Source organism: Brevundimonas sp. NPDC092305 (assembly GCF_044755415.1).
Classification (GTDB): domain Bacteria; phylum Pseudomonadota; class Alphaproteobacteria; order Caulobacterales; family Caulobacteraceae; genus Brevundimonas.
On the sequence record NZ_JBIVQY010000002.1, the window covers coordinates 334925 to 390158 of the forward strand.

A 55234-nucleotide genomic window follows, 5' to 3' on the forward strand; every position below is an offset into this window, starting at 1 on the left:
GAGACCGACGGCGCGGCTGGTGGAGTCGAGCGCTTCGCCGATCTCTACATGACCGCCCTGCTGGACGCCGGCATGCCGCAGGCGGCGCTGGCGCGAGAGCGGGTGCTGGGCCTCAACGCCGGCCGCTGGGTCGTCGAGTGGGAGGCCGCGCGGCGGTCGACCAGCCGCCGCGTGCTGCTGGAACGCTCGGCGGAACTGGCCATCGACATCGACGGCGAACCCTTCGTCCTGACCGCCAAGGCCGACCGGATCGAGGTCACGGACGGCCGCCTGTCCGTGATCGATTTCAAGACCGGCTCGGCCCCGACGGCCAAGCAGGTCGAGACCGGCTTCTCGTCCCAGCTGCCGCTGACCGCCGCCATCGCCTGCGCCGGAGGTTTCGGTCCTGAGGGCGCCGGCGAGCCGCATGAGCTGCTCTATGTTTCGGTCACGGGACGCGAGCCGCCCGCCCGCATCGAGGATCGCGCCGGCGAGGAGGGTGCTAGCGCCACCACCGACGCCGCGATGGACGGCCTGATCGAACGGGTGCGCGACTACCGACGGCTCGAGCGGGCCTATGCCTCGCGCACCGCGCCCGCCTTCGCCCAGCGATCCGTCTCCGACTACGATCATCTGGCCCGCGTCGCCGAATGGTCGACCTCCGGCGAGGAGGAGGGCGAATGACCGATATCGCCCCCCGCGACCCCCAGGCCGTCGCCGCCGACCCGTCGGTCAACGCCTTCGTCATGGCCAACGCCGGGGCGGGCAAGACGACGACGCTGGTGTCTCGCGTGGCTCGTCTGCTGCTGGGCGGCTCGCGGCCCGACGCCGTTCTGTGCCTGACCTTCACCAAGGCCGCCGCCGCCGAGATGCAGCGCCGACTGTACGAGCGGCTGGGCCGATGGGCCGTGGCCGACGACGGCTGGCTGCGCGACGAGCTCGGCCGGCTGGAGGAGCGCAATCCGACGACCTACGACGCCGAGGCCCTGTCGCGCGCCCGCGCCCTGTTCGCCCGCGCGCTGGAGACGCCCGGCGGACTGAAAATCCAGACCATCCACGCCTTCTGCGAACAGTTGCTGCGCCGCTTCCCGGTCGAGGCCGGCGTCTCGCCCCTGTTCCGCGTGGTCGACGATGTCGAGGCCGAAACCCTGCGCGCCCGGGCCCGCGCCCGCGTCGCCGAGCGCTCGCTGGCGGACGATCCCGGCCTGTCGACTGCCTATGCCGTCATGGCCGGCAAGCTCGACTTCCAGGCCTTCGAGGCCATGTTCGTCCGCTTCGAGGAGCGCCGGGCCGCGCTCGCCGCATGGGTCGCCGCAGACGGCGGCGCGTCGACGCTGGTGTCGCGGGTCGCGGCTCTGGCCGGCGTGGACGCGCTGGAAGACCCGGATGCGATCGAGACCGCCGCCGTCTCGCCCCCCGCGCTGGATCCGGCCGAATGGTTCGCCGCCGCAGGCGCGTTGACGCTTGGCAACGAAAAGACCGACCAGCCTCTGGGCCTGAAACTGCAGGCCGTCGCCGAGGCGGTCCAGAACGGCGATCGCCCGGTGCAGGCGGTGAAGGCCATCTTCTTCACCGCGGGCGGCGACGGATCGCCCAAGGCGCGGATGGGCACGAAAGCGGTCGGACCGGCGACGCTGGAATGGCTGTCACAGGAGCAGGACAGGCTGGCGGAAGCCGTCGCCCGCGCCCGCGCCTGCCGCGTCGCCTGGGACACCCTGCACGCCCTGACGCTCGCCTCGGCCTACGCCGAGGAATACGACGCCGCCAAGACCCGGCGCGGCACGCTGGACTTCGCCGACCTGATCAGCGCCGCCCTGCGCCTGCTCACCGACGAGGCGGCCGGCGCGCGCTGGGTGCTCTACAAACTGGACGGCGGCGTCGATCATATTCTGGTCGACGAGGCGCAGGACACCTCGCCCGAGCAGTGGGGCATCGTCCGCGCCCTGACCGACGAATTCTTCCGGGGCGAGGGCGCACGCGGCGACGGGGTCGAGCGCACGGTCTTCGTGGTGGGCGACGAGAAACAGTCGATCTTCTCGTTCCAGGGCGCCGCGCCGGAACGGCTGCTGTTTGAAAGCCAGAGCTATCGGCAAGTTGTCGAGGGGGTGCGGAGGCGGTTCGAAAGTGTCGAACTGCTGCGCTCATGGCGCTCGACGCCGGAGGTTCTGGCCTTCGTCGATCAGGTCTTCCTCGACGCGGACCGCGCGGGCGCCCTCAGCCCCGGCCGGGGACTGGTCGGCGACCGTATCGACGCCGTGGTCAGCCACAGGGCGGCGCGCGACGACGGACCCGGCACGATCGACATCTGGCCCGCTGAACAGGAACAGCCCGCCGAGGACCGTCGCGCGTGGGACGAGCCGATGGACGCCGACACCGCCCGGGGCGCCCGCCGCCGGGTGGCTGAACGGATCGTCGCCGAGGTGCGCGGGCTCGTCGAGCGCGGCGAGGGCGTGCACGACAAGGACGGTCGGGCGTGGCGCGCCGCCGACTGGGGCGACGTGCTGATCCTCGTCAAAAAGCGCGGCCCGATGTTCGAGGAGATCCTGCGCGCGCTGAAACAGGGCGGCGTGCCGGTCGCCGGGGCGGACCGGCTGCGTCTGTCGAAACATCCCGTCTTTATGGACTTGCTAGCGCTGGGCCGCGCGGCCCTGTTCCCGGACGACGATCTGACGCTGGCGGGCGTACTGCGCAGCCCGTTGTGCGACGTATCCGAAGACGACCTCTATGCCCTCGCCCACGCTCGCGAAGGCTCCCTGTGGCGGGCGCTCAGGGCGTCGACGGGCCCGGCGGAGACGGCCGCCGTCCAGCTGATCGCCGGCTTCCGCGCCGCGGCCCGCGAGACGCCGCCGTTCGATTTGTACGCCGGGCTTCTGAACCGGACCGACGCGCGCGGGCTGACCCTGCGCCAGCGGTTCCTGACCCGGCTGGGCGCCGAGGCGTCCGACGCGCTGGACGCCTTCCTCGATCAGGCGCTGGCCGCCGAGGGGCGCGGCGTGCTCGACCTCGAACGCTTCTGCCATGCCGTCGCCAGTCTAGACCAGACGGTGAAGCGCGAGATGGACGAGCCGCGCGGCGAGGTGCGGGTCATGACCGCCCACTCGGCCAAGGGGCTGGAGGCGCCGATCGTCATCCTGCCCGACACCATCTTTGAGGAGCCCAAGGGCGACGCCCTGCTGGAGACCGACGACGGCGGCTTCCTGTGGTGCGGCTCGTCGAAGGGCGACTGCGACGCCTCGGCCGTGGCGCGCGAGGCCCGCAAGCGGCGCAATGAGGAGGAGTCGCTGAGGCTGCTCTATGTCGGCCTGACCCGCGCTCGGGATCGCCTGATCGTCGGCGGACGGCTGGCCTCCAATCGCAAGCTGGACGGCGTCCGCGCCTGGTGGGGTCCACTGGCCGAGGCCGCCGCCGGGCTGGGCCACGCCGTACGCCAGATCGAGGGCCCCCACGGGCCGCTCCGCCGGTTCGGGGCCGATCCGGCCCTCTATCCTCGTCGGCAGGCGACGGCGGCGGCCGAGGTCGCATCACCGGCATGGCTCACGATTCCGCCGACCGACGAAAGCCGCGCCCGCGCCCTGTCGCCCTCGCGCACGGACGGCGCCGATCGCATGCCCGCCCCGTCGCCCCTGACACGCGGGTCCGAAGGCCTCGGCCGGTTCCGGCGCGGCGACCTGATCCACCGCCTGCTGGAACGCCTGCCCGAGGTCGCCGGGCCGGACCGGGCGCAGGCGGCTGCACGCATCCTGTCCCGCGAGCGCGATCTGGACGACGGTCAGCGCGCCGAGATGATCGCCGCCGCCTTCCTCATCCTCGACGACCCCCGCTTCGACGACGCCTTCGGCCCCGGCTCGCGCGCCGAGATCGCCGTGACCGGTCAGGTTCAGGGCGTCTCGGTCTCCGGCCGCATGGACCGTCTGGTGGTGTCGGCCGATCAAGTGCGGGTCATCGACTACAAGACGAACCGGCCCGCCCCGGCACGCGTCGAGGACGCCGATCCCGCCTACATCCGGCAGTTGGCGGTCTATGTCTCGCTATTGAGGCAAGCCTACCCCGAACGCACGGTCGAGGCGGCGCTGGTCTGGACCGACGGTCCTGCCTTGATGCCCGTTCCGGACGCCCTGATGGACGCCGCTCTTCTCACGCGTTGACCGGAGAGGCGACCATCCCCACATCTCACCCGAACGGGCGGAATCAGTTCACGATGTCCGGCCCCAAGGAGACACCCATGGCCACCGTAAAGGTCACCGACGACAGCTTCGAAACCGACGTGCTCAAGGCCTCCCAGCCCGTGCTGGTTGACTTCTGGGCCGAGTGGTGCGGTCCCTGCAAGCAGATTGGCCCGGCGCTCGAGCAGATCGCCGACGAACTGGGCGGTCAGGTCACCATCGCCAAGGTCAACATCGACGACAGCCCCATGGTCCCGTCGAAACTGGGCGTGAAGGGCATTCCGACCCTGATGCTGTTCAAGGACGGCCAGATGGCCTCGATGAAGGTCGGCGCCATGCCAAAGGGCAAGATCGTCGAATGGCTGGCCGAAAGCGGCATCAAGGCCTGATCCGGCCCGCCTGGTCCGGACGCATCGGACGCTTCGGACGGTTTTGTTTTTCAGTCCGGCCAGGTCGCCCGGTCGGCGGCCAGAACCTCGCCGGCCAGATACAGCGAGCCGCAGATGACCACCCGGCCCGCGCCCAGCCTCAGGGCCTGATCCAGCGCGGTCCGGACCGAGGCTGACGGCGTCGCGCCCAGCCCGTGCCCCTGCGCCACCGCCGCCAAGGCAGCGGGTTCGGCGCAGGCGCCGTCGAAGGGCACGGTGAAGACCGCCGCCCCGGTCCCGCGCAGGGCCTCGAAGAAGCCCCCGGCGTCCTTGTTCCCCAGCATGCCGATGATCAGGGCCAGCGGCCGGGGCGCCTTCGCCTGCCGCTCCAGCAGGGCCTCGGCCAGTGCGCGCGCGGCATGGGGATTGTGCCCCCCGTCGAGCCACAACTCCGCGTCCGCCGCCTGCGCCGTGTCGGCATAGGGACCCGCCTTCAGCCGCTGCATCCGCGCCGGCCAGCTGACCGACTTCAGCCCTTCGGCGATGGCGGGCTCCGGCAGATCGAGCTCCAGCGCCACCGCGACCGCCAGCCCGGCGTTGGCGATCTGGTGCGGCCCCGCCAGCGCGGGCGCCGGCAGGTCCAGAAACCGGCTCTGGTCCTGATACGCCAGACCGCCCCGCTCGGCCCAGGCGTCGAAATCGACGCCCATGACCGTCAGCGGCGCGCCCACCGCTGTCGCCGCCGCCTCGATGGCGTCCATGGCCTCTGGCGCCTGTCGGGCGATCAACCCCCGCGCGCCGGGCTTGAGGATACCCGCCTTCTCCACCGCAATCCCGCGCAGGGACGTGCCGAGGAATTCGGCGTGATCCAGATCCACCGGCGTGATCACGCTCAGCAGCGGCCGCGCAATCACGTTGGTGGCGTCCAGCACCCCGCCCAGCCCGACCTCGATGATCGCCAGATCGGCCGGGGTCTCGCTCATGGCCACGAAGGCGGCGGCGGTTGTGCTTTCAAACACCGTGGCCTCGCCCGAAACCGCCTCGATCCGGTCCAGAATGGCGTTCAGCGGCTCGTCCTCGATCAGCCGCCCGGCCAGCCTGATGCGCTCATTGAACCGCACCAGGTGGGGCGAGGTGTAGACATGGACCTTCAGCCCAGCCGCCTCGGCGATGGCGCGCAGGAAGGCCACCGTAGAGCCCTTGCCGTTGGTGCCGGCCACATGGATCACCGGCGGCAGTCGGTCCTGCGGATCGCCCAGCGCCGCGCACAGCGCGCGCATCCGCCCCAGCGAAAGGTCGATGCGCTGCGGGTGCCGCGCGCGAAGCCGTTCGGAGATCGGATCCATCGGCGCGGTTCTAGGCCGCCCGGCGCTTCCCGCCCATCAGCATCGACAGGATGCGGCCAAGGGTCTCCGGCAGCTCGGCGCGGGCGACCACGCGATCGACCATGCCCTTCTCCTGCAGGTACTCGGCGCGCTGGAAGCCCGGCGGCAGCTTTTCGCGGATCGTCGCCTCGATGACGCGCGGACCGGCGAACCCGATCAGGGCGCCCGGCTCGGCCAGATGCACATCGCCCAGCATGGCGTAGCTGGCCGTGACGCCGCCCGTGGTCGGATCGGTCAGGACGACGACGAAGGGCAGCTGGGCCGCCTTCAGCTCCTGAATGGCCAGGGTCGTGCGCGCCATCTGCATCAGGCTGAGCGCGCCCTCCTGCATCCGGGCGCCGCCGGCGGCGGTGAAGCAGACCAGGGGCAGACCCCGCGCCACGGCCTGACGCGCGGCGGCGATGAACGCCTCCCCCGCCGCCATACCCAGCGAACCGCCCATGAAGGTGAAGTCCTGAACGATGACCACGGTCTCGGTCCCGCCGACAAGGCCGACGCCGATGGCCATGGTGTCCTTGCGCCCGGCCGCCTTGCGCGCCGCCGACAGCCGGTCCTTGTAGGGCTTGCCGTCGGAGAACTTCAGCGGGTCCTCGGGCACGTCCGGCGTCTCGATCGGCTCGAACTGGCCGTCATCGAAGGTGTAACGCAGTCGCTGGTCGGCGTTGATGCGCATATGCCGTCCGCCTGGCGTGACCCAGAGCGCCGTCTCCAGATCGGAGCGGTACAGCATCTCGCCCGTGTCGGGGTCCTTGACCCACAGATTCTCGGGCGTGTCGCGCCGGTTGACGATCTTGCGCACACCGGGGGCGAAGCGGGACAGCCATCCGCCGCGCTTCTCCTGCTGGGGTTTGTTCTTGTCGGCCATGGGGGCGATCTAGACGGTTTCTTTCGTTCGTGCACCCCGGACCGCATCGGCAAGGCTCCGCACCCTGGCCAGAACGCGCGGCGCGGCGGGTTCGTTCGCATCCAGCGCGGCGGCCACCTCGTCGACGAGGGCCGAGCCGACCACGACGGCGTCCGCGACCCGGGCGATCTCGGCCGCCCGCTCCGGCGTCCTGACCCCGAAGCCGACCGCGACCGGCAGGCCCGAGGCAAGGCGCACGCGCTCCACCGCGGGCGCGACCGAGACGGCCTGCGCCTCCTTCACCCCGGTCACGCCCGCGACCGAAACGTAATAGACAAAGCCCGATGTTCGCTCGCTGATGACCTTCAGCCGCGCATCGTCCGACGTCGGCGTGGCCAGACGGATCAGCGACAGCTGGCTGGCGTCCAGCGCGTCCGTCAGCGGCCCGGCCTCTTCCGGCGGGCAGTCGACGACGATCACGCCATCCACCCCGGCTTCAGCCGCGTCGCGCGCGAAGGCGTCGTAACCGTGGGTCTCGATCGGATTGAGATAGCCCATCAGGATCAGCGGCGTGTCCGCATCCCCCGTCCGGAACTCACGGACCAGATCCAGCGTGCCCTTCAGCGTCAGTCCGGCCTTCAGCCCCCGCAGCGCGGCGCGCTGGATCGGCGGCCCCTCGGCCATCGGGTCCGAGAAGGGAAAGCCCAGCTCGATGATGTCGGCCCCTGCGGCCGGCAAGCCGCGCAGGATTTCCAATGCCTCTGCGCGGGTGGGATCGCCGGCCATGACGTAGGTCACGAACCCGGCGCGACCCTCGGTCTTCAGCGCGGCGAAGCGGGCGTCGATGCGGGCGGTGCTCATTGGGCCGGCGCCGCCGCGTTCGGATCGGCCGCCTGACAGATATCCCGAGGAATGGTGGCGAAGGCCAGATAGGCCGGGGCGGCGGGGGCCGCCATCTCGCCGTCCGCGAACGCCAGCACCTGGAAGGCGTCACATCCGCCCTCGGGCTTGCGCTTCATATAGATCACCACATTGCCGCTGGCGTCCGCGACCAGCCAGCCTTGCGGCGTGAACACCGCTTCATAGGCCTGCAGCACGCCCTCGACGCCGGCCTGGGTGCTGACCACGCAGGTCGCGCGCTCCGCCAGCGCAGGCCGGTTCCCGCAGGTCGGATCGGCGGTGGCGTTGGCCACGGCGGGCAGCTCGACCGGCAAGGGCAGTTTGGCCGGCGCCGGCGTCTGGGCCAGACCGGCCACAGCCAGAAGCATCGCAAGGTCCATGATCAGATCTCCACACCGAGGTGCTTCGCCACGGCGAAGATGTCCTTGTCGCCCCGCCCGCACATGTTCAGCACCACGTCTCCGCCCTTGCCGACCTCACGCGCGATCTCGCCCACGCGGGCCAGCGCGTGGCTGGGTTCGAGCGCCGGGATGATGCCTTCAAGTTTCGAGCACAGCTGGAACGCCTCCAGCGCCTCGGCGTCCGTCGCAGCGCGATACTCGGCGCGGCCGATGTCCTTCAGCCACGCATGCTCGGGGCCGATGCCCGGATAATCGAGACCGGCCGAGATTGAGTGGCCTTCAAGGATCTGACCGTCGTCGTCCTGCAGCAGATAGGTGCGGTTTCCGTGCAGCACGCCGGGCCGACCGCCCTGGATCGAGGCCGCATGGTCTGGCCCGTCGAGGCCACGCCCCGCCGCCTCGACGCCGATCAGCCGTACGCCGGCGTCCTCGATGAAGGGGTGGAACAGGCCGATGGCGTTCGACCCGCCGCCGATCGCCGCCACACAGGCGTCCGGCAGCTTTTCCTTGCGGGCCAGCATGGAGGCGCGGGTCTCGCGGCCAATCACCGACTGAAAGTCGCGCACCATGGCGGGGTAGGGGTGGGGCCCGGCGGCGGTGCCGATCAGGTAATAGGTGTCCTCGACATTGGTCACCCAGTCCCGCATCGCCTCGTTCATGGCGTCCTTCAGAGTCGCCCGGCCGCTGGTCACCGGAATGACCTCGGCGCCCAACAGCTTCATCCGGAAGACGTTTGGCTGCTGCCGCTCGACGTCGGTGGCGCCCATGTAAACAACACAAGGCAGGCCGAAGCGGGCGCAGACCGTCGCCGTCGCCACGCCATGCTGGCCGGCGCCGGTCTCGGCGATGATCCGGGTCTTGCCCATCCGCATGGCCAGCAGGATCTGGCCCATACAGTTGTTCACCTTGTGGGCGCCGGTGTGGTTCAGCTCATCGCGCTTGAACCAGATGTCGGCCCCGCCGTGGTGCTCGGTCAGGCGCTCCGCAAGGTAAAGCGGGCTGGGGCGCCCGACATAGTCGGTCAGGAAGCCGTCCAGTTCGGCCTGGAACGACGGATCCGCCTTCGCCGCCTCATAGGCGTCGTTCAGCTGGTGGATCAGCGGCATCAGGGTCTCGGCCACGAACCGTCCGCCATAGGGACCGAAACGGCCCTCGTCGTCGGGCCAGGCGTAGCTGTTGGGCAGGATGGCGTTCACTGTGTCACTCTTCGCGGGGAGGCGAGGCGGAAATCAGGCCGCCGGACTCGCTGACGTCACGGCCTTCAGAAAGGCCGCGATCAGCGCCGGTTCCTTAACACCCGGCGCGCTTTCGACGCCAGAGGACACGTCGACCAGCGGTGCGCCAGAAATTCGCATCGCCTCCGCGACGTTGGCCGGGTTCAGCCCGCCTGCGACGAACCACGGCCTGCGGAACGCCCGGTCCGCCAGCAGGGCCCAGTCGAACCGCGCCCCGACGCCGCCGGGCAGGTCTGACCCCGCAGGCGGCTTCGCGTCGAACATCAGGTGATCGACGAACGGCTCCCACGCCTCCGCCTCGGCAAAGTCCTCATGGGTCCGGATCGGCAGCGCCTTGATGATACCGGCGCCGGTCAGGGTCCGCACCTGCTCCGCCCGCGCCGCGGTCTCGGACCCGTGCAGCTGAATGAGGTCCGGCCTCAGGATCAGGGCGATCTCGGTCAGCAGGGCGTCGTCCGCATCGACCGTCACCGCCACGACCTTCGCCCGACCGCGCGCCCGTTCGAACAGGGTCGCGGCATGCATGGGCTCGAGATGACGCGGACTCTTCGGAAACATCACCGCGCCCACGAATGCCGCCCCGCCCGCCAAGGCGGCGTCCACCGCATCCGGCGTCGTCAATCCGCAGATCTTGGCCTCGGTCATTCCCGCGACCTGCGCTCCCGCTCTGATCAGGTCAAGGCCGGTACAGGTCTGCGTCCGGATCGACGCCGCCGCGGATCGCTGCGGAAACCACTTGAGAGGCGATGACAGAATAGGTGATGCCGTTGCCGCCGAAGCCCATGACGGCCCATGTATGGTCCATGCCCTTAACCGGGCCGATGTTCGGAAGCCCCGTCACGCTCTCGCCGAAAGCGCCGGCCCAGCTGTAGTCGATCTCGAACGCCACCTCGGGCAGCAGGCGCTTCAGCTTGCCGGCGATGGTCTCGCATTTGCGCTTCAGCTTCGCCTTGTCCTCATGCGCGTCCGGCGACGGCTCGTCCTCACCGCCGACAATCAACCGCCCGTCGCCGCCCATGCGGAAATAGAGGTAGGGGTCCGACGCCTCCCACACGAGGGTGTCGCGCAGCCAGGCCGGACAGCGCTGGCGCGGCTTCGAGGCCATGGCCCAGGTCGAGATCACCTTCGCCCCCGGCGTCGGGACGCCCTTCGGAAACTCGTAACCGCAGCAGAACACCACCGCCTTCGCCCGGACCGCATGGCCGGCGTCCGTCAGCAGCGTCACGCCCTCCGGGTCCGACGCCGCTTCCAGCACCTCGACCCGGGAATAGACCTTGGCGCCGTTCGTCTGCGCACGGCGCAACAGACCTGCGGCCAGCCGTGCGGGGTCGCCGCTCGCCGAGCCTTGGCTGACGATGGCGCCGGTGCGGTCGATGCCGAAGCGATCGCGCAGTTCGGCGGGCCCGGCGTAGATGCTCGCCAGCCCGATCGCGGCCCGGGCTTCGGCCTCCGCCTCAAGCGCGCGATGGCCATATTCATCGCCCGCGAGATAGAGGGTGTCCTTGTCCTTCAGGCCGCAGACGATGCCCTCATCGACCACGATCCGCTTCAGCGCATCCACGGCCGCCCGCGACCGCAGATACGCCCGCTTCGCCTTCGCCATTCCGATCCGGTCGGCCAGGGCGGTCAGTGGCAGGTCGATCTCCCATTGCAGCAGGGCGGTCGAGGCCATGGTCGAGCCCATCAGCGGAGGACGGCGATCCAGAACCGCGACCGAATGATCCCGGCTCAACTCATGGGCCATGAAGGCGCCGCTGATCCCCGCGCCGACGATGGCGACATCAACCGCGACCGCAGCCTTCAGCGGACGGACCGGCACGCCCAGTCCCCGGCTGTCGGCCCACAGCGAACGACCGGTCCGGAGGTCTCTCTTGATCGTCGCGCCCGTCATGCCGCCATCCCTGAAGCGGAGCCATAGCGGACAGGGCGGCTGGCGGTTCCGTCAGGCGAAGATCTGGTCGATCTCCGCCGGAGTCAGCAGTCGCCAGTCTCCCGGCGCCAATTCGGCAGGCAAAGCCAGTCCGCCCAGTCTCTCGCGGTGCAGCGCCTCGACGTGATTGCCGACAGCGGCGAACATCCGACGCACCATGTGATAGCGACCCTCGGTCACCGACAGCCGCGCCTCGGTCGGCGACAGGACCTCCAGTTCCGCGGGTTTCAGCGGACGGTCGTCGCCCTCCAGCATCAGTTCGCCCGAGGCGAACAGGGCGACTTCATTCCCGGCCAGCGGCCGCGCCAGCCGGGCGCGATAGACCTTGGCCACATGCTTTTTCGGACTGATCACCCGGTGCAGCAGATCGCCGTCGTCGGTCATGAGCAGCAGGCCCGACGTTTCCTTGTCCAGCCGGCCGATGGTGGAGATCGCCGGGTCCCGCCGACGCCAGCGGGACGGCAGCACGTCATAGACCAGCGCCCCGTCCTCCTTGTGTGAACAGGTCATGCCCAGCGGCTTGTTCAGCAGGATGACGATCCCCTGCGGCGGGTCGAGCGGCCTGCCGTCCACCGTCATGCGTTCGGGCAGGTTTGGCGTCACCGCGATCCGCTTCGACACATCGGTGATCTCGACGCCGTCCAGCTCGATCCCGCCCGCCTTGCCCATCCGCGCCATTTCCTGACGCGAGCCATAGCCCAGCGAGCCCAGAAGCTTGTCGACCCGGGCCGTGGGAGTCTTCATTTCACGGCCTCGAACAGCTTGTAACCGCCCTTGTCCGCGACCATCCGCACCCGCCTGAAGGCGGCGTTCAGCTCGGCCTCGTAGGGCAGGTGCCGGTTGGCGACCAGCCACATCACGCCGCCCTTCTTGAGCATCGCCGCCGCCTTCTGGATGAAGGCCTGCCCCAGTCGCTTGTCCTCGGTCCCGCCGTCATGGAACGGCGGATTGGTGACGATGAACTCAAGATCGCCCGCGGCCTCGAGCGTGCGCACATCAGCCCATTCGAAGGCGGCTCGGGCGTCGGCGACGTTCTTCCTGGCCGCTTCGATGGCCCGCCGGTCGAGATCGATCAATCTCAGAGCCGTGACCTGTGCTGAGCGCAGGGTCACCGTCGCCAGCGCGCCATAGCCGCAGCCCAGATCGGCGCCAGAGCCCTTCATCGGCGGCAGATGGGCGGCCAGAAGGGCCGAGCCCGGATCGATCCTGTCCCACGCGAAGACGCCGGGCTGCGACCACGCCTCCAGCCCCGGAACGATCCGCGGCGCGCCTGCTGCGATCGCCTCGTCCAGCCCCGTGGTCGTCGCCGGCTTCAGTACGACGCAGCGCCGGTGGTGCGCCTTGGCGCTCTCGCCGACCTCGACGCCAAACGCCTCAAGTTCCTTGTTCAGCCGGGACCCGCCCTTGTCCTTGGCCGCCATGACGTCCAGCCGGCCGCCGGTCTTCAGCGCGCGCAGCGCCAGCGCCAGCGTATAGCGCCGCTCCAGCACGCCCGGCGGCGCATAGACCATGATGGCGTCGACCGAACCCTCGGCCACACTCTCAAGCGGGGTCGAGCCCGGGATCAGCGGAGAGGTCTGGGCAGCGTCGCCGGGCGGGTCGAACACCGCCGGAGGGCGGCCATAGAGAAGTGTCGTCATGGCCGCGCTATAGCTGTCTCAGACCGGCGGCGCGACCGCCGTGTCTTCCAGCAGGGCGCGGAAGCGGCGGATGGCCTCGGTCGACAGGGTCTCGTCATAGCGCATGGGCGGCGCAGTCATCGGTTCGTCGAAACTGTGCGTGCCCTCGGCGATCCAGGTCTCCACATCGGCGCCGCAGCCGCGCATCATCTCGTTGATCCGCTCGGCGTTGCGCACGGTGGTCAGGTGATCGCGGCGCGCCACGACCGCCAGCGTCTTCGGACAATGCCGCCACGCCCGCATCCGGTTCAGGGCCAGAAAGCCGACGTAGGGATAGGCCAGGTAGACCGCCTTCACTCCGTCCAGTGATGCGCCTCCCGGATCGACGACGCCCAGCCCTCTCCGGGCCCGGTCCGCGCTCATCGCCTCCATGATGCCCCAGCCGCCGTGGCTCCAGCCCGCCAGCGCAAGCTTGGAGGCGTCCACGTCCCGCCGCCGGGACACGCCGTCCAGAGTGGCCAGCACGTCGCCGGCCCTTTCCCAACCCTGAAAAGCCAGACCCGTGCAGACGGTCATCATGGCGAACTCGCGCGACCAGCCGCGCGGCGCATAGGAATCGACGATAAATGCCCGCCACCCGGCCGCCTTCGCCGCCGCGGCATACTTTGGCAGATGCCCCCGCAGTCCGCCGCAGCCGTGGAACAGCAGCACCGCCGGCCGGGGCCGATCGTCGTCGGGGCCGACCACGACGGTATGCGGCTCAAGCCGGGCCCAGCGCTGCGCGAGAGTGTCCATCAGCGAGCCTTAGCCGTTCGTGCAAACTTCCGGAACGGCGGTCAGTGCCGGAACACCCGCACCCCGGTGAAGGCCATGGCGACGCCCTGTTCGTCGGCGGCGGCGATGACCTCGTCGTCGCGGATCGAGCCGCCGGGCTGGATCACTGCCGTGGCGCCGGCCGCGACCGCTTCCAGCAGGCCGTCAGCGAAGGGGAAAAACGCTTCGGATGCACAGGCCGAACCCTGCGCCAGCGAATGCGCCAGACCCTTCGCTTCCCCCGCCTCCCGCGCCCGGATGGCGGCGATGCGGGCGCTGTCACGGCGATTCATCTGACCGGCGCCGATGCCGGCGGTCTGGCCGTCCTTCGCGTAGACGATGGCGTTGGACTTGACGTGTTTGGCCACGGTGAAGGCGAACAGCATGTCCTCGATCTCCGTGGGCGTCGGCTGGCGGCGCGTGACGATCTTCAGATCGGCGGCGGTCAGGCGCGAGCGGTCGCGGCCCTGCACCAGGAATCCCCCGGCCACCGAGCGGAACACCTCGCCCGACGCCAGCGGATCGGGCAGGCCGTCGGTCAGCAACAGGCGCAAGTTCTTCTTGGCGGCGAAGACGGCCTGGGCCTCCTCGTCGGCACCCGGCGCGATGACGACCTCGGTGAAGATGTCGGTGATCAGTTTCGCGTCGGCGCCCGTCAGCGTCCGGTTGACCGCAATCACCCCGCCGAAGGCCGAGACGGCGTCGCATTCCAGCGCCCGCGCATAGGCTTGGCCCAGATCGTTTCCGACAGCGACGCCGCAGGGGTTGGCGTGTTTGACGATGACGCAGGCCGGACCGTCGAACTCGGCGACCAGCTCATAGGCGGCGTCGGCGTCGGCGATATTGTTGTAGCCCAGTTCCTTGCCCTGCAGCTGACGGGCGTTGGCCACGCCCGGGCGGGCTTCGGAGGTGCGGTAGAAGGCTCCGGACTGGTGCGGGTTCTCGCCATAGCGCAGGGTCTGGGCCAGCGATCCGCTGATCGTCTTGCGCGCCGGGGCGGCGTCCCCGACCTGCCCCGCGAACCATGCCGCGACGGCGGCGTCATAGGCGGCGGTGCGGGCGAAGGCGCGGGCGGCGAGGCGTTTGCGCAGTTCCAGAGTGGTCGCACCGTCGGCCTTCAGCGCCGCCAGCACCTGATCCACCGCGTCCTTGTCGACGCAGACGGCGACATAGCCGTGGTTCTTCGACGCCGAGCGGATCATGGCCGGGCCGCCGATATCGATGTTCTCGACCGCCGCCTCGAAACCGCCGCCCGACGCCACGGTCTGCTCGAACGGATAGAGGTCGATCCAGGCGATATCGATGCCGCCGATGCCGTGCTCGGTCATGGCCGCCGCATGGCTCGGTTCGTCGCGCACGCCCAGTAGGCCGCCGTGCACCACCGGGTGCAGGGTCTTGACCCGCCCGTCCATCATCTCCGGGAAGCCGGTCAGATCGGCCACATCCTTCACCGGCAGGCCGAACCCGGCGATCGCCGCCCGGGTGCCCCCGGTCGAGACCAGTTCAACCCCGGCCTCATGCAACGCCCGGGCCGCCGCCTCCAGCCCCGTCTTGTCGCTCAGCGAGATCAGCGCGCGCTTTGGTGCCACGCGGTCGGGCGCGGGGGGAAAGTCGGGAGCGGCGGGCATGGCGGCGTCCGTGATCTGGAGGTCGGTGAGACGCGCGGGGCTCTAGCACTGTCCGGGGAAGGAGAGAACCGGGGACCGATAGTGAGGGGACAAATGCCGCCCTCAAGTCGGCAATGCGGCTTCCCAAGGCCTTGGGTCGAACGTCGCCTGCGGCCACCGCGCAAGCGTATGGCGCGCTTTCATCTCGACAAAGGCAGGGATGACCCCGCCGGGTCCCGCGCGGAAAATCATCGCGTCTATATCGTCGAATCCCAGTGGCGCGGCGATCTGTAAACTGTCGTCTTCGCCCAATCGGACATTCACCGCATGTACGGTCGCCAGTGCCCGGTTGAGGGCGTCGTCGGCGTCCGCGAGCGCCGGATAGTCGTAGCCGAACCGTGGACCAAACCAGAGGTGGACCCGGGCTTGATTCCGGACCTCGACCTTTTCCGCCAGTGTCTGTGGCAGAAACGTCTTCAGCTGTTTGTCAGCTCGATCCTCAGCCTCCCATGACAGATCGTCGTCGAAATACATGACGTCGTAGTCGCGAACTCCGTATGTGGGCTCGAGCCCGAGGCGACCGTTCCAGATCGTCTGGTAGACCGCGCCGGCGAAGACGGCGCCCTGCGGCAGGGCGCACGATCGGATCGCCGCCAGAACGGTCATGAGCTCGGGGTTAGACTGCAGGCAGAGAATCGGTTCGCGGATCATCCGCAGATAAGAGCGAGATTCTCGTTGCTTTGAAGGTCCGGGGGACGGAAATTCGCTCAACCCAATCGCGAATGAACCGGACCGGCGCGATTTGTCAGGCTGTGAGGACGTTGAAATCGAGAATTACCGGCTCGCGGCCGACTAGCGACAGGAACCGGCGAAACGCCGCCTGATCCAGCGCCGTCGTCGCCGTGTTGGTCAGCGGGTGGAAGTTGACGATGTCCGCGTCCCACAGGGCCTTGTCGAGCACGAAGGTCACCTGACGGTCGACATCGTTGATCAACGCCAGCGCCGTCACCGATCCCGACCGCACGCCCAGGGTCTCGTACATCAGCGTCTCGTTTCCGAAGGACAGCCGGGCCGAGCCGATCCATCTGTCGGCGCGCTTCAGGTCCACCACCGTGTCCTGACGGGCGGAGATCAACCAAAGCCGGCCCTTCTTGTCCTTCAGGAACAGGTTCTTGGTGTGGGCGCCCGGCATCGCGGCCTTGAGCTCAAGCCCCTCCTCGACGCGGAAGACGGCCGGATGGTCGTGCGTCGTCTGGTCGATGCCGCGCTCAACCATCCACGCCAGCAGACGGTCGCGGTCGAACAGGGGCGTGTGCGGCTTGTCTTCGGTCATCGGGCGCAGCTAGGGAGGAGACGTCCCTCGATACCTGCTGGAGCGCGGCCGTGGAATTGGAATGCTATCCGATGTCGGACACGCCGTGCGATATGGTGCCGGGGCGCCAGTCGCGGGACTGGATGGACGTCTTCGCCTCGCGTCACCCCTATCGCTGCCTGCCGTTGAACATGGCCAACACCACGGGCTGGGAGATCCTGTGCCCGATCGGCTTCACCGCCGAATGGAACGGCGGGCCCAGCCAGGCGGACATCGTCATTACGCCGGACCGGCCGGTGGCCAATCTGCAGCACATCGTCACCTCGCACTTCACGCGCGGCGTCCTGACCCTGCACCCGCAATACCTGTTCCGCACCCCGCCGGGCTGGGGCTTGATGTGCTCAGGCGCGCCGAACCATATCAAGGACGGCATCCAGCCGTTGACCGGTCTGATCGAGACCGACTGGCTGCCCTTCCCCTTCACGATGAACTGGCTGTTCACGCGGCCGGGCCGCATCCACTTCGAGAAGGGCGAGGCGTTCTGCTTCATCACCCCGATCCAGCACCGCAGCGCCGAGCAGTTCGATCCGGTCATCCGGACGCTGGAGTCCAATCCGACGATGAAGGGCCAGTTCGACGCCTGGAACCGCGAACGCACCGGCTTCAACCAGCGGCTGGCCAAGGGCGATCCCGAGGCGGCAAAGGAGGCGTGGCAGCGCTTCTACTTCAAGGGCGAAATGCCAGAGGATCTGGGCTCGGCGCCCGCGACGCACAGCAACAAGCGCCGTCTGAAGTCGCCGCGGATCGGATAGAAAAAAGGCCCGTCGCCGGAGCAACGGGCCTTTTGATTACATCGCGCGCGGGACGCGGGGTCCGAGGTTCTGGACCACCTCGCGGGCGTCGAAAGCGTTCGGGTCCTCCGACGGCTTGCGGCCGTTGCCCAGAACGATCTCGGCCGAGGCCTCGAAGCGATCGATCTCGCGAACGTCGAAGTCGCGGCCGAACGGATCGTAGCGCGGGCCCCACGGGCTCCACAGGCCGCGGCGATAGTAGCGCCACGACGGACCCCAGAACGGGCTGTACCGGTCATAATAGAAGGGGTCGGGGCTGGTGGCGTAACGCACGTCGCGGTCGGTCGCCCGGTTCACGGTCGAAAACCAGTCGTGGCCGCTTTCCAGCGTCAGCTCGGCCGCGCGCAGCAGCAGGCTCATCTCGACCTGTTCGCGCGAGGTGACCGAGTTGCCGGCGAAGCTGACGCGGAATCGGTCGGCGTCGACGCGCTGTTCGGCATAGCCATAACGGGTTTCAGGGCCGGCGGGACCATAGGGCGTGGCCGTCGCACAAGCGGACAACGCAAGCGCCGCCGTGGCCGCCATCAGCACGGGTTTGAAGAAGCGGGTCTTCATCGGTGTTCTCCTTGACGCTCCAGAAAGCGCCTTTGCGGGTGAACGGGGCATGAACGGTCCGGTTCCGGTTTCGAACAAGCCCTTATATTCTGGAGATAATAAGTACGGCGGCGGCCAGCAACAGGATGCCGGTCAGAACAGCGAAGCCACGTCGAAAGCGCGGCTGGCTCATCCGCCGGGCCAGCGCCGCCCCACCCAGACCGTAGGCGGACATCGAAATCACGTCCATGCCGATGGTGGCGACCGCGAACAGGGCCAGCTGTGGCGCGGCGGGCCGGTTCACATCCAGAAACGGCGGCAGCACGGCGGTGAAGAACAGGATGGCCTTGGGATTGGCGATCTGGACCATGAAGCCGTCGACGATGGCGCTGCGTCCTAAGCGAATGGTCGGTGCGTGCGGATCAGCTGCAGTGCGGAAAGCCCCGCGCCACGCCTGATATCCCAGCCATGCGACATAGAGCGCCCCGACCAGCGAGATCAGCCGGAACACCTGCGGAAAGGCGACGACCAGCGCGCCCAGACCCAACGCCGCCGCGCCGAACCACACCAGGGTCGCGGCGTTCATTCCGACGACGCCCAGCAGCGCCCCCGCCTTGCCGCGTTCGACGCCGTTGGCGACCGAAAACAGGTTCGCCGGCCCGGGCGTCACGGCCATGACGGCCATGACCCCAAGAAAGGTCAGATACAGATGCGGATCGACAGGCAGGGCCATGACGCCCTGTCAGCCGCGCCGGGCGCTCAGGTCAAGCGGGATCAGTCGCCGCTTTTCGGGGCCGCGAGCTTGCCCTGTTCGGCGCGGGCCTCGTCGATGGCGTCGATCGCCTCGCCGGCCGCGTACTGGGCGACCAGACCCATGGTGGCCATATGCTCGGGATCGTTGGAGGTCCAGGCGCTGTTCTGGGCGATGCCCGCCGCGCCCTGCATCGCGTTGGCCATCGCGCCGGACTCATTCACCTCGGTCATCGCCTCGGCGACGATGGAGCCGATGTCGATCTGGGCCAGAACCTCGACCGCGATCTGGGCGCCGAGCGTCGCGGCCTCGGCGGTGAAGGCGTCGAGGTGTGGCTGGTACTCGCTCCACAGCGAGGCAATTCGCTGTTCACGCTGTTCGGCGGTCAGGGCCTCGTCATCGCAGACGGCGTCGGCGCGCGGGCCGAAGCTCTCCATCTTCTCGCCAAGGATCGCGGCCGCCTGCTCGAGACGCTGCACCGACGGCAGGGCCTCAAGGTCCTCGTCGTCGATATCGACGTCAGGCGCCTCGAACGCCTCTTCACCAGAGCAGACGGAGGCCGCGGTGGGCCGTCCGCCGTCCTGCGCGAAGGCGGGGGCGGCGGGAAGGACCGCGAGAGCGGCGACGAGGGACAGGGCCTTGATCATGGCGGGGATCCTTGGAAAGCCCGCGCAAGGTCCGCCGAACGCCGCTCCGCCTCAAGTGAAATCGCGGTAAGGCGAGCTTACTGGGCTGCGGCCGGGGCGGCGGGCGCCGCGATCACCTTGGCGCGGACCTCGGCCGGAGCGCCCTTCACCTTGGCCATGATCATCGGCCCCATCTGGGTCATCTGGGCGCGCTGCTCTTCCGGCATCGCCGACATCTGGCTGGTCAGGAAGGCGTCCAGCTGGGCGGCGAAGGCGTCGGCGTCCGGCTGGTATTTAGCCTGGATGGCGTCCAGATCGGCGTCGCGTTTGGCGGTGTCCGCGCCGGCGGCGGCGGCGGCGGCCGACATCTCGGACTGCATCGCATCCATCTTAGTCTGGAACTCTTCAGCAACCGCTTCAAACGCGGCTTCGGCGTCGGCGTTTGCGTCGGCTTCAGGGGTCTGGGCGGCGGGTGCGGGGGTCGCGTCCTGAGCGAATACGGGCGAGGCGAGCGTCAGGGTCGCCGCAGCGGCGAGGACAAGGCGAAGGGACATAAGGGAACTCCGGGGGAGGTTGGTGTGGCCGCCCCCTGTTTGGCCCACTTTTGTTAGGTGAGCGAGGATATTCCGTAGCTTGGCCTTACGTGTCGCTATTTCGGGCCGCCCCGCTCGGGTCCCCGCTGATGACATTTGCTTCGTCGCAGGACGGGCTGATTTCGTCTCAGAACCCGGGCCGCCGCGCACTGAAAGACGCCAGGCTGACGTCGTCGATTTTCCTGTCGACAGTCGTTCAGGAGACTTCACATGAAAGTTCTGGTTCTGGCCGCCCTCGCCCTGCTGGCGACACCGGCTCTCGCGCAACAAGCCCCACGACCCGCTGCGCCGGCGGCTGCTGACACGCCGGGCGGAATTCGCGGATTGCGGACCGGCATGGCGGTTATTTCTTCCGACGGCGTCACCGTCGCGAAAACGGCCCATATCTACAACCGCCCTGACTACGGCGCAGAAGACTCCTTCTTCACCAGCGACGTCGGCGTCTTCATGGAGCGCCGCATCCGGGGACGCGAAGCCTATGTCGAGGGCGACACGGTGCGCCTGCGCATGACGGCGGCGCAGTTTCGCGCCCGCCAGCAGAATCCGCCGGGTGAGGATAACGGCGAACGCCGCAACTGAGCTCTTGCGGCTGTGAGTGCGGGAGGGCTCAGCCTTCCCGCGCGTTCCGCTTGCCCAGAACCCGCAGGCGCAGGGCGTTCAGCTTGATGAAGCCCTCCGCGTCGTGATGATCGTAGGCCTGAACGCCTTCCTCGAAGGTGACGAGGTCCTGATCGTACAGACTGTGCGAGCTCTCGCGGCCGATGATCGAGACATTGCCCTTGTAGAGCTTGACCCGAACCACGCCTGACACCTTCGCCTGCGAATGATCGATCGCGGCCTGCAGCATCTCGCGCTCGGGCGAGAACCAGAAGCCGTTGTAGATCATGTGCGCGTATTTGATCGCCAGCTCGTCCTTCAGGTGCATGGCGCCCCGATCCAGCGTGATCGACTCGATGCCGCGGTGGGCGGCCAGCAGGATGGTCCCGCCGGGCGTCTCGTAGACGCCGCGCGACTTCATGCCGACGAAGCGGTTCTCGACGAGGTCGAGACGGCCGACGCCGTTGTCGTGGCCATACTGGTTCAGCGCGGTCAGGATCGTCGCCGGGCTCATCGCCTCGCCGTTGATCGAAACAGCGTCGCCCTTCTCGAAGCCGATGGTGATGACGGTCGGTTGGTCCGGCGCATCTTCCGGCGAGATGGTGCGCTGGTGCACGAACTCGGGGGCCTCGACCGCCGGGTCCTCCAGCACCTTGCCCTCTGACGAGGAGTGCAGAAGGTTGGCGTCGACCGAGAACGGAGCCTCGCCGCGCTTGTCCTTCGAGATCGGGATCTGGTGCTTCTCGGCGAAGTCCAGCAGGGCCTCGCGGCTGCGGAACTCCCACTCGCGCCACGGGGCGATCACGTGGATGTCCGGGTCCAGCGCATAATAGCCCAGCTCGAAGCGGACCTGATCGTTGCCCTTGCCGGTCGCGCCGTGACAGACGGCGTCGGCGCCGACCATTTTCGCGATCTCGATCTGGCGTTTGGCGATCAGCGGGCGGGCGATCGATGTGCCCAGCAGATACTGGCCCTCATAGACGGTGTTGGCGCGGAACATCGGAAAGACGAAGTCGCGCACGAACTCCTCGCGCAGGTCGTCGATGAAGATGTTCTCGGGCTTGATGCCCAGCTTCAGCGCCTTCTCGCGCGCCGGCCCCAGCTCCTCGCCCTGACCCAGATCGGCCGTGAAGGTCACGACCTCGGCGTTATACTCGGTCTGCAGCCACTTGAGGATGATGGAGGTGTCCAGCCCGCCGGAGTAGGCGAGGACGACTTTCTTCGGGGCGGGGACGGACGACGACATGGCTGGATCCTCGGCGAACGCAGGGGGAGGCGTTGTTGCGCGCGCTTAAAGGACCAGACGCCCCGCGATGCAAGGGCCGGATTGGGGCGGGATCAGCCCCAGGGGCCTGCGGGTCGCGAGGGCGTGGTCGGCACGCTGGTCGAGACGGGCCCCGGGGACGCGACCGGAGACACCGGCGGCGGCGTTCGGAAGCCCATCTTTGCGCCCAGATCCATCAGCGCGCGCACGCGGTTGCCGGTGGCCGGATGGGTCGAGAACAGGTTGTCCGCGCCGCGCCCCGCCAGTGGATTGATGATGAACAGCTGCCCGGAGGCGGGATTGCGCTCGGCGGTCATGTTCACGATCCGCTTCGAGTAGGCCTCGATCTTCTGCAGGGCCGACGCCAGCGCCTGCGGATCGCCCGCGATCTCGGCGCCCACGCGGTCGGCCTCGTATTCGCGGGCGCGGCTGATGGCCATCTGCACCAGACCGGCGGCCATGGGCGCGAGGATCATCAGCGCCAGCGTGCCGATGATGCCGCCCGGCCGCTCGCGATCGTCACCGCCGCCAAAGAACAGGGCGAAGTTGGCCAGCGCCGCGATGGCGCCCGCGATGGTAGCGGTGACCGTCATGGTCAGGGTGTCGCGGTTTCTCACATGCGCCAGCTCGTGCGCCATCACGCCCCTGATCTCCTCACGGGTCAGCATGTCCAGCAGGCCGGTGGTGGCGCAGACGGCGGCGTTCTGAGGGTTCCGGCCCGTGGCGAAGGCGTTGGGCTGGTCGTTGGGGATGATGGCGATGGCCGGGCGCGGCATGCTCGCATCGCGCGCCATCTGGACGATGTCGGCCACATAGGTGCGGACCACGGCGTTCGGATGGTTCTCGTCCACCGGCTGGGCCCGATACATGCGCAGCACGATCTTGTCGGCGTTCCAGTAGCTGAACAGGTTCATCCCGCCGGCGATGACCAGCGCGATCAGCATGCCGGTCGGTCCGCCCAGCATGTAGCCCAGCCCGCCGAACAGGGCGGTCAGGGCGGCCAGCAGGGTGAAGGTCTTCAGATGGTTCATCGGTTACGCGAACGTTTGTGGAGCGCTGCAACTTGTGGAGTCGAACGCGGCGCCTCAAGAGACGGGCGCTGTGACCGATGATCCCACCCCCGGCGAAACGCCGCACCCGAACCCCGACACGCCGCACGCCACGCCCGAGCGCGTGATCAGCGAGACCGCGCGTCAGGCTCTCCTCGAAGCCGCCGAACGACGCAGGGCGATGGAGACACAAACGCCTGCGACCGAGCACGGCGGCCCGACCGGACCCGAGCCCACCCGCTACGGCGACTGGGAGAAGAAGGGCCTCGCAGTCGATTTCTGAACCCCGGATTCGCCTGTTCGTGAACAGGCAAAGTTAAATTGCCGCCTCTCAGGGGAAAGCGTCGGCGATCCCACCCCCACGGGCTGAAACCGGGATCGACCTACCCGCGCTACGCGTAAAACCGCTCCGACATACGGAGCCATACCCATGCGTTCGTTCTCTCTCGCCCTCGGGGCGACCCTTCTCACCCTCGTCGTCGTCACGCCCGCGCTCGCAGGCGGACCGACCGGAGGCCACGGCGGTCGTCCGGGTGGCGGCTGCGGGTCCTGCGGCGGCGGACACCGTCCCCCTCCCGGCGGCGGCTGGAACAGCAACGTCAACGTGAACGTCAACAACGTCTCGGCGGTCAGCCATTCGTCGTCCTATGCGAACGCCCGGGCCTACGGCGGCGCCTATGCGGACGCCCGATCCTCACTGAACGCCCGTCTGTACGACACCTCCAGCTATCGCGGCGGCGGTGGCGGCGGCGTCAGCTATGTCGGCAGCGGCGGATACGCCGATGGCGGCGGCGGATACGGCGGCGGCCCGGTCTATGTGGAAGAGCCCTACCGTGGTCCGACCTGCAACACCGGCCCCTACGGCTATGCCGTCACCGGCTTCGGCCGCAACTATCGCCAGCGCCCGTCCTATGGCTGCGGCCGTCAGGAATACCGCTACGAGCAGAGCGGCTACGGGTATTGCGAGGAGCGCTACGAAGAGCGCAGTTCCTACCGCGAGAGCGACTACGAGTATCGCGGGGGCTGCCGTCAGGAGCGCCGCTGCGGCTATGCGCCGGAGCCGGTCTACGTCCAGGCCCCGCCCGTCTATGTGCAGGCGCCGCCGGTCCATGTTCAGGGCCCGCCCGTTCGCGTACAGGCGCCGCCCGTCTACGTCGCGCCGTCGCAGGTCTATGTGGAGCCCTCGCAAGTCTACGTCGAACCGTCGGACGTCTATGTCGAACCGGCCGACGTCCACGTCGCCGCTCCGGACGTTCACGTGCCTGCGCCGGTCGTTCATCTGGCCGAACCGCGCGTCCACATGAGCGAGCCGCGCATCATCCGTCAGCAGGAGGTGCGCATCCGCCAGCCGGAAGTCCGGATCCAGCAGGAGCCGGTCTATGTTCCGGCCCCGGAATACGAGGCGCCGATGACGCCGGACCAGTACTACGCGCAGCCAGACCTGCCGCCGCCGCCTCCGCCGCCCCCGCCTCCGGTGGTGCGTCACGAGCGTCCGGCGCCCCCGCCGGCCCATGACTATCGTCAGGAACCCGGCGAGCGCGGCTGATCCACAAGATCGGGGGGAGCTTGCGGCCGGATCGCCTTGTGCGGTCCGGCCGTTCGTTCGTCTCGCTTCAGGCGATCGACGCCACGATGTCCGCCGCGGCCTGACGCGGATCAGGCGCGCCCACTACCGGTCGGGCCACGACCAGATGGCTGGCCCCGGCCTTCAGCGCGTCGACCGGCGTCGCCACCCGCTGCTGGTCGCCCCTGTCCGCGCCCACAGGGCGAACGCCCGGCGTGACAATCAGGAAATCGGGCCGTCCCGCCTGTGAGACAATCTCGCGGACCCGTGCGGCCTCCAGCGGGCTGGAGACCACGCCGTCGACGCCGCAGTCGAGCGCCTGCCGCACCCGCCGCTCGACCAGATCGGCGGCGGTGTAGCCATAGCCCAGATCGGTGAGGTCCTGATCCGACAGGCTGGTCAGCACCGTCACCGCCAGCAGCTTCGTCTCCGACCCGGCCGCATCCCGGCCCTTGACCGCGCCCGTCATCACCTGCGGCTCGGCATGGACCGTCAGCAGGTCGCAGCCGCCCTCGGCCACGGCGCGGGCCGCGCCTTCGACCTGGGCGCCGATGTCGTGCAACTTCCAGTCCTGAAACACCTGCTTGCCCTCGGCGCGCAGCGCATGGGCGAAGGCGACGCCGCCCGGCCGAGCCAGCAAGGTCAGGCCGATCTTGTAGAAGCTGACCGTCTCGCCCAGCCGCTCCACCATGTCCCGCGCCGCCTCCAGCGAGGGCAGGTCGAGGCCGACGATCAGTCGGGGGTCGCTGGTCCGGGTCATGGCTCGCTCCTGTTTTGGCATTCGGGGCTGGACGCGCGCGCGGGCGTCAGCCTTGATGGCCGCTCAAGCTGATTTGGGGCGAGGACATCTGATGGACGCGGTCGATCTGGGCGTCAACCTGTTCGTGGCCCTGTTCGCACTGGTGGACCCGATCGGCAATGTGCCGATCTTCGCCGCGGCCACCGCCGGAGCCAGCACCCGGCAGAGGCTGTCGGTGGCCGCCCTGATCTGCCTGTTCGCGGCCGCCTTCCTCGCCTTTTTCTTCTTCACCGGCTTGGCTCTGCTGCAGTTCTTCGGCATCTCGCTGGCGGCCTTCCGGATCGCGGGCGGCATCCTCCTGCTGCTGCTGGGTCTCGACATGACGCGGGAGGACTTCCTGAAGTCCTTCACCGATTCCGACAGCGCCCATGACGTCACCGACGTGCGCGGCTACGCCCGGCGTCGCTTCCAGCGGCTGGTCGTGCCCTTCGCCATTCCGCTGATGATCGGGCCCGGCGCCATCTCCACCATCATCATCCAGGCCGGCGAGGCGTCCAAGATCGGCTACGTCGGACAGGTCGCAGGCATGATCGCCATCGGCGCGGCCTGTATCGCCACCTTCTTCTGTTTCGCGGCGACAGGCCCGATCAGCCGGGTGCTGGGCGACGTGGGCATGTCGATCATCGTGCGGGTGCTGGGCCTGATCCTCTGCGCCCTGGCCATCCAATTCATCCTGCTGGGTCTGTCCGAGGCCATTCCGGGCATGATCAGCTCGGGCGTCACCACCCCCTATCCGACCGGCGGTCATTGACGGTTTCCCGTCGCGTCCGACCGACCTATATGAAGCGCGGCGGTTGACCGGATCGCCCAGACCCCTGCGCCTCCCCGCGCCCCGTTCAGAGAGACCCGCCATGGCCGAAGCCGCATCCTATGACGTCGTGATCATCGGCGGCGGGCCCGGCGGCTATAACGCGGCGATCCGCGCCGGCCAGCTGGGCCTGAAGGCTGCGTGCATCGAGATGCGCGAGACGCTGGGCGGCACCTGCCTGAACGTCGGCTGCATGCCGTCCAAGGCCCTGCTACACGCGTCGGAGCTCTATGAGGCCGTAATGAAGGAGTTTCCGACGCTGGGCATCGACGTCGGCGCGCCGAAGCTGAACCTCGGCCAGATGATGGCCCAGAAGGCCGACAGCGTTGGCGCCCTGACCAAGGGCATCGAATTCCTGTTCAAGAAGAACAAGGTCGAATGGATCAAGGGCAAGGGCCGCATCACCGGCCCCGGCGCCGTCGAGGTGACCGCCACCGACGGGTCGAAATCCACGCTCGCCGCGAAGAATATCGTCATCGCCACCGGCTCGGAGCCCACCCCGCTGCCCGGCGTGGACTTCGTCGAAGGCAAGGTCGTCGACTCGACCGGCGCCCTCTCGCTTCCCGCCGTGCCGAAGAAGCTGATCGTGGTCGGCGCCGGCATCATCGGCCTCGAGCTCGGCTCGGTCTGGCGGCGTCTGGGCGCCGAGGTGACCGTGGTCGAATTCCTCGACCGCATCACGCCCGGCATGGACAAGGATGTCGCGACCGCCTTCCAGCGCGCCCTGACCAAACAGGGCATGACGTTCAAGCTGGGCGCCAAGGTCACCGCCGCGAAGACCGGCAAGGACGGCGTCGAACTGACCGTCGAACCGGCCGCCGGCGGGACCGCCGAAACCCTGAAGGGCGATGTCGTTCTGGTCGCCATCGGCCGACGCCCCTACACCGACGGCCTTGGCCTCGAGAACGTGGGCGTCACCCCGGACAAGCGCGGCTTCATCGCCAACGACCATTTCAAGGCCGGGACCGGCGGCGTCTGGGTCATCGGCGACGTGACTCACGGCCCGATGCTGGCTCACAAGGCCGAGGAAGACGCCGTCGCGGCCATCGAGCTGATCGCCGGCAAGGCGGGCCACGTCGACTACGATCTGGTGCCCAGCGTCGTCTACACCGCCCCGGAAGTGGCCTGGGTCGGCAAGACCGAGGACCAGCTGAAGGAGGCCGGCGTCGCCTACAAGGCCGGCAAATTCCCCTTCACCGCCAACAGCCGAGCCAAGATCAATCACGAGACCGATGGCTTCGTGAAGGTGCTGGCGGACGCGACCACCGACAAAATCCTCGGCGTGCACATCCTCGGCCCGCAGGCCGGCGAGATGATCGGCGAGGCCTGCGTGGCCATGGCCTTCGGCGGCGCGGCCGAGGACATCGCCCGCATCTGCCACCCGCACCCGACCCGGTCGGAAGCCGTCAAACAGGCAGCCATGGGCGTCGACAACTGGACGATGCAGGCCTGATCGTCAGCCTGCTCCGGGCGCGGCCCGGCGCAGGCCGCTGAACTGCATCTGGCCCCGCCCGAAATCGAGGGTGATCTTCCGGAAGCGATAGAGGATGTCCGCGCCCAGCAGCAGGGCGGGGCGATCGGCAAGGCCCAGCGTCGAGAAGGCGTGAAGATCCGCGAACAGCACTTCGGCCCCGCCCAGTCGATGCTGGCCCAGCCGCAGGTCGGCTATCCGCCCGCGCGCGACCACCGGAATCTCGCCGGTGACGCCCTTGATGACGGTCTGGTCCAGCCGCTCCCACTGCCCGCCCAGCAGCGTCCGCAGCGCCAGATTGCCGATCGAATACTGGGCGCCGGAATCCACGAAGGCTTCGACAGGCGTTCCGTTGGCTCGTGCGGAGGTCAGGATCAGCTGACCCGATACGTCGCGCCGGGCCCCGATCATCTGGTTGGTCAGTCGCGTCCCCGCGGATCCTGACGAAGCGAACGGCGTACTGGCGGCCGCCACGCTCATGCTGATCCGTCTGCGATCCATCTCCACCTCGATGCGGAACTGGCTGAGCACATCGAGCCCGATCAGGCCGTCGGCGGCGATATCGGCGCGCGGAAAGACCGGGGCGGTGAGGCCGGTGAACGTTCGACCGGCGATCATCGCCCGACCGATCCGCACCGTGGGCGCGATCCGGGCGGCAGTCAGGCCATGCACCATGACCCGGGGCCCTGCGGGCAGTCCCAGAGACGTGGCCAGCTCCGTCGAGACGACTGTCCTCTCCGCTCCGGTATCCAGCACAAACGCCCCCGCCCGCCTTCGGTCCAGTTCGACGTCCAGCGACATCCGCGTCAGCAGATTGGCCGCCAGCCGCGCCTCTTCCGGCAGGGGAACCGCCGTCTCCGGCCCAGGCGCCGCCGGCTCCTGGCCGCCGGTCAGCCCTGTCGTCGCCAGCCCAAAAAGACCGGCGGTCGCGATGCGACGGGTCAGGGCCGAAGGCCGACGATCCACTCCCGCCTCCCCGCGGTTGAACAGGGAGCCTAGGCCCGGAGATGGCGGATTGGCGAGTCCATGCCGAGTCTGCGGCCCCGAGTTCGACGAACCTCGTCTCCGGAGCTTGAACGCCCGTGCGTGACCGTTATGGTTGTCACGCAACTTCGGGGGAATGATGCGGAAGTTCACGAGCACAATCGGACTGATCGCCCTTTGCATGGCGGCGATCCCGGCGTCGGGCCATGCCCAGACCGCGCCTGTCGAGGCCTACGCGGCCCTGCCCGCGATCGACAGCGTCGCGGTCTCACCAGACGGATCCTCTCTCGCCTATCTCCGGCGCGGTAGCGACGGCGTTTCCGTCATCGCCCAGGCAAGAACGGGCGAGCCGCTCGTCACCATCGACGTCAGCGACCGCGTCGCGCGCGGCGTATTCTGGGCGTCGCCGGACCACGTCGTGATTTCCAGCACGGTCAACGACAAGCTTCCCTACACGACCAAGGCCCAGCTCTATCAGCAACTGGACATCGTCAACGTCCGGACCCGTCGGGTGGCGCGCGCGCTGCGAAGCGCCGACAAGGCGATCCTGACAGCCAACTTCGGGCCTCCGACGATAGGGACGTGGCGAGGCGAACCGGTGATGTTCCTTCGCACCTACACGGTGGAGAACAGCGCCTGGACTTACGACGTCTACCGCGTGAACCTCGATGACGGCCGCGGCCGGCTGCACCAGACGGGCGCCGAAGACACGCGCGGCTATGTCGTCTCGCGCACGGGCGAGGTCGTGGCGCGCTCGACCTACGACGACCGGACGGGGCTCTGGCGGCTGCTGGCCGCCAACGGAGCGAACTGGCGCGAACTGCTGTCCCGCCGGAGCCTCCTCGACCCGCCTGCGATGCTCGGATTCGGGCGTACCCGGGACACTATTCTCGTTCAGGAGGACCGCGACGAGGGGCCGGTGGTGTTCGAGGTCGCCCTGTCCGACGGCGCCGAAACCGTGCTCGAGGATGCGGCGGCGGCCGAAACCATCGTCCGCGACAGCGAGGGATTGATGATCGGGGTCGGGCTGCAGGGCCTGACCCGATCTTACCGTCTTTTCGACCCGGCGCTGCAGGCCAACTGGCAGACCCTCGAAACCGGCCTTCCCGGCCGACAGCTGACTCTGTCCGACAGCAGCGACGACAACAAGGTCCTGGTCTTCCACTCCGAGGGCGCCGGCGATCCGGGCGCCGCCTATGTTTTCGACGACGCGCGGCGCAGTGTCAGTCTGGTCGGTCGGGCCTATCCGTCGCTTCAGCCGTCCGATGTCGGACAGGTCAGCGTGGTGCGGTATCGCGCCGCCGACGGGATGGAGCTGTTCGGCTATCTGACCCGTCCCTCGACCGGTTCGACCAACCTGCCGCTCATCCTGATGCCGCACGGCGGGCCCGCCTCCCGTGACTCGGCGGGCTTCGACTGGTGGGCGCAGGCCATGGCTTCCAGAGGCTATGCTGTTTTCCAGCCGCAGTTCCGCGGATCCGACGGCTTTGGACATGAGCTTCTGGAAGCCGGTTACGGCGAATACGGCCGCAAGATGCAGACCGACCTGTCGGACGCGGTGCGCCACCTCGCCTCGGCCGGCGTCATCGATCCCGCCCGGGTCTGCATTGTCGGTGCCAGCTATGGCGGTTACGCCGCCCTCGCCGGAATGACGCTCGATTCAGGCGTCTATCGTTGCGCGGTCTCCGTCGCCGGCGTGTCGGACCTGCCTGTGAAGCTGATGAGAGAGCGGCAGAGCGGCGGTCAGGCCCGCTACAACCCCGCCATGCGCTACTGGCAGCGATTCATGGGCGTCGACGACGACCAGGCGCCGCTTCTCGCCGAGCTTTCACCCTCGCGTCTCGCCGATCGCGTGCAGGGGCCCATCCTTCTGATTCACGGGCGGGACGACACGGTCGTTCCGTTCGAGCAGAGCGAGATCATGGCGACCGCGCTGCGACGGGCCGGCAAGCCCGTGGAGCTGATCGCTCTCAACGGGGAGGACCATTATCTGACCTTCGCGGCGACGCGGCGACAGATGTTGGTCGAGAGTCTGAAATTCCTTGAACTTCACAACCCGCCAAATTGAGACCACGCTTGCCTTTGAACGCCGCTTCGAATAGAAGCCGCGCCTTCGCGTACCGAACCGCCGGGCGAACAGGCATGCCTGGGCGGTTCTTAATCAGGGAAACCATCCGTGGGCTCAAGCAGCCGACAGGCGGGAGCCCACTCAAAAGAGTGAGATGAAAATGCCCAAACTGAAGACGAAGTCTGGCGCCAAGAAGCGCTTCAAATTCACGGCGACTGGCAAGGTCAAGGCCGGCGTAGCTGGCAAGCGTCACCGCTTGATCAGCCACAACAGCAAATACATCCGCCAGAACCGCGGCACCTCGGTCATGGCCGACGCCGACGCCAAGAAGATCAAATCCTACATGCCGTACGCCTGATCGGCGCGCGAGACGGACTGACCTTTCACCGCATACGAATTTGAATCGCGTCCCCTCAAGCCGCCGAACGCCGCGCGCGAGGCGATAGGGGACAAAGAAGAAGGATAGCGACATGGCTCGCGTCACCCGGGGCGTAACGTCCCACGCCAAACACAAGAAGGTTCTGAAGCAGGCCAAGGGCTTCTACGGCCGCCGCAAGAACACCATCCGCACCGCCAAGGCCGCCGTCGATCGCGCCGGCCAGTACGCCTACCGCGACCGCCGCACCAAGAAGCGCAATTTCCGCGCCCTGTGGATCCAGCGCATCAACGCCGCCGCCCGCGTCGAAGGCTTCACCTACTCGCAGTTCATGCACGGTCTGGACAAGGCCGGGATCGAGCTGGATCGCAAGGTCCTCGCCGCCATGGCCGCCGACGAGGCCGGCTTCAAGGCGATCGCCGAAAAGGTCCGCGCCGCTCTGGCGTAAGCCGTCAGGCATCGAAGTTTGTAAAAGCCCTCCGGCCCACGCCCGGGGGGCTTTTTCGTTGTTCAAAAGCCGCAGGCCTCAAACGACTTGAGATTGCGCGCGGTCGTGCGATGGTGACGCCCTGAAGTCTGGTCGGGGGTCTGGATTGCGTTCTGTCGTCAAGGTCGGCCTCGCCGCCGCGTTGCTCATCGCCACGGTTTTCGCGGCTCCCGTTCTCGCCTTGCCGCAGGAAAGCGCCGCCCGCGCGGTCGAGCCTCCGCCCCTGACGGCCTACGGCGCCCTGCCGTCTCTCGAGATGATCGCGCTGTCGTCGTCCGGTCGGCGCATGGCCTTCATCACCGTCGTGGGGGAAACCCGCATTCTCGCTGTGGTGGACCTGACGACCAATGCAAAGCTGGGCAACGTCGGCGTGGGCGCGGCCAAGATCCGCGATCTGCGGTGGATCGGCGAGGATCGGGTGATGATCGTCTCGTCGTCCACAGAGTCCCTGCCCTTCCTCGGCATCGAGAAGGAAGAGCTCTACGTCGGCCAGGTCTACGATCCGGCCACGACCCGGATCGTCAGCATGCTGACGCCCAACCGCGACCTGTTCCCTGTGCTCATGGGACCGGCCCATATCATCGAGGGGGACGCCTCCAACGTGCTGGTCCGGGCGCATTCGTTCGAGGACCCCGGCGGTCTGGACCTCTATCGTGTCGATCCCCGTACCGGCCGCGCCCGGGTGTCGGAACGCATGAGCCGCGATGTCGATGACTATGTGCTGGATCCCAACGGGCGTTCGGTGGCGCGCGGGCGCTATGACCAGCGGTCGAAGTCGTGGAGCCTGCACCTGCGTCAGGGCGAGACGTTTCGCGAGACCTGGCGCACCGACGCCCCGATCGACATCCCCTATTTGCTCGGCCTCGGCATGAACGGCGAAAGCGTGGTCATCGCCGCGGACAGGCCCGACATGAGCCGCGAGGGCCGCGAGGACGCCCGCTTCTTCGACGTAAATCTCGAGACCGGCGCCTGGCGTCCGCTCCGGTTCGAGTTCCGGCCCAGCGCCCTGCTGTTCCATCCCTTGACCCACCGCATGATCGGGGCCTCCCGGACGGAAGAAGACGGCACGCACTACGTCTTCTTCGAGGAGGCGTCGGGAACCCTCTGGGCGGCCGTCGAACAGGCCTTTCCGGGCCAGTCCCCCCGGCTGGTCGCCTGGAGCGACGACCTGAGCACCGCCGTCGTCTTCACTAGCGGCGTCAGGGATTCCGGCTCCTACCACCTGATTGACCTCGAGGACGGATCGATCCGTCCCGTGGGCGACGCCTACAAGGCGATCACCCCCGATCAGGTCGCCACCATCACGCCCATCTCCTACGCGGCCGCCGACGGGCTGGAGATTCACGGCTACCTCACGGTCCCGGCGGGTCGCGAGGCGAAGGATCTGCCGCTCGTCGTGCTGGCCCACGGCGGGCCCGCCGCCCGCGACGTGATGGAGTTCGACTGGTGGTCGCAGGCGCTGGCGTCGCGCGGATATGCGGTGCTGCAGGCCAATTTCCGCGGCTCGACCGGCTACGGCCGGGACTTTCTCGAGGCGGGCTATGGCGAGTGGGGTCGCAAGATGCAGACCGACCTGTCCGACGGCGTCCGTCATCTCGCCGGGGAGGGCGTGATCGATCCCGAGCGGGTCTGCATCGTGGGAGCCAGCTATGGCGGTTACGCCGCCCTCGCCGGACCGACGCTGGATCGCGGCGTCTATCGCTGTGCGGTGTCGGTCGCGGGCGTCTCGGACCTGCGGCGCATGGTCGAGCATGAAGCCTTGCAGGGTGCGCGCCGCGATAACGACACCGTCCGTTACTGGAACCGCTTCATGGGTGCCGAGCGGCTGGGCGACCGGTCGCTGGATGATCGTTCTCCGGCGCGGCTGGCGGATCAGGTCGACGCGCCGATCCTCCTGATGCATGGACGCGACGACACCGTCGTGCCGATCGAGCAGAGCCGGGTCATGGTCGCCGCCCTGCGCCGGGCGAACAAGCCGCACGAGTTCATCGAGCTGGACGGCGAGGATCACTGGCTGTCGCGCACCGAGACCCGCCAGCGCATGCTGACCGAGACCGTTCGTTTTCTTCAGGTCCACAACCCCGTCGACTGAGGCGGCCTGGCGCGGCTAGGCTGCCGGCATGATGCGCCGTGTCCTCTCCCTCGCCTGCGCCGTCCTGCTGCTGGGCGCCGTTCCCGCGCTGGCGCAGAACCGTCAGGTCGCCGTCACCTTCGACGACCTGCCCTATCAGGCCCCTGACGAGGTCCTCTGCGACCCCGACGCGGCGATGCGGTTGACGCAGAACTTCGTCGACATGCTACGGCCGTTGGACACGATGGCGGCGGTCTTCGTCAACGAGGGCAAGGTCTGCGAGGCGCAACGACCGACGCTGCTGCCGGCCATCCTGAACGTCTGGCTCGACGCCGGGCTGGACCTTGGCAATCACACCTTCACCCACATCAATATCCACCAGAACACCGTCGAGACCTATCTCGCCGATGTTGACCGGGGCGCGGAGATCAGCCGGCCCCTGCTGGCGGGGCGGGGCAGGTCACTGACGTACTTCCGCCACCCCTATCTGTTCGCGGGTGAGACGCCGGAGAAGAAGGCGGCTATCGCGGCCGGGCTGGCCGAGCGGGGCTATACGATCGCCCCCGTCACCATCGACAACAACGACTGGATGTTCGCCGGCGTCTATCGCAAGGCCGAGGCGGCGGGCGACGAGGCCCTGAAGCGCCGGATCGGCGAGGCCTATGTGGCCCACATGACCGCCGTGCTGGATCACTGGGAGCCCTACAGCGCCGAGGTGACGGGCGGGCGCGAGCCGGCGCAGGTGCTGCTGCTTCACGCCAACAGCCTGAATCAGGACTGGTATCCGCAGATTCACGCCCTCTATCTGGCGCGCGGCTATCGCTTCATCCCGCTGGACGAGGCCCTTCGCGACCCGATCTACCAGCATGCGGATAGCTATGTGCGCGCCGCCGGCGTCAGCTGGCTGCACCGCTGGACCTTCACCGACGGCCGCCCGATCCGCTGGGAGCCGGAGCCGCCGCAGTGGATCCGTGATATCTATGAGGGCCGAACTTCGGTTCCCGCCACGGACTGACAGGCTACGCCGGGGATGACGAACGGCGCACGGGCCGCTAGATGCAGCCCGTGATGACAGACCTCGCCCAACTCGAACTCGATCTGATCAACGCCATCGGCTCGGCGGAGACCGCCCAAGCGGTCGAGGACCTGCGCGTCGCGGCGCTGGGCAAGTCCGGCTCGATCTCCGGCCTGCTCAAGGGTATGGGCGCCATGAGCCCGGATGAGCGGCGTGAGCAGGGCCCCCTGATCAACGGCCTGCGCGACCGCGTCCAGTCCGCTCTCGCCGCCCGCAAGGCCGAGCTGGAAAGCGCCGAACTCGACGCCCGCCTCAAAGCCGAACACCTCGACCTCAGCCTGCCGCCCGAGCCGCGCCGCAGGGGTTCGGTCCACCCGACGATGCAGGTGATGGACGAGATGATCGCCATCTTCGCCGACATGGGCTTCGCCGTCGCCGAAGGTCCGGATATCGAGGACGACTTCCACAACTTCACCGCCCTGAACTTCCCGCCCAAGCATCCCGCGCGGGAGATGCACGACACCTTCTTCCTCAGGCCCGACCCGGAAACGGGCGAGCGGAAGGTGCTGCGCACCCACACCTCGCCGGTGCAGGTCCGCACCATGATGAGCCAGACGCCGCCCATCCGGATCATCGCCCCCGGCCGCACCTTCCGTAAGGACTCCGACGCCACCCACACCCCGATGTTCCATCAGGTCGAGGGTCTGGTGATCGACCGCGACATCCACATGGGCCACCTGAAGTGGACGCTGCAGACCTTCGTCGCCCGCTTCTTCGAGGTGGACGACGTCGACGCCCGCTTCCGCCCGCACCACTTCCCGTTCACCGAGCCGTCCGCCGAGATGGACATCCGCTGCGACCGCTCGGGCGGCGAGCTGAAGCTGAATACCGGCGACAGCTGGATGGAGATCCTCGGCTGCGGAATGGTGCATCCGAATGTGCTGCGCGCCTGCGGCGTCGATCCCGACGTCTATCAGGGCTTCGCGTTCGGCATGGGCGTCGATCGCCTCGCCATGCTGAAGTACGGCATCCCCGACCTTCGCCCGATGTTCGACGCCGATACGCGCTGGCTGGCGCACTACGGCTTCTCACCCTTTGCGGCGCCCAATTCCGCCGCCGGACTGTCCTGACATGAGCACGCTGCCGATCAATCGCCCGGTGACCCCGGCCCAGGATCTGAACGCCACGGTGTTCGAGAACGTCGACCTGTCGCTGGCCGAGCTGTATCTCGCCGCCGCCCAGCGCGGCCCCGGCGTCGTCGAGGGCCGGACCTTCCGCGGCTGCCGCGTGCAGGGCCCCGGAATCATGCTGGTCGCCAGCGGCACCACCTTCGAGGACACCAACTTCGGCGACAGCCGGGGCGACATGGCCAACATGATCCTGCGGCCCGCGGGCTCCAAGGTTATCGGCGCCATTCCGATGCGCGACTGCACCTTCATCGGCTGCGAGTTCTTTGGCCTCGGCTTCACCGGGGCCCCTGAAATCCTCGACCAGCTGATGAAGCTCCCGACCGGCGGAGCGACTACGTGAAGTTCACCCTCTCCTGGCTGAAGGAACACCTCGACACCGACGCCGACGTCTCCGCCGTCGCGGACGCCATGACCATGGCCGGGCTGGAGGTCGAGGACGTCCATGATCCGATCGCGTCGCTGGCGCCCTTCACCGTCGCCCGCATTGTCTCGGCCGAACGTCATCCGAACGCCGACCGGCTTCAGGTCTGTCAGGTCGAGACCGTCGACGGCATGAAGGAGATCGTCTGCGGCGCCCCCAACGCGCGTGCGGGTCTGACCACCATCTACGCCCCCATCGGCGCCTGGGTGCCCGGCCTCGGCGTGACCTTGGTCGAGAAGCCGGTGCGCGGCGTGGTGTCGAACGGCATGCTCTGCTCGGCCTCCGAGCTTGAACTGGCGGACGAGAGCGACGGCATTCTCGAACTGGCCGACGACCTGCAGGTCGGGGCGCCCGCCGCCGGCGTCTTCGGCGCGGAGCCGGTCATCGACTTTGAGGTCACCCCGAACCGCCCTGACTGGCTGGGCGTCTCCGGCATCGCGCGCGATCTTGCCGCCGCCGGACTGGGGCGTCTAACCACCCCCGCCATCCAGCCCGTCCCCGGCGCCTTCGACTGCCCTGTCTCGGTGCGTCTCGTCGCCCCCGAACAGTGCCCTATCTTTGCGGGCCGCGTGATCCGGGGCGTGAAGAACGGCCCTTCGCCCGAGTGGCTGCAGCGCCGCCTGACGGCCATCGGCCTGCGCTCGATCAACCGGCTGGTCGATGTGACCAACCTGATTTCCTACGACCGCGCTCGGCCGCTGCACGTCTATGATCTGGCCAAACTGGTCGGCGGCGAGATCGTGGTCCGCCCCGGCCAGCACGCGACCGACAGCGGCGAGCCGGAGCATCTGATCGCTCTGGACGGCAAGACCTATGCGCTGGACGCCTCCATGTCGGTGGTGTCGGACGCCGCCGGCGAACGCCCTATCGGTCTCGGCGGCGTGATGGGCGGCGAGTCCACCGGCTGTTCGGACGAGACCGTCGACGTCTTCGTCGAGAGCGCCTGGTTTGACCCCATCGTCACCGCCCAGACCGGACGGACCCTGACCATCTCGTCGGACGCCCAGTACCGGTTCGCGCGCGGCGTCGATCCGGCGTCGGTGGTTCCGGGGCTGGAGCTGGCGACGAAACTGATCCTTGACCTGTGCGGCGGCGAGCCCTCGCACGTCACCGTGTCGGGTCAGGCCCCGGCGAACCCGGCGGCCTTCGCCTTCGATCCGGCCCGCGTCGCATCCCTGACCGGCCTGACCCTGAGCGACGACCGCATCGCCGACATCCTGATCGCGCTGGGCTTCGAGGTCGTGCGGGGATCGCCATGGACGGTGACGCCGCCGTCGTGGCGCCGCGACGTCGATGGGCCCGCCGATCTGGTCGAGGAAGTCGCGCGCATCGAGGGCTTCGACGCCCTGCCGTCCACCCCGCTGCCCGGCCTCGGCGCGCCGTCGCGCGGCGTGCTGAACCCTCGTCAATCGCGCGTGCGGCTGGCCCGCCGGGCGCTGGCCGCCATGGGCTATGCCGAGGCGGTCACCTGGTCCTTCACCAAACAGTCTACGGCGGCCCTGTTCGGCGGCGGCGACGGGACCCTGCTGGTCGAGAATCCGATCGCGGCTGATCTGGACTGCATGCGGCCCTCGGTCCTGCCCAACCTGATCCAGGCCGCGGCCCGCAACGCCGCCCGCGGCCACGCCGACGCCGCCCTGTTCGAGATCGGACCGATCTATCTGACGGATCAGCCCGACGGTCAGCGCACGGTCGTCTCCGGCCTGATCGCGCCCCGCCCCGCGCGCTCCTGGACCGGCGTCGAGACCCATCCGCTGATGTCGTTGAAAGGCGATATGCTGGCCCTGCTTGAACAGCTGGGCGCGCCCGTCGCCTCGCTTCAGCTGGTTCAAGGCCAGAACCGGGACTGGTGGCATCCCGCCCGGTCGGCCCGACTGCAGCTGGGCCCCAGGACCGTCATTGCCGAGTTCGGAGCGCTGCATCCGCGCGTGCTCAAGGCGCTCGGGGCCGACGCGCCGATGCTGGCGTTCGAGATCGTGCTGGACTCCGTGCCGGAGCCGCGCGGCAAGGGCTCCAAGGCCCGGCCCGCCGCCGACCTGCCCGCGCTCATGCCGCTGACCCGCGACTTCGCCTTTGTGGTCGAGGAAGCGAAAGCCGTGGGCGACCTGACCCGCGCCGTCGCCGGGGCCGACAAGGCCCTGATCTCCGGCGTGCGGGTGTTCGACGTCTATCGCGGCGCCGGCGTGCCGGACGGCATGAAGTCGATCGCGCTGGAGGTCGAGATCCAGCCCCGCGAGTCCACCCTGACCGACGCCGATATCGAGGCCCTGACCGGCAAGGTCGTGGCCGCAGCCGGCAAACTCGGCGCGACCCTGAGGAGCTGATCATGGGCGTGAAGCCGAGGCTGGAGACCGCGTTCGAGCGCGGCCTGTTCATGTCGCGCTGGCTGATGGCGCCCTTCTACGCGGGCCTCGTGCTGGCGCTGTTCATGCTGCTGGCGGTCTTCGCCAAGGAGCTGATCTACTATGTGCCCAAGGCCCTGAACTTCTCGACCGGCGGCCTGACCTCCAACGACGCCATCCTCGCGGTGCTGACGCTGGTGGACCTGTCGCTGGCGGGCAATCTGCTGCTGATCGTCATGTTCTCCGGCTATGAGAACTTCGTCTCCAAGCTGGATCTGGATGGCGAGACCGACCGGCCCCCGTGGATGGGCACCGTCGACTTCTCCGGCCTGAAGATGAAGCTGATCGCCTCGATCGTCGCCATCTCCGGCATCCAGCTGCTCAAGACCTTCATGAACATCGGCAAGGTCGGCTACGAGCTCAATCAGGTCGAGGCCATGTGGGGCGTGATCATCCACCTGACCTTCGTCGCGTCCGGCGTCCTGCTGGCGCTGATGGACTGGCTGACGGCCAAGACGGACAAGCACTGAGGCCGTCAGACCTCAATCTCTCGTTAACCTTGCCGCCGCAAGGCTGACGCAAAGCCCGGCGACGGTGCGGTCAACGCCCGCGTGAGTCGGGCGAACCGTCCTCTGCGGAGCTCCCGTCATGCATCGTCGTCAAATGATCCTGTCCGGCCTGGCCGTTTCCGGCGCCGCCGGCCTTAACGCCTGCGCCACCGCCCGACCGAACGACCCCAATTATCCGATCCGCTCGGACCAGACCGCCAAGACCTATTCGTCGGAAGAGCTGATCGCCGCCGGCTCGCGCGAGGCCGGCATCGCCGCCGAGGCCATGGGCTCGGCCATCGAGCGCATCTTCGCCGACTACGGCGACCGTCCGACCGCTTACATTGCTGGGGAGGAAGCGGCCGGCGCCGCCGCCGTCGGCCTGCGTTACGGCCGTGGCGCCCTGCATATGAAGGACCTGTCCGCCTCGATGGAGGTGTTCTGGCAGGGCATCTCGATCGGCTGGGACATCGGCGGCAACGCCAGCCGGGTCTTCACCCTGGTCTACGGTCTCTACTATCCGGACATGATCTACCGCCGCTATCCCGGTATCGAGGGCACGGCCTATCTGGTCGGCGGTCTGGGCGTGAACTACCAGCGCGCCGACGGCATCGTTCTGGCGCCGATCCGCACCGGCGTCGGCCTGCGCGCCGGCGCCAATGTCGGCACCATGGCCTACAGCCGCCAGCGCAACGTCCTGCCGTTCTAGGCCTGCCGTGAGGGGATAAGGCCGGGGCGGCTTGCCGATCCGCCCCGCGCGGCCTAAACCGCCGCGGTTCCTCCCCCTCACTGACTAAAGCAGGTTCAAGCGATGGCACGCGCGAAGATCGCCCTCATCGGCGCCGGTATGATCGGCGGCACTCTGGCCCACGTGGCGGCGCGCGAAGCGCTGGGCGACGTGATCCTGTTCGACATCGCCGAGGGCACGCCCCAGGGCAAGGCTCTGGACATCGCCGAGGCCTCGGCCGTCTTCGGTCAGGACGTGTCCCTGAAGGGCGCCAACGACTACGCCGATATCGCGGGCGCCGACGTCTGCATCGTCACCGCCGGCGTGCCGCGCAAGCCGGGCATGAGCCGCGACGACCTGATCGGCATCAATCTGAAGGTCATGAAGGCCGTCGGCGAGGGCATCAAGGCCCACGCCCCGAACGCCTTCGTCATCTGCATCACCAACCCGCTCGACGCCATGGTCTGGGCCCTGCAGAAGTTCTCGGGCCTGCCCAAGGAGAAGGTCGTCGGCATGGCCGGCGTGCTCGACTCGGCCCGCTTCGCCTACTTCCTCGCCGAGAAGACCGGCGTGTCGGTTCAGGACGTGCACGCCTGGACGCTGGGCGGCCACGGCGACGACATGGTGCCCATGGTGCGCCACTCGACCATCGGCGGCCTGCCCCTGCCGGACGCCGTCTCGGCCGGCTTCATGTCGCAGGCTGATCTGGACGCCATCGTCGACCGCACCCGCAAGGGCGGCGGCGAGATCGTGGCCCTGCTCAAGACCGGCTCGGCCTTCTACGCCCCCGCCGAAAGCGCCATCGCCATGGCCAAGTCCTATCTGCTGGACCAGAAGCGCGTTCTGCCCTGCGCCGTCTGGCTGTCGGGCGAATACGGCCTGTCCGACCTCTACGTCGGCGTCCCGGCCCTGATCGGCGCCGCCGGCGTCGAGAAGATCGTCGAGTTCACCACCAACGACGACGAGAAGGCCATGCTGGCCAAGTCGGTCGAGTCCGTTCAGGGCCTGATCGAGGCCTGCAAGACGGCCGACCCGTCGCTGGCCTGAGCCGCGACGACACTCTGATCGGGAAGGGCCGCGGAGCGATCCGCGGCCTTTTCTATTGGGCCGGCGCCGCCGTCATGCCGCCCACCCTCACCGCGAACTCGGGCAGCAGACCGATCCACACTGCGGTCGGATCGGTCAGCTGGTCAACACCGCCGGGCTGCAGCAGCACATCGAACTGCACCGCCGCCGTGGCGTTCTGGCCGGCCTCGCCGGGCGCATAGAAGGCCTTGAGGAACCGCTGCTGGGTGTTCCAGGCGTTGACCCCGTCCAGCGTCACCGACGGATTGGCGAAGGCGGCGCTGTACTGGATGTCCTCGCAGACGTCGTTGGTGCAGCCGTAGAAGAAGACCGCCCAGGTCAGGCCGCCATCCTGCACGGTGAAGAAGGGCTGGCCGTTTTCGCGCTGCACCTCGGACACGACCCCGCCCTTGGAGGCGATCCACCGGCTGACATCCGCGACGGCCAGGCCGTTCTGCGGCGTCTGGGCGTGGGCGGCGGAGCTGAACAGGGCGACGGCGGCGGTCAGGGCGGCGAGTGCTTTCATGACCGCAGCTAGGCCCGCCTGCGCGGCGAAAGCAAGGCGTCAGGCCGCCTCGGTCCGCTCGCGCGTCAGCCAGTCGGCAGAGGCCATCTCGTTCAGGCGCGACACCGTCCGCTCGAACTCGAACGCGCCGACGCCCTCGACATAGAGCTGTTCCGGCGCGGCGGCCGCCAGAACCACCAGCCGCGTGCCCGCCTCGTACAGGGCGTCGATCAGGGTCACGAGCCGGCGCGCCTCATGATGATTGCCCGATCCCAGCACCGGGACATCCTCCAGAAACAGGGTATGAAACCGCTTCGCGATGGCCAGATAGTCCTGCGGCCCCAGCGGCTGGCCGCACAGATCGGCGAAAGTGGCCCGGGCCAGTCCGCCATCCGTGCGCGGGATCACCACCTCGCGGCCCAGCACGGTCAGGGTCGTCGGTGCCTCGTCCTGCTCGCCCTTCAGGTCGGTCCACAGGACGTCGAAGGCCGCCCGGTTCGTCGCGTCGTCCGGCGCGAACCAGACCCGGTCGCCCATCAGCCGGTCCAGCCGCCAGTCCCGCGCCCCGGCCACCGTAACCACCTCGCACCGACGTTCGATCTCGGCGATGAAGGGCAGGAAGAGCTGGCGGTTGATCCCGTTCAGATACAGCTGGTCCGGCGCCCGGTTGGACGTGACCACCAGCACGACCTTCTTCTCGAACAGCGCCTCGAACAACCGGCCGAGGATCATCGCATCCCCGATGTCGGTCACCTGCAGTTCGTCGAAGCACAGCAGCCGCGCCTCCGACGCGATCAGCTCGGCTACAGGCCGGATGGGATCGTCGCCCTTTGACTGCCCGAACACCTTTTTCCGGCTCTTCGCATCCCCCTCGCGCCACTGCCGGATCAGGCCGTGCACGCGGGCCATGAAGACGTGAAAGTGCGCGCGCATCTTCCGCTCTTCCGGCGCGCAGGCGCAGAACAGGTCCATCAAAATCGACTTGCCCCGTCCGGGCGGGCCCCAGAGATAGATCCCGCGCACTTCGGGCAGGGCGCCGAACAGTCCGCGCTTTTCCAGTTTCGCTTCCAGCCGCGCGAACGCCTCGATCACCGGAACCTGCGACGGATCGGGGGTCAGCCGACCGTCGGCCAGCCGCCTGTCATAAGCTTCGCGTATGCGTGAGGACATCGTTCTCGGGCTTAGCGGCCCCCGCCCGCGCTGAAAAGCGATTGCTTCGCGCCTGCGAAGGCTTACATGCACGGCTTCACTATCCGCAGCATTTTAGCGCTCAAGCAGTGAGGCTCCGCGAGCCGAGCGGTAGCGCGTCCGAAGGACCACCAAGATGGGCTACAAACTCGCCGTCGTAGGCGCCACCGGCAATGTCGGCCGTGAGATGATGAACATCCTCGAGGAACTGGAATTCCCCGTCGATGAAATCCACGCCATCGCCTCGCGCAAGTCGAAGGGCATGGAGGTCTCTTTCGGCGACCGGACCCTGAAGTGTCAGGACATCGAGCAGTTCGACTTCTCGACCGTCGACCTCGTCCTGATGTCGGCCGGCGGCAAGGTGTCGAAGGAATGGTCCGAGAAGATCGGCAAGGCCGGCCCCATCGTCATCGACAACTCCTCCGCCTTCCGCATGGACCCGGACGTGCCGGTCATCGTGCCCGAGGTGAACCCGGACGCGATCAAGCTGGCGTCGAAAAAGAACATCATCGCCAACCCCAACTGCTCGACCGCCCAGCTGGTCGTGGCGCTGAAGCCCCTGCACGACGCCGCGAAGATCAAGCGCGTCGTGGTGTCGACCTACCAGTCCGTCTCGGGCGCCGGGAAGGAAGGCATGGACGAGTTGTGGAACCAGACCAAGGCCATCTACGGCCTGGGCGACGCCACGCCGAAGAAATTCCCCAAGCAGATCGCCTTCAACGTCATCCCCTATATCGGATCGTTCCGCGACGACGGCTACACCGACGAAGAAGCGAAGATGTGGGACGAAACCCACAAGATTCTCGACGCGAACATCAAGCTGACGGTCACCTGCGTGCGCGTGCCGGTCTTCGTCGGCCACTCGGAGGCCGTGACGGTCGAATTCGATCGCCCGATCAGCCCGGACGAGGCCCGTTCGATCCTGCGCGACGCGCCGGGCGTTCAGGTCATCGATAAGCAGGAGGCCGACGGCTACATCACCCCGGTCGACGCCGCCGGTGAGCACGCGGTTTACGTCTCGCGCATCCGCAAGGACCCGACGGTCGAGAACGGCCTGTCCTTCTGGGTCGTGTCCGACAACCTGCGCAAGGGCGCGGCCCTGAACGCCGTCCAGATCGCCCAGTTGCTGGACGAGACGGGCACGATCAAGTCGTCCACCGGCTATCGCACCCTGACCGTCTGACCGTCTGACCTTCCGCTCGCCGCTCCCCGGCGAAGGAGTTGACCATGCCCGTCGCAAACGGCTCCGACGCCAGCCGCGCCGCCCTGCTGTCCGCCTTCGGCTGCTATGTGATGTGGGGGCTGATGCCCCTGCTGTTCATGGGCCAGCACGCGGTCGGGTTCGACGCGCCGGAAATCCTCGCCCACCGCGCCCTCTGGTCGGTGCTGGTCGCCGGTCTGCTGGTCTGGCTGGCGAAACAGGGCGGTCAGGTCGCGGCCGTGTTCCGCAATCCGAAGACGCTCGCGTGGCTGGCGCTGTCGACCCTGCTGATCGCGGTCAACTGGGGCATCTACGTCTGGGCGACGACCCATCACGCGACGCTGGAAGCCAGCCTCGGCTACTACATCAATCCCCTGCTCAACATGATCGTGGGCATGTGGCTGTTCCGCGAGCGGATCGATCGCTGGGGCTGGGTCGCCATCGGTCTGGCGGCCGTGGGCGTCCTGTTCCAGGCGCTGGCGCTGGGCCGGCCGCCGTGGATCTCGATCGCACTCGCGATCTCCTTCGCCAGCTATGGTGTGATCCGCAAGCGGGTGCCGGTCGACGCACAGGCGGGCCTGCTGGTCGAATGCCTGCTGCTCGTGCCCTTCGGCCTGGCCTGGGTCCTGTGGCTGCAGCAGTCGGGCGCGGGCACGGCCTTCTCTGATCCGGTCCACACCCTCTGGGCGCTCAGCAACGGTCCGGCGACGGTCCTGCCGTTGGTGCTGTTCGCCTGGTCCGCACGTCGCCTGCCGCTGTCGACCATCGGCTTCATCCAGTTTCTCGCTCCCACGCTTCAGTTCGCTGTCGGGGTCTGGTCCGGCGAAGCGCTGACCGGTCTTCGCATCGCCTCCTTCGCCTTCATCTGGGGCGGGGCAGCGGTGTTCGCGGCGGCCGCGTTCTTACGCGTCCGCGCTGAACGCGAGGCGCTCAAGGCAAGCGCCGAACCCGTCTGATGATCCTTCGCCCCTTGGGGGAGAAGGTGGCCCGCAGGGCCGGATGAGGGGGCTAACAGCCTCATCCTCACCTTCAGACACACGACGAGCTGAACCTTCCCCCTCATCCGAGCGGCTTCGCCGCCCACCTTCTCCCCCCAGGGGAGAAGGCGACCCGTGGCGCTCGGTCAAAAAACGTCCGATGCTCACCCCATGACCGCGCCCGCCAGCCATGATCTGTCGAAGAGCCGCAAGCGCTGGGTGCTGGCGGCGACGGTGCTCGGGTCCAGCCTGACCTTCATCGACGGCTCCGCCCTCGGCGTCGCCCTGCCGGCCATCCAGCGAGAGCTGGAGGCGGGCCCCGCCGCGGTCCAGTGGGTGTCCAACGCCTATCTGCTGACGCTCGGCGCACTGGTCCTGATCGGTGGAGCAGCCGGGGACCGGTTTGGCCGGCGGCTGGTGTTCCTGATCGGCGTCGCGGTCTTCGCCCTCGCCTCCATCGCCTGTGCCCTGGCCCCGACGGTCCAGCTGCTGATCGTCGGTCGGGCGGTGCAGGGGATCGGCGCGGCCCTGCTGACTCCCGGGGCGCTCGCCGTCATCGGCGCGGCCTTTCCGCCGGAAGAACGCGGCAAGGCGTTCGGCACATGGGCCGGCGCCGGCGCCCTGTTCGGCATTATCGGCCCGCTGGTCGGCGGCTGGCTGGCGGACGCGGCGGACTGGCGCTTCATTTTCTGGATCAACGTCCCGCTGGCCGCCCTGACCGCCGCCGTCACCCTCGCCGCCACGCCGGAGAGCCGCGACCCGGACGCCCGGGGTCTCGACTGGCTCGGGGCCGTGCTTGCCGTGAGCGGTCTCGCCGCCGTGACATGGGCCCTGACCGCCGCTCCGGATCTCGGCTGGACCGACTCGTACATTCTCTCCGGCCTGATCGGCGGCGTGGTCCTGCTGGCCGCCTTCATTCTCGCCGAGGCGCGTGAGCGTCATCCAATGATGCCGCTGGGCCTGTTCCGGTCGCCGGTTTTCAGCGGCATCAACCTGCTGACACTGTTGCTGTATTTCGCCCTCGGCGGGGCCATGTTCTTCCTGCCCTTCGACCTGATCCGGGTACATGGCTGGAGCGCGACACAGGCGGGCGCGGCCATGCTGCCCTTCGCCGCTGTCATGGGCGTATTTTCGGGCCCGGCGGGCCGCTTGGCTGACCAACTTGGAGCACGGTTCTCTCTGAGTGTTGGTCCGATCACAGCTGGCGTGGGTCTCGCCCTGCTCGCCATTCCCGCACCGGGCGCCGGCTATATGGACGGGCCGTTTGGGGGAATAACCATCATGGCCATCGGCATGACCTTGGCCGTCGGACCCCTGACCGCCGCCGTCATGGGCGCGGTCGAGCCGGGCCACACCGGCGTGGCCTCCGGCGTCAACAACGCCGTCGCCCGCGTCGCCGGCCTGCTGGCCATCGCCCTGCTGGGCCTGATCCTGTCCGCCGTCTTCGTGGCGCAAGCCGACAGCCCCGACGCCCGCGCCCTGCTGGGCGAGGTCATGGCCGGCGCCGATCTGGACCGCGACGGCATCGACGCCTTTCACACCGCATTCCGCGCGGTCATCCTGACCTGCGCGGGCCTCGCCATCCTGTCCGGCGTGATCGGCGGCCTGACCGCGCCGGCGAAGTCTCAGAAGACCTGATACAGCGCCCCGATCAGCCGCTGCGCACGCGGGTCGCCGATCAGGTGCGGCGACTGCCGGTTCATCACATAGGCCGCCGACACCTTGGTCGCGGGATCGGCGAAGGCCGTCGATCCGCCCCAGCCGCAATGGCCGACCGCCTCGACGTTCGGGCCAAAGATGTCCAGTCCATCGTTGCGCGTAAATCCGGCTGCCCACCCCATGTCGAACGGCAGGACCTTGTCCCGCCCGTGAATCCGCTCCCGCGTCGCTTCGGCCAGCGTCCCGGCCGACAGCACTGCCCGTCCCTCCAGCGTCCCGCCGGTCGCGATCACCCCCATGATCCGCGCCAGATCGCGCGCCGTCGCATGCATGTTGGCCGATGGAATCTCGATCATCCGCCACTCGGCCGAACCCCGTCCGCCGGGCGATGAGCCGCGATCGAGGAAGGCCGCCGTCTTGACCGGATCGACTCCGCCCAGATCGCTGGCCTTCGCCGGCTTGCGCATCTGCGCCACCCGTCCGTGCTCGGCCTCCGGCAAGCCGATCCACAGGTCCAGTCCGGAGAAGTCCTCGCGCAGCGCCGTCCCCATGGTCCGGCCGTCGACGATGCGAAACAACTCGCCCGCCAGATAGCCGATGACGATGGGGCTGTAGCCCGAGGCGGTTCCCGGCGCCCACATCGGCGCCTGGGCGCACAGCCGCGCCAGCGTCGCCTCGCGGTCGAACCAGATGGCCGGGTCCTCGGGCGTGTCGAACCCGGGCAGCCCCGCCTGATGGCTCATCATCTGGCCGACGGTGATCTGATCCTTGCCCGCCTGGCCGAAGGCCGGCCAATACGAGGCCACGGTCGCCTCATAGTCCAGCAGACCCCGCTCCACGCAGGTCGCGATCAGCAGCGCCATCACCGCCTTGCCGGTAGAAAACACCGGCGTCAGCGTCCGCTCCCCGAACGGCAGCGTCCTCGCCGCATCGGCCCATCCGCCCCACAGGTCGACGATCACCGCGCCGTCGACGCAGACGCTGAACCGAGCCCCCTGCTCGTTGAGCCCCTCGGGCGCGTCGGTGAAGTTTGCGGCGAAAGCGTCCTTCACGGCGGCGAAGCGATCGGGGCAGACGCCGTGGATGTCGGGGAGATCGGTCATGGAAGGGTCCTAGCGAGGACGGGCCGGTTCGTCATCACCCGGCGACCCTCGCCATCCATCCCGGAGACCGGCAGTATGGCAAGCCGGGATGGGAGAAGTGATCGGTGAAAACTGTTGTTGCAGCCCTATGCCTCGCCATGGCCGCCATCGCCTCGCCGGCGGCGGCCGACTGGGAGGGTGCGCGATGGGGCATGTCTGTCGACGAGGCCCACGCGGCGATCCCGGGGCTCAGACCGGTTCGACACGGCATTCGACTGTCCGACGCCCGAAAACACAGCGTCAGGGACGTCGTTTTCATGGGCATCGAGGCCGAGGCGTCGTACTTCTACGATGAAACCGGTCTGGCCTTCGTGCGGTTGGACGTGCCGTTCAGACAGTGTCAGGCCCTCGTCGAAGGCCTGCTGACCCGCTACGGCCCGCCGCTCGAGGTCGATGACCAACTGCTTCTGAAGCTGATCACCTGGGATGATGCAGCCGAAGGCAACCGTCTGGTTCTGATGCACTCGGCGGCGGAGATCTGTAACCTCCGCATCACATCGCTCCCCTCGGGAGAGCCCGGGACCGAACCGTCGACCTAACGACGCACCCCGGCCGACGCCCGCCGCGCTGCTTCGAATTCCGCGCCGGCATTCCACTCCGGCCACTCCCGACTGTCCGCCAGATCGCGGCCGACCGCATAGAGCAGGTCCACGTCGATCGCGGCCGCGTCCATCACCCAGTCGCTCGTCCACTCGTCCGAGGGCTTGTGATAGCGGTTCGCCACATAGTCCCGGCTGGCCGCGTTGTGTCCGGTGAAGCCGGCCGCGCCGAACAGGGCCGGCACGCCCTTCTTCGCCAGCGGGAAATGGTCCGAGCGGTAGAAGCCGCCGGCCTGAGGCGCCGGATCGGGGATCAGGGTCCGGCCCTGTTCCGTCGCCCGGCGCTCCAGCCACGTGTCCGTCTGGCTCTTGCCCGCGCCCATGACCACGATCTGCGGCGAGACCTCGGTTCCCGGCAGGAAGCTGTCCATGTTGATGTTGGCGACCGTCGTCTCCAGCGGCCAGACCGGGTTGGCGGCGTAGTATTCCGCCCCCAGCAGCCCCGCCTCCTCGGCCGTCCATGCCGCGAACACCACCGACCGGTCCGGCGGCGCCCCCGCCTTGAACAGCCGGGCCAGCTCGATCAGCCCGGCCACGCCCGTCGCATTGTCGACAGCTCCGTTATAGATGTCGTCATCCCCCACCGGCGTCGCGCGGCCATAGGCGTCCCAGTGGGCGCCGTATAGGACCGTCTCGTTCGGATGCCCAGCGCCTGGAATGCGGGCCAGCACATTGCGGCTCTCGATCCGGTCGGCGGTCTGGCCGAAGTCGATCGACATCGTCACCCCGTCCAGCGTGATCGGCGCGAACTCCGGCGTCCGCGCCGCCTCACGCAGGGCGGCGTAGTCCAGCCCCGCATCTGCGAACAATTGCTCGGCTGCCGACCCCTGAATCCACCCCTGCGCGGCGACCCGTTCGGCCTCGGGGTTCGCCCGGACGATGTCGAACTTCGGCGCCGTCGATGATCCCTCCAGCACGCTCCAGCCATAGCCGGCGCCGGCCGTGTCGTGGATCACCAGCACCGCCGCCGCCCCCTGCCGCGCCGCCTCCTGGAATTTGTAGGTCCAGCGGCCGTAGAAGGTCATGGCGTTGCCGTCGAACCGGCCGGCGACCGGATGCCCCTCGGCCGCGCCGAAGTCCGGATCGTTGACGAGGACCAGCAGCACCTTGCCCTTCAGGTCCGCGCCCTTGAAGTCGTCCCAGTTCCGCTCGGGCGCATCGACGCCATAGCCGGCGAAGACCACCGGCGCGTTGGTGATGGTGATGTGATCCACCGGCCGGTCGCTGGAGACCAGCACCTGCGGCCCCCGCTCCAGCGTCCGAGTCTGGCCGCCGCTCGAGACCGTGATTGTCGCCGGCCCGTTTTGCCGTGTGCGGCCCAGCTGCGCCGCCTGCACCAACTGTCCGTCCGGTCCGCCGGGCTCCAGCCCCAGCGCCTGGAACTGGCCGACGATGTAGTCGACGGTCTTCTGCTCGCCCGGCGTGGCCACGCCGCGGCCTTCGAATTCATCCGAGGCCAGCACGCGCACGTGGTCGTTCAGCCGGGCCGGGTCCGCCTGTTGTGCGTGGGCCGGCGAGGCCAGAAACAGGGCGACGAACAGAAGGGGGCGAAGCTGGATCATTCCCGAGTGTAACGCCGTCCGTTGACCTTCGTCATCTTTCAGCGAGCCACGCGAGCACCCCGTCCGCCGCCACCACGCCCGACGCCATCGTCGCCTGCAGCAGATAGCCTCCGGTCGGCGCCTCCCAGTCCAGCATCTCGCCGGCCACGAACACGCCGGGCAGCGCCATCAGCATCAGCCGTCCATCCACCTGATCCAGCCTTACCCCGCCCGCCGAGGAGATCGCCCGCTCCAGCCCCTGCACCCCGGTCAGCTTCAGGCGCACCGCCTTGATCCGTCGTGCCAGTTTGTCGGCCCCCTCAGGCATCGCCCCCGGGATCTCGCGCAGCAGTCCCACCGCCGCCGGGGACAGCCCGCCCGCCTTGCGCAGCCAGTTCGACACGCTGTCCTTGCCCCGCGGTCTGGTCAGCTTCTGCGCCAGCGCCTCGATCAACAGGTCGGGCCGAAGGTCCACCGTCAGCATCGTCGTCCCGTCGCGCTCGACGGCGTCCCTCAGCCCGGCCGACAGCGCATAGATCGCCCCGCCTTCCAGCCCGTAGCGGGTCACCATCGCCTCGCCGCGAACCGTCCGCTCGCCGTGCATCAGGGCCACCGGCTTCAACGGCTCCCCCGCGAAGCGCTCGATAAAGACCGGCGACCACGCCACGTCGAAGCCGACGTTCGACGGCCGGAACGGCGCGACCTCCACGCCATCCTCGCGCAAACGCTCCGCCCACACCCCGTCCGACCCCAGCCGGGGCCAACTCGCGCCGCCCATGGCAAGCACCACAGCGTCGGGCCGCTCGACGATCTCCCCGGCCGGCCCCTGAAACACCAAGCCGCCGTCGCGGCGCCCGGTCCAGCGCGACCGCGTCCGCACCTCCACCCCCGCCGCCGCCAGCCGCGCCAGCCACGCCCGGAGCAGGGGCGAGGCCTTCATCGCCCTCGGAAACACCCGCCCAGACGAGCCGGTGAAGGTCTCCTGCCCCAGCCCCTCGGCCCAGCCGATCAGCCGCGTCGGCGAGAACCGCTCAAGCCAGTCGGCCGCCGCCGGCGCCGCATCGCCGTAGCGGGTGACGAACCCCTCGATCGGCTCCGAATGCGTCAGGTTCAGCCCGCCCCGCCCGGCCATCAGGAATTTGCGCGCGACCGAAGGCATGGCCTCGTGCACCACCACGGCGATCCCCGCTTCCGACAGCTTTTCGGCGGCCATCAGCCCGGCCGGGCCGGCGCCGATGATGTGGACGGAGGATTTGTCGCTCATCCGTCCTTCCTAGACCGGAACAGGCGCGCACGGCATACGCTTGTTCCCCATGAGCGTCGCCTTCACCCGGGAAGAAGATCTGGAAGCCACGGCGGCGGACCTGCCGGACCGTCCGATCTCGCCCCACGCCAATCTTGTCACGCCTGCGGGACTGGCCGCCATCGACGCCAGTCTGGCGGAGGCGCGCGGGGCGTATACGGCCGCCCAGACCAAGGGCGACATCGAGGCGGACCGCACCGCCATGGCTCGCGCGACCCGCGACCTGCGCTACTGGTCGGCCCGTCGCGCCTCGGCCCAGCTGATCGAAACAAAACCCGACGGCCGCGTCCGCTTCGGCGGCTCGGTCACCGTCGAGCGCGAGGACGGCCGCACACAGGTCTGGCGCATCGTCGGCGAGGACGAGGCCGACCCCGCCGCCGGCTCGGTCAGCCACGTCTCCCCCCTGGCCCGCGCCCTCATCGGCAAGGGCGTCGGCGACGAGGCCATGGTGGCCGGTCAGACCGTCGAAATCGTCGCGGTCGACTGAGCATTGCTCCGGGCGGCCGCATGCCCCACCTTGGGGGTCAACGAAAGGCGACCGATGGCCCGCAAACCCAACTACAGCTTCGAACGGCAGGAGCGCGAACGCGCCGATGCGAAAAAGGCCGCCGAAAAGGCCGCCGCCAAGGCCGAGAAGAAAGCCGCCGCGAAGGCGGAGAAGGAAGGCGGCGCGCTGGCCGACGACTAGGCCAGCCCGTCCAGCGTCGGCGCCTCGGCCGCACTGCCCGGAAAGACGCGCTGATCCAGCGCCGCCCGGTCGACGCCGAGGTGGTCGCGCAGAACGCCCTTGAACACCGACCGCACGTCCAGCGTCGGTGCAAGATCGCGGTCCTCGAACAGACGATTGTCGGCCAGCGTAGGCCAGTCGCCGATCGGCCCGCCGGCCTTCATCGCCCCGCCGGCCATCAACAGCGACGACGCCGTCCCGTGATCGGTGCCCTGCGTGCCGTTGGCGCGCGCGGTGCGGCCAAACTCGGTGGCGACCACCAGCATGGTGTTGTCCCATTCGCCGCCGAGACCCGTCTTCAAACCGCCGATCAGGGCGTCCAGCCCGTCCAGCCGCGTTTGCAACTGGGCGTTCTGGCGCGCGTGCGTGTCCCAGCCGTCGACCGACAGGGCGACCACGTCCGCGCCCTGTTGGCCCGTCATCAGCCGCGCCACAGCCTGACCGAGACCGGCGACGTCATTGCGGCGCAACGGCGCCGTCCCGTCGCCCATGGTCATGGCCAGCGCCTCGGTCTCCAGACCCCGCGCCAGACTGTGACCCAGCATCGGGTCGTCGACATAGAGATCCTGCAGCAACGACGCGATCCGGTCCTCGCCCTTCACCTGCCCGCCGGGCGCCCAGCTCGAGGTCTCCGCCGGTCCCCGCAGGATCAGCGGCGTCTGCGCGCCGATCGAAAGGCCTTTAAGCCCGCCCTCGCCGCCGGCCGCGACCAGCGCCCGGTTCAGCCAGCCGTCGGACTGGGCCCGCAGACCCTCGCCGCCGTTTTCCAGCACGTCCTGCGCGTCGAAATGCGAGCGAACCCGTACCGGAATGGCGACCGCCGGCGCGAAACGCATCTGACCCGCGCCATACAGCTCGTGCAGGGTCGTAAGCGCGGGGTGCAGGCCGAAGCCCTCGCCCAGCGCCAGCGCGCCATTGGCCTGCCCCGGCCCGGGAATAGCCAGTCCGCCGCGCAACGCCTTGTAGTTGGCGTCGGCGTACGGGACCGTCACCGACAGCCCGTCCATCGCGCCCCGGGCGATGATCACCACCAGCTTGTGACGACCGGCGGCGGTCTGCGCCCCCACCCGTCCCGCGTAGGCGAGGCCGATCCCGGCTCCGAAACCGCCCAGCAACAGGCGGCGGTTGATGTGCATGGCGTGGGTCATCGGCGTTGGAACTCCGGCGACATGAGGAAAAGGGTCAGGGCTTCGGGCCGGCTTTCGGCCCGCGCGACGGCCAGCCGGGTGCGCTCGGACAGTCGCGGGCCGAGCGCGTCGGCGGCGACGGCGTTCGGGTCGGGGGCGCGAGCCGTATCGCCGACGGTCTTGGCCCAGTTCAGCCGCTTGACCAGCGCATCGGGCCCGGCCCAGTCCGCGGCCGTATCAGGCCAGCCCTCGGGCGACGGCGCGCTGAAGGCCGGCTGGCCCATCTGGATCAGGGCCTGCTGCAGCGGCTGCGGACGCTGCGGCCGCGTGCCCAGCGCCCGATGGCTGGACACGATGAACTCATAGGGGGTCTTGATCTTGGCGGGGGCCGGGTCCCACGCCTCGGGCGCCTCGACCAGCGCCTTCGCCACCATGGCCAGATCGCCGCGCGAGGTCGTCCACGCCGCCTCCAGCCGGTCGACGACGGCCTCGGGCGGATCATCCGCAACGAAATGGCGGGCGATGTTGCGGGCCAGCCGCCGCGCCGTCTCCGGCCGGTTGGCCAGATCGCGCAGGATGGCCTCGCCCTGTTCGGCGCCGCCCTCGGCGTAACTCTTGCCCAAAACGGTGCGTGCGCCGGGTTCGTGGACGATCGGCCGGAACAGGAAGCCGTTTTCGCCCGGCTCGCCGCCCGCCGAAGCGCGCGTCATCTGGGCCGCATCGCGATTGGTGGGGATCGACCAGCCGGTCAGCGCCCGTGCGAACTCGGTCACATCGGCCTGCGAATAGCCGCCGTCGGCGCCGACCGTGTGCAGCTCCATGATCTCGCGTGCGAGGTTCTCGTTCAGTCCCGCCTGTCGCCGCTCTCCGGCCCGGCTGTTGGGCCCGATCGACTGGGCCTGATCGAGATACAGCAGCATCGCCGGATGGGTCTCGGCCGCGACCGCCAGATCCTCGAACCGGCCGAACACGTACGGGCGGATCGCCTCACGCTCATACTGGCCCATGAAGATGGCCGACTGGAATTTCGTCGCCGAGACCGTGAAGGCGTTGGCCCAGAACAGGGCCCATCGCTCGGCGAAGCCGGTCTGCGTCGTCGCACCCAGTGCGGTGCGGGCCAGAAACTCCTGCGCCGTATCCTGCGTCAGTTCGCGCCGGCTCTCCCGACGGGCGTCGAAGGCCGCCTGCGCCTGTGGCGACGCGTCCTCCATCGGCATCGCCGCCGGCGTCATCGCGGCGCCCTGCGCGGGCGGGGTCTCGCGGCGCGCCTGCCGCGCGCCCTGACTGTCGCGCTGATAGTCGAGGAAGGCCTGTACGCGGGCGGTGGAATTCTCGAACTCGCCCTCGGGATTGGGCGCGCCGGCGCCGGGCCGGATCTGGTCGGCCAGCCAGCCGCGCGGGTCGGCCGCGACGGTGTCGATCTCTCCGGCCCGCGCGCCCAGACCGAAACGGGTCAGGGCGATCGCGGCGCGGGTTCGGGCGTCGGTCTGAGGGGGCATGGGATCCTCTGTCGTGCGCGTCGTGACTCCCTCAACGCACGACCTGCCCGGAACCCGTCGAAATTAGCTCAGGCCGCCGTTGCGGCGCCGCCCGCGCTTTTCAGCATGCGCGTCACCCGGGGCAGCAACTGGGTGTCCAGGGCGGCCTTCACCAGATAATCCCGCGCGCCCAGCTCCAGCGCCCGGCGCACATCCTCCGCCGACTGCCGCACCGTCAGCATCAGCACCGGCAGATCGAGATGGGGCATGCCGGTCCGCAGCGCCTCAAGCACCTCGAACCCGTCCATCCCCGGCATGTTGATGTCCAGCAGCACGGCGTCGGGCTTCAACGCCACGATCCGCTCCAGCGTCTCGGCGCCGCTTCGGGCCGTGTGGGTGTCATAGCCGGCGGCGGCCAGACGCATCAGCACCATGTCGCGCACCATGGGATCGTCGTCCGCGACCAGCAGGCGCGGGCGTCCGCTGCGACCCGACGCCGGTTTCCTCTGCATCGCGATCCTCCACGCTGCCGCGGGGACCATGGGTACAGTGAAAATACTACCCTGACGTTATCGCGCCGACCCCGGTTTCCCGGGGCCGGCTGTCGATGGCGTGCCTGATCAGGGGGCGGGCTGGACCTCGATGGGCAGGCCGAGGGATTCCAGCTGCGGACGGACCACCGAGGCGTCGCCTACGATTACCCAGACGAAGCGGTTGGGGTTGATGTTGGCGCGGGCGGCGGCGTCCAGCTGTTCAGCGGTCAGGGCGTTGATCCGGCCGGCCAGATTTTCCTGATAGTCATCCGGGCGGCCGTACAGGTCGTTGGACCGCAGGCCGCCGAGGATCTGGCCCGAGGTCTCGTAGCTGCCGGCCAGCGCCCGGGTCTCGCCCAGCACGGTGCGCTCCCGTTCCGCCGCCGTAACGCCCTCCGCGCCGAGGAAGCGGTTGTACTGGGCCAGCAGGGCGGCGATCGACTCGCCGGTGCGATTGGCCTGAACCGGCGCGCTGATGATGTAGGGCGAGCGATGCT

At 68.6% G+C, this 55234-nt stretch carries 56 protein-coding genes (2 of these 56 cut by a window edge); 26 read left to right on the forward strand and 30 right to left on the reverse strand.

Features of this window, described 5'->3' with window-relative positions:
- From addB to trxA, 3 genes are all read left to right on the forward strand, one after another.
- Positions 1–663, forward strand: the 3' portion of a protein-coding gene (gene addB, locus ACIQC9_RS12135) for a double-strand break repair protein AddB (protein ID WP_400616179.1). The gene continues 2331 nt to the left of window position 1, outside the view; 663 of the gene's 2994 nt are visible here — the last part of the coding sequence; its start codon lies beyond the left edge, outside the window; the stop codon is at positions 661–663.
- Positions 660–4124 carry a double-strand break repair helicase AddA gene (addA, locus tag ACIQC9_RS12140; RefSeq protein ID WP_400616181.1) on the forward strand — a complete coding sequence of 1155 codons (3465 nt, stop codon included), beginning with the start codon at positions 660–662 and terminating at the stop codon, positions 4122–4124. The genes addB and addA overlap by 4 nt, the downstream gene beginning before the upstream one ends.
- Before the next feature lie 77 nt (positions 4125–4201).
- Entirely contained in the window at positions 4202–4531 is a 330-nt protein-coding gene (gene trxA, locus ACIQC9_RS12145) for a thioredoxin (protein ID WP_400616183.1), read from the forward strand.
- 50 nt (positions 4532–4581) lie between these two features.
- Here trxA and ACIQC9_RS12150 read toward each other — a convergent pair whose 3' ends face one another.
- From ACIQC9_RS12150 to ACIQC9_RS12210, 13 genes are all read right to left on the reverse strand, one after another.
- Positions 4582–5856: a bifunctional folylpolyglutamate synthase/dihydrofolate synthase gene (locus ACIQC9_RS12150; protein ID WP_400616186.1), complete on the reverse strand. Its 1275-nt coding sequence runs from the start codon at positions 5854–5856 to the stop codon at positions 4582–4584.
- A 10-nt stretch (positions 5857–5866) separates the two neighbouring features.
- Positions 5867–6760 (reverse strand): acetyl-CoA carboxylase carboxyltransferase subunit beta, encoded by an 894-nt coding sequence (locus ACIQC9_RS12155; protein ID WP_400616189.1) that lies wholly within the window; start codon positions 6758–6760, stop codon positions 5867–5869.
- 9 nt (positions 6761–6769) lie between these two features.
- The gene (gene trpA / locus ACIQC9_RS12160) at positions 6770–7600 is read right to left on the reverse strand and encodes a tryptophan synthase subunit alpha (protein WP_400616191.1); all 831 of its coding nucleotides are present in this window, start codon (positions 7598–7600) and stop codon (positions 6770–6772) included.
- Positions 7597–8019 carry a hypothetical protein gene (locus ACIQC9_RS12165; protein ID WP_400616194.1) on the reverse strand — a complete coding sequence of 141 codons (423 nt, stop codon included), beginning with the start codon at positions 8017–8019 and terminating at the stop codon, positions 7597–7599. The genes trpA and ACIQC9_RS12165 overlap by 4 nt, the downstream gene beginning before the upstream one ends.
- Positions 8020–8021: 2 nt before the next feature.
- Positions 8022–9236: a tryptophan synthase subunit beta gene (gene trpB, locus ACIQC9_RS12170; RefSeq protein WP_400616196.1), complete on the reverse strand. Its 1215-nt coding sequence runs from the start codon at positions 9234–9236 to the stop codon at positions 8022–8024.
- A 33-nt stretch (positions 9237–9269) separates the two neighbouring features.
- The gene (locus ACIQC9_RS12175; RefSeq protein ID WP_400616199.1) at positions 9270–9920 is read right to left on the reverse strand and encodes a phosphoribosylanthranilate isomerase; all 651 of its coding nucleotides are present in this window, start codon (positions 9918–9920) and stop codon (positions 9270–9272) included.
- Between the two features lie 31 nt (positions 9921–9951).
- Positions 9952–11166 (reverse strand): NAD(P)/FAD-dependent oxidoreductase, encoded by a 1215-nt coding sequence (locus ACIQC9_RS12180; RefSeq protein ID WP_400616201.1) that lies wholly within the window; start codon positions 11164–11166, stop codon positions 9952–9954.
- Positions 11167–11217: 51 nt separating this feature from the next.
- Complete coding sequence (locus tag ACIQC9_RS12185; RefSeq protein ID WP_400616204.1) at positions 11218–11949, reverse strand: pseudouridine synthase; 732 nt, start codon at positions 11947–11949, stop codon at positions 11218–11220.
- The gene (locus ACIQC9_RS12190; RefSeq protein ID WP_400616206.1) at positions 11946–12845 is read right to left on the reverse strand and encodes a class I SAM-dependent methyltransferase; all 900 of its coding nucleotides are present in this window, start codon (positions 12843–12845) and stop codon (positions 11946–11948) included. Before ACIQC9_RS12190 ends, ACIQC9_RS12185 begins: the two co-directional genes overlap by 4 nt.
- An 18-nt stretch (positions 12846–12863) precedes the next feature.
- Positions 12864–13619, reverse strand: a complete 756-nt coding sequence (locus ACIQC9_RS12195) for a dienelactone hydrolase family protein (RefSeq protein WP_400616208.1) — start codon at positions 13617–13619, stop codon at positions 12864–12866.
- 41 nt (positions 13620–13660) lie between these two features.
- Positions 13661–15265, reverse strand: a complete 1605-nt coding sequence (gene purH / locus ACIQC9_RS12200) for a bifunctional phosphoribosylaminoimidazolecarboxamide formyltransferase/IMP cyclohydrolase (RefSeq protein ID WP_400616211.1) — start codon at positions 15263–15265, stop codon at positions 13661–13663.
- 102 nt (positions 15266–15367) lie between these two features.
- A complete protein-coding gene (locus ACIQC9_RS12205; RefSeq protein WP_400616213.1) occupies positions 15368–15955 on the reverse strand; it encodes a nucleotidyltransferase family protein in 588 nt (195 codons plus the stop codon).
- A gap of 94 nt (positions 15956–16049) precedes the next feature.
- Positions 16050–16577: a prolyl-tRNA synthetase associated domain-containing protein gene (locus tag ACIQC9_RS12210; protein WP_400616215.1), complete on the reverse strand. Its 528-nt coding sequence runs from the start codon at positions 16575–16577 to the stop codon at positions 16050–16052.
- Between the two features lie 50 nt (positions 16578–16627).
- On the opposite strand from ACIQC9_RS12210, the gene ACIQC9_RS12215 reads away from it, so the two are divergent.
- Positions 16628–17368 (forward strand): DUF6065 family protein, encoded by a 741-nt coding sequence (locus ACIQC9_RS12215; protein WP_400616217.1) that lies wholly within the window; start codon positions 16628–16630, stop codon positions 17366–17368.
- Between the two features lie 36 nt (positions 17369–17404).
- Here the strand turns inward: ACIQC9_RS12215 and ACIQC9_RS12220 are convergent, their stop codons facing one another.
- From ACIQC9_RS12220 to ACIQC9_RS12235, 4 genes are all read right to left on the reverse strand, one after another.
- Complete coding sequence (locus ACIQC9_RS12220; protein WP_400616220.1) at positions 17405–17962, reverse strand: CC0125/CC1285 family lipoprotein; 558 nt, start codon at positions 17960–17962, stop codon at positions 17405–17407.
- An 82-nt stretch (positions 17963–18044) separates the two neighbouring features.
- Positions 18045–18674: a LysE family translocator gene (locus ACIQC9_RS12225; protein WP_400616223.1), complete on the reverse strand. Its 630-nt coding sequence runs from the start codon at positions 18672–18674 to the stop codon at positions 18045–18047.
- A gap of 41 nt (positions 18675–18715) precedes the next feature.
- The gene (locus tag ACIQC9_RS12230) at positions 18716–19339 is read right to left on the reverse strand and encodes a hypothetical protein (RefSeq protein ID WP_400616226.1); all 624 of its coding nucleotides are present in this window, start codon (positions 19337–19339) and stop codon (positions 18716–18718) included.
- Between the two features lie 77 nt (positions 19340–19416).
- A complete protein-coding gene (locus tag ACIQC9_RS12235) occupies positions 19417–19872 on the reverse strand; it encodes a hypothetical protein (protein ID WP_400616228.1) in 456 nt (151 codons plus the stop codon).
- Positions 19873–20121: 249 nt separating this feature from the next.
- Here ACIQC9_RS12235 and ACIQC9_RS12240 point away from each other — a divergent pair, with 249 nt between their 5' ends.
- Positions 20122–20490 (forward strand): hypothetical protein, encoded by a 369-nt coding sequence (locus ACIQC9_RS12240; RefSeq protein ID WP_400616230.1) that lies wholly within the window; start codon positions 20122–20124, stop codon positions 20488–20490.
- Positions 20491–20518: 28 nt separating this feature from the next.
- Here ACIQC9_RS12240 and ACIQC9_RS12245 read toward each other — a convergent pair whose 3' ends face one another.
- On the reverse strand, positions 20519–21754 hold the full coding sequence (locus ACIQC9_RS12245) for an argininosuccinate synthase (protein WP_400616232.1): 1236 nt from the start codon (positions 21752–21754) through the stop codon (positions 20519–20521).
- 92 nt (positions 21755–21846) lie between these two features.
- Entirely contained in the window at positions 21847–22803 is a 957-nt protein-coding gene (gene htpX / locus ACIQC9_RS12250; protein WP_400616234.1) for a zinc metalloprotease HtpX, read from the reverse strand.
- A gap of 70 nt (positions 22804–22873) precedes the next feature.
- Between htpX and ACIQC9_RS12255 the strand changes: the two genes are divergently transcribed.
- On the forward strand, positions 22874–23104 hold the full coding sequence (locus tag ACIQC9_RS12255; protein WP_400616236.1) for a DUF1674 domain-containing protein: 231 nt from the start codon (positions 22874–22876) through the stop codon (positions 23102–23104).
- 147 nt (positions 23105–23251) lie between these two features.
- Positions 23252–24367 carry a hypothetical protein gene (locus ACIQC9_RS12260; protein ID WP_400616239.1) on the forward strand — a complete coding sequence of 372 codons (1116 nt, stop codon included), beginning with the start codon at positions 23252–23254 and terminating at the stop codon, positions 24365–24367.
- A gap of 67 nt (positions 24368–24434) precedes the next feature.
- Here ACIQC9_RS12260 and pyrF read toward each other — a convergent pair whose 3' ends face one another.
- The gene (gene pyrF / locus ACIQC9_RS12265; RefSeq protein WP_400616242.1) at positions 24435–25145 is read right to left on the reverse strand and encodes an orotidine-5'-phosphate decarboxylase; all 711 of its coding nucleotides are present in this window, start codon (positions 25143–25145) and stop codon (positions 24435–24437) included.
- 91 nt (positions 25146–25236) lie between these two features.
- Between pyrF and ACIQC9_RS12270 the strand changes: the two genes are divergently transcribed.
- Complete coding sequence (locus ACIQC9_RS12270) at positions 25237–25935, forward strand: MarC family protein (protein ID WP_400616244.1); 699 nt, start codon at positions 25237–25239, stop codon at positions 25933–25935.
- A 100-nt stretch (positions 25936–26035) separates the two neighbouring features.
- Positions 26036–27445 (forward strand): dihydrolipoyl dehydrogenase, encoded by a 1410-nt coding sequence (gene lpdA, locus ACIQC9_RS12275; protein ID WP_400616246.1) that lies wholly within the window; start codon positions 26036–26038, stop codon positions 27443–27445.
- 3 nt (positions 27446–27448) lie between these two features.
- Here the strand turns inward: lpdA and ACIQC9_RS12280 are convergent, their stop codons facing one another.
- On the reverse strand, positions 27449–28429 hold the full coding sequence (locus ACIQC9_RS12280; RefSeq protein ID WP_400616248.1) for a retroviral-like aspartic protease family protein: 981 nt from the start codon (positions 28427–28429) through the stop codon (positions 27449–27451).
- Between the two features lie 157 nt (positions 28430–28586).
- Here ACIQC9_RS12280 and ACIQC9_RS12285 point away from each other — a divergent pair, with 157 nt between their 5' ends.
- The 11 genes from ACIQC9_RS12285 to mdh all read left to right on the forward strand — a co-directional run bounded on the left by ACIQC9_RS12285 (position 28587) and on the right by mdh (position 40739).
- Positions 28587–30515: an alpha/beta hydrolase family protein gene (locus tag ACIQC9_RS12285; protein WP_400616250.1), complete on the forward strand. Its 1929-nt coding sequence runs from the start codon at positions 28587–28589 to the stop codon at positions 30513–30515.
- A 160-nt stretch (positions 30516–30675) separates the two neighbouring features.
- Positions 30676–30873, forward strand: coding sequence for a 50S ribosomal protein L35 (rpmI, locus tag ACIQC9_RS12290; protein ID WP_003166435.1), 198 nt, complete (start codon positions 30676–30678; stop codon positions 30871–30873).
- Between the two features lie 112 nt (positions 30874–30985).
- Positions 30986–31339 (forward strand): 50S ribosomal protein L20, encoded by a 354-nt coding sequence (gene rplT / locus ACIQC9_RS12295; protein WP_400616252.1) that lies wholly within the window; start codon positions 30986–30988, stop codon positions 31337–31339.
- Between the two features lie 145 nt (positions 31340–31484).
- Positions 31485–33470: an alpha/beta hydrolase family protein gene (locus ACIQC9_RS12300; protein WP_400616254.1), complete on the forward strand. Its 1986-nt coding sequence runs from the start codon at positions 31485–31487 to the stop codon at positions 33468–33470.
- 28 nt (positions 33471–33498) lie between these two features.
- Positions 33499–34464, forward strand: coding sequence for a polysaccharide deacetylase family protein (locus ACIQC9_RS12305; RefSeq protein WP_400616256.1), 966 nt, complete (start codon positions 33499–33501; stop codon positions 34462–34464).
- Positions 34465–34517: 53 nt separating this feature from the next.
- Positions 34518–35594 carry a phenylalanine--tRNA ligase subunit alpha gene (gene pheS, locus ACIQC9_RS12310; protein WP_400616258.1) on the forward strand — a complete coding sequence of 359 codons (1077 nt, stop codon included), beginning with the start codon at positions 34518–34520 and terminating at the stop codon, positions 35592–35594.
- Between the two features lies 1 nt (position 35595).
- Complete coding sequence (locus ACIQC9_RS12315; RefSeq protein ID WP_400616260.1) at positions 35596–35994, forward strand: hypothetical protein; 399 nt, start codon at positions 35596–35598, stop codon at positions 35992–35994.
- Positions 35991–38399 (forward strand): phenylalanine--tRNA ligase subunit beta, encoded by a 2409-nt coding sequence (pheT, locus tag ACIQC9_RS12320; protein ID WP_400616263.1) that lies wholly within the window; start codon positions 35991–35993, stop codon positions 38397–38399. Before ACIQC9_RS12315 ends, pheT begins: the two co-directional genes overlap by 4 nt.
- 2 nt (positions 38400–38401) lie before the next feature.
- A complete protein-coding gene (locus tag ACIQC9_RS12325; protein WP_400616265.1) occupies positions 38402–38947 on the forward strand; it encodes a TIGR00645 family protein in 546 nt (181 codons plus the stop codon).
- Positions 38948–39065: 118 nt separating this feature from the next.
- Positions 39066–39674 carry a DUF1134 domain-containing protein gene (locus ACIQC9_RS12330; protein WP_400616267.1) on the forward strand — a complete coding sequence of 203 codons (609 nt, stop codon included), beginning with the start codon at positions 39066–39068 and terminating at the stop codon, positions 39672–39674.
- Positions 39675–39776: 102 nt separating this feature from the next.
- Positions 39777–40739, forward strand: coding sequence for a malate dehydrogenase (gene mdh / locus ACIQC9_RS12335; RefSeq protein WP_400616269.1), 963 nt, complete (start codon positions 39777–39779; stop codon positions 40737–40739).
- Positions 40740–40791: 52 nt separating this feature from the next.
- Here mdh and ACIQC9_RS12340 read toward each other — a convergent pair whose 3' ends face one another.
- Positions 40792–41283, reverse strand: a complete 492-nt coding sequence (locus tag ACIQC9_RS12340) for a YbjN domain-containing protein (protein ID WP_400616271.1) — start codon at positions 41281–41283, stop codon at positions 40792–40794.
- Positions 41284–41322: 39 nt separating this feature from the next.
- Positions 41323–42432 (reverse strand): cell division protein ZapE, encoded by a 1110-nt coding sequence (zapE, locus tag ACIQC9_RS12345; protein ID WP_400616273.1) that lies wholly within the window; start codon positions 42430–42432, stop codon positions 41323–41325.
- A gap of 154 nt (positions 42433–42586) precedes the next feature.
- Here zapE and ACIQC9_RS12350 point away from each other — a divergent pair, with 154 nt between their 5' ends.
- The 3 genes from ACIQC9_RS12350 to ACIQC9_RS12360 all read left to right on the forward strand — a co-directional run bounded on the left by ACIQC9_RS12350 (position 42587) and on the right by ACIQC9_RS12360 (position 46266).
- Positions 42587–43633, forward strand: a complete 1047-nt coding sequence (locus tag ACIQC9_RS12350) for an aspartate-semialdehyde dehydrogenase (RefSeq protein ID WP_400616275.1) — start codon at positions 42587–42589, stop codon at positions 43631–43633.
- Between the two features lie 44 nt (positions 43634–43677).
- Positions 43678–44607, forward strand: coding sequence for an EamA family transporter RarD (rarD, locus tag ACIQC9_RS12355; protein WP_400616278.1), 930 nt, complete (start codon positions 43678–43680; stop codon positions 44605–44607).
- A gap of 192 nt (positions 44608–44799) precedes the next feature.
- The gene (locus tag ACIQC9_RS12360; protein WP_400616280.1) at positions 44800–46266 is read left to right on the forward strand and encodes a DHA2 family efflux MFS transporter permease subunit; all 1467 of its coding nucleotides are present in this window, start codon (positions 44800–44802) and stop codon (positions 46264–46266) included.
- Here ACIQC9_RS12360 and ACIQC9_RS12365 read toward each other — a convergent pair.
- The gene (locus ACIQC9_RS12365; protein WP_400616282.1) at positions 46254–47390 is read right to left on the reverse strand and encodes a serine hydrolase domain-containing protein; all 1137 of its coding nucleotides are present in this window, start codon (positions 47388–47390) and stop codon (positions 46254–46256) included. The genes ACIQC9_RS12360 and ACIQC9_RS12365 overlap by 13 nt on opposite strands.
- Before the next feature lie 104 nt (positions 47391–47494).
- Here ACIQC9_RS12365 and ACIQC9_RS12370 point away from each other — a divergent pair, with 104 nt between their 5' ends.
- Entirely contained in the window at positions 47495–47968 is a 474-nt protein-coding gene (locus ACIQC9_RS12370) for a hypothetical protein (RefSeq protein WP_400616284.1), read from the forward strand.
- Here the strand turns inward: ACIQC9_RS12370 and ACIQC9_RS12375 are convergent.
- Together ACIQC9_RS12375 and ACIQC9_RS12380 are read right to left on the reverse strand one after the other, a co-directional pair.
- Entirely contained in the window at positions 47965–49590 is a 1626-nt protein-coding gene (locus ACIQC9_RS12375) for a M28 family metallopeptidase (RefSeq protein ID WP_400616286.1), read from the reverse strand. The two genes, ACIQC9_RS12370 and ACIQC9_RS12375, sit on opposite strands and share 4 nt — an antisense overlap.
- A 31-nt stretch (positions 49591–49621) precedes the next feature.
- Positions 49622–50833, reverse strand: coding sequence for a TIGR03862 family flavoprotein (locus ACIQC9_RS12380; protein ID WP_400616289.1), 1212 nt, complete (start codon positions 50831–50833; stop codon positions 49622–49624).
- Positions 50834–50882: 49 nt separating this feature from the next.
- Between ACIQC9_RS12380 and greA the strand changes: the two genes are divergently transcribed.
- Both greA and ACIQC9_RS12390 read left to right on the forward strand, forming a co-directional pair.
- Positions 50883–51359 carry a transcription elongation factor GreA gene (gene greA / locus ACIQC9_RS12385; protein WP_400616291.1) on the forward strand — a complete coding sequence of 159 codons (477 nt, stop codon included), beginning with the start codon at positions 50883–50885 and terminating at the stop codon, positions 51357–51359.
- A gap of 54 nt (positions 51360–51413) precedes the next feature.
- A complete protein-coding gene (locus tag ACIQC9_RS12390; protein WP_400616293.1) occupies positions 51414–51560 on the forward strand; it encodes a hypothetical protein in 147 nt (48 codons plus the stop codon).
- On the opposite strand, the gene ACIQC9_RS12395 is transcribed toward ACIQC9_RS12390, so the two are convergent.
- The 4 genes from ACIQC9_RS12395 to ACIQC9_RS12410 all read right to left on the reverse strand — a co-directional run.
- The gene (locus tag ACIQC9_RS12395) at positions 51557–52747 is read right to left on the reverse strand and encodes a DUF1501 domain-containing protein (protein ID WP_400616295.1); all 1191 of its coding nucleotides are present in this window, start codon (positions 52745–52747) and stop codon (positions 51557–51559) included. The two genes, ACIQC9_RS12390 and ACIQC9_RS12395, sit on opposite strands and share 4 nt — an antisense overlap.
- Positions 52744–54225: a DUF1800 family protein gene (locus ACIQC9_RS12400; RefSeq protein WP_400616298.1), complete on the reverse strand. Its 1482-nt coding sequence runs from the start codon at positions 54223–54225 to the stop codon at positions 52744–52746. The genes ACIQC9_RS12395 and ACIQC9_RS12400 overlap by 4 nt, the downstream gene beginning before the upstream one ends.
- Before the next feature lie 68 nt (positions 54226–54293).
- Positions 54294–54716: a PleD family two-component system response regulator gene (locus tag ACIQC9_RS12405; RefSeq protein ID WP_400616300.1), complete on the reverse strand. Its 423-nt coding sequence runs from the start codon at positions 54714–54716 to the stop codon at positions 54294–54296.
- A gap of 108 nt (positions 54717–54824) precedes the next feature.
- Positions 54825–55234 carry the final stretch of a M16 family metallopeptidase gene (locus ACIQC9_RS12410; RefSeq protein WP_400616303.1) on the reverse strand. The gene runs 2428 nt beyond the window's last position, so only the last 410 of its 2838 coding nucleotides appear in the window; its start codon lies beyond the right edge, outside the window — the gene reads right to left on this strand; the stop codon is at positions 54825–54827.

What these genes read in the sequence shown, in the direction of transcription:
- ACIQC9_RS12285 (WP_400616250.1), top strand. Translation starts at nt 28,587, where the DNA reads ATGCGGAAGTTCACGAGCACAATCGGACTGATCGCCCTTTGCATGGCG.
- trpA (WP_400616191.1), bottom strand. Translation starts at nt 7,600, where the DNA reads ATGAGCACCGCCCGCATCGACGCCCGCTTCGCCGCGCTGAAGACCGAG.
- rplT (WP_400616252.1), top strand. Translation starts at nt 30,986, where the DNA reads ATGGCTCGCGTCACCCGGGGCGTAACGTCCCACGCCAAACACAAGAAG.
- ACIQC9_RS12240 (WP_400616230.1), top strand. Translation starts at nt 20,122, where the DNA reads ATGAAAGTTCTGGTTCTGGCCGCCCTCGCCCTGCTGGCGACACCGGCT.
- ACIQC9_RS12380 (WP_400616289.1), bottom strand. Translation starts at nt 50,833, where the DNA reads ATGAGCGACAAATCCTCCGTCCACATCATCGGCGCCGGCCCGGCCGGG.
- ACIQC9_RS12195 (WP_400616208.1), bottom strand. Translation starts at nt 13,619, where the DNA reads ATGGACACTCTCGCGCAGCGCTGGGCCCGGCTTGAGCCGCATACCGTC.
- addA (WP_400616181.1), top strand. Translation starts at nt 660, where the DNA reads ATGACCGATATCGCCCCCCGCGACCCCCAGGCCGTCGCCGCCGACCCG.
- ACIQC9_RS12245 (WP_400616232.1), bottom strand. Translation starts at nt 21,754, where the DNA reads ATGTCGTCGTCCGTCCCCGCCCCGAAGAAAGTCGTCCTCGCCTACTCC.
- ACIQC9_RS12190 (WP_400616206.1), bottom strand. Translation starts at nt 12,845, where the DNA reads ATGACGACACTTCTCTATGGCCGCCCTCCGGCGGTGTTCGACCCGCCC.
- ACIQC9_RS12365 (WP_400616282.1), bottom strand. Translation starts at nt 47,390, where the DNA reads ATGACCGATCTCCCCGACATCCACGGCGTCTGCCCCGATCGCTTCGCC.
- pheS (WP_400616258.1), top strand. Translation starts at nt 34,518, where the DNA reads ATGACAGACCTCGCCCAACTCGAACTCGATCTGATCAACGCCATCGGC.
- ACIQC9_RS12400 (WP_400616298.1), bottom strand. Translation starts at nt 54,225, where the DNA reads ATGCCCCCTCAGACCGACGCCCGAACCCGCGCCGCGATCGCCCTGACC.
- ACIQC9_RS12395 (WP_400616295.1), bottom strand. Translation starts at nt 52,747, where the DNA reads ATGACCCACGCCATGCACATCAACCGCCGCCTGTTGCTGGGCGGTTTC.
- ACIQC9_RS12210 (WP_400616215.1), bottom strand. Translation starts at nt 16,577, where the DNA reads ATGACCGAAGACAAGCCGCACACGCCCCTGTTCGACCGCGACCGTCTG.
- ACIQC9_RS12330 (WP_400616267.1), top strand. Translation starts at nt 39,066, where the DNA reads ATGCATCGTCGTCAAATGATCCTGTCCGGCCTGGCCGTTTCCGGCGCC.
- lpdA (WP_400616246.1), top strand. Translation starts at nt 26,036, where the DNA reads ATGGCCGAAGCCGCATCCTATGACGTCGTGATCATCGGCGGCGGGCCC.
- ACIQC9_RS12405 (WP_400616300.1), bottom strand. Translation starts at nt 54,716, where the DNA reads ATGCAGAGGAAACCGGCGTCGGGTCGCAGCGGACGCCCGCGCCTGCTG.
- ACIQC9_RS12205 (WP_400616213.1), bottom strand. Translation starts at nt 15,955, where the DNA reads ATGATCCGCGAACCGATTCTCTGCCTGCAGTCTAACCCCGAGCTCATG.
- purH (WP_400616211.1), bottom strand. Translation starts at nt 15,265, where the DNA reads ATGCCCGCCGCTCCCGACTTTCCCCCCGCGCCCGACCGCGTGGCACCA.
- ACIQC9_RS12305 (WP_400616256.1), top strand. Translation starts at nt 33,499, where the DNA reads ATGATGCGCCGTGTCCTCTCCCTCGCCTGCGCCGTCCTGCTGCTGGGC.
- ACIQC9_RS12155 (WP_400616189.1), bottom strand. Translation starts at nt 6,760, where the DNA reads ATGGCCGACAAGAACAAACCCCAGCAGGAGAAGCGCGGCGGATGGCTG.
- ACIQC9_RS12340 (WP_400616271.1), bottom strand. Translation starts at nt 41,283, where the DNA reads ATGAAAGCACTCGCCGCCCTGACCGCCGCCGTCGCCCTGTTCAGCTCC.
- ACIQC9_RS12220 (WP_400616220.1), bottom strand. Translation starts at nt 17,962, where the DNA reads ATGAAGACCCGCTTCTTCAAACCCGTGCTGATGGCGGCCACGGCGGCG.
- ACIQC9_RS12225 (WP_400616223.1), bottom strand. Translation starts at nt 18,674, where the DNA reads ATGGCCCTGCCTGTCGATCCGCATCTGTATCTGACCTTTCTTGGGGTC.
- trxA (WP_400616183.1), top strand. Translation starts at nt 4,202, where the DNA reads ATGGCCACCGTAAAGGTCACCGACGACAGCTTCGAAACCGACGTGCTC.
- ACIQC9_RS12375 (WP_400616286.1), bottom strand. Translation starts at nt 49,590, where the DNA reads ATGATCCAGCTTCGCCCCCTTCTGTTCGTCGCCCTGTTTCTGGCCTCG.
- ACIQC9_RS12270 (WP_400616244.1), top strand. Translation starts at nt 25,237, where the DNA reads ATGGACGCGGTCGATCTGGGCGTCAACCTGTTCGTGGCCCTGTTCGCA.
- ACIQC9_RS12325 (WP_400616265.1), top strand. Translation starts at nt 38,402, where the DNA reads ATGGGCGTGAAGCCGAGGCTGGAGACCGCGTTCGAGCGCGGCCTGTTC.
- ACIQC9_RS12165 (WP_400616194.1), bottom strand. Translation starts at nt 8,019, where the DNA reads ATGGACCTTGCGATGCTTCTGGCTGTGGCCGGTCTGGCCCAGACGCCG.
- rarD (WP_400616278.1), top strand. Translation starts at nt 43,678, where the DNA reads ATGCCCGTCGCAAACGGCTCCGACGCCAGCCGCGCCGCCCTGCTGTCC.
- zapE (WP_400616273.1), bottom strand. Translation starts at nt 42,432, where the DNA reads ATGTCCTCACGCATACGCGAAGCTTATGACAGGCGGCTGGCCGACGGT.
- ACIQC9_RS12230 (WP_400616226.1), bottom strand. Translation starts at nt 19,339, where the DNA reads ATGATCAAGGCCCTGTCCCTCGTCGCCGCTCTCGCGGTCCTTCCCGCC.
- pyrF (WP_400616242.1), bottom strand. Translation starts at nt 25,145, where the DNA reads ATGACCCGGACCAGCGACCCCCGACTGATCGTCGGCCTCGACCTGCCC.
- ACIQC9_RS12390 (WP_400616293.1), top strand. Translation starts at nt 51,414, where the DNA reads ATGGCCCGCAAACCCAACTACAGCTTCGAACGGCAGGAGCGCGAACGC.
- greA (WP_400616291.1), top strand. Translation starts at nt 50,883, where the DNA reads ATGAGCGTCGCCTTCACCCGGGAAGAAGATCTGGAAGCCACGGCGGCG.
- ACIQC9_RS12315 (WP_400616260.1), top strand. Translation starts at nt 35,596, where the DNA reads ATGAGCACGCTGCCGATCAATCGCCCGGTGACCCCGGCCCAGGATCTG.
- mdh (WP_400616269.1), top strand. Translation starts at nt 39,777, where the DNA reads ATGGCACGCGCGAAGATCGCCCTCATCGGCGCCGGTATGATCGGCGGC.
- ACIQC9_RS12260 (WP_400616239.1), top strand. Translation starts at nt 23,252, where the DNA reads ATGCGTTCGTTCTCTCTCGCCCTCGGGGCGACCCTTCTCACCCTCGTC.
- ACIQC9_RS12185 (WP_400616204.1), bottom strand. Translation starts at nt 11,949, where the DNA reads ATGAAGACTCCCACGGCCCGGGTCGACAAGCTTCTGGGCTCGCTGGGC.
- ACIQC9_RS12180 (WP_400616201.1), bottom strand. Translation starts at nt 11,166, where the DNA reads ATGACGGGCGCGACGATCAAGAGAGACCTCCGGACCGGTCGTTCGCTG.
- ACIQC9_RS12350 (WP_400616275.1), top strand. Translation starts at nt 42,587, where the DNA reads ATGGGCTACAAACTCGCCGTCGTAGGCGCCACCGGCAATGTCGGCCGT.
- ACIQC9_RS12150 (WP_400616186.1), bottom strand. Translation starts at nt 5,856, where the DNA reads ATGGATCCGATCTCCGAACGGCTTCGCGCGCGGCACCCGCAGCGCATC.
- ACIQC9_RS12235 (WP_400616228.1), bottom strand. Translation starts at nt 19,872, where the DNA reads ATGTCCCTTCGCCTTGTCCTCGCCGCTGCGGCGACCCTGACGCTCGCC.
- ACIQC9_RS12175 (WP_400616199.1), bottom strand. Translation starts at nt 9,920, where the DNA reads ATGACCGAGGCCAAGATCTGCGGATTGACGACGCCGGATGCGGTGGAC.
- htpX (WP_400616234.1), bottom strand. Translation starts at nt 22,803, where the DNA reads ATGAACCATCTGAAGACCTTCACCCTGCTGGCCGCCCTGACCGCCCTG.
- rpmI (WP_003166435.1), top strand. Translation starts at nt 30,676, where the DNA reads ATGCCCAAACTGAAGACGAAGTCTGGCGCCAAGAAGCGCTTCAAATTC.
- ACIQC9_RS12360 (WP_400616280.1), top strand. Translation starts at nt 44,800, where the DNA reads ATGACCGCGCCCGCCAGCCATGATCTGTCGAAGAGCCGCAAGCGCTGG.